General features: G+C 74.6%; 38 protein-coding genes (1 of these 38 running past the window's edge). 27 read left to right on the top strand and 11 right to left on the bottom strand.

Going from position 1 to position 40,996, the window contains the following annotated elements; genetic code table 11:
* Positions 1 to 546: 546 nt before the first annotated feature.
* Positions 547 to 1,113, top strand: coding sequence for a helix-turn-helix domain-containing protein (locus ACF061_RS33305; protein WP_392270731.1), 567 nt, complete (start codon positions 547 to 549; stop codon positions 1,111 to 1,113).
* Entirely contained in the window at positions 1,113 to 1,853 is a 741-nt protein-coding gene (locus ACF061_RS33300) for a helical backbone metal receptor (RefSeq protein WP_392270730.1), read from the top strand. Before ACF061_RS33305 ends, ACF061_RS33300 begins: the two co-directional genes overlap by 1 nt.
* On the opposite strand, the gene ACF061_RS33295 is transcribed toward ACF061_RS33300, so the two are convergent.
* Entirely contained in the window at positions 1,765 to 2,937 is a 1,173-nt protein-coding gene (locus tag ACF061_RS33295) for a TDT family transporter (protein ID WP_392270729.1), read from the bottom strand. The two genes, ACF061_RS33300 and ACF061_RS33295, sit on opposite strands and share 89 nt — an antisense overlap.
* A 71-nt stretch (positions 2,938 to 3,008) precedes the next feature.
* On the opposite strand from ACF061_RS33295, the gene ACF061_RS33290 reads away from it, so the two are divergent.
* A complete protein-coding gene (locus ACF061_RS33290) occupies positions 3,009 to 3,968 on the top strand; it encodes a LysR family transcriptional regulator (protein WP_392270728.1) in 960 nt (319 codons plus the stop codon).
* A gap of 116 nt (positions 3,969 to 4,084) precedes the next feature.
* On the opposite strand, the gene ACF061_RS33285 is transcribed toward ACF061_RS33290, so the two are convergent.
* A complete protein-coding gene (locus tag ACF061_RS33285; protein WP_392270727.1) occupies positions 4,085 to 5,287 on the bottom strand; it encodes an amino acid deaminase/aldolase in 1,203 nt (400 codons plus the stop codon).
* 1,439 nt (positions 5,288 to 6,726) lie between these two features.
* On the opposite strand from ACF061_RS33285, the gene ACF061_RS33280 reads away from it, so the two are divergent.
* Complete coding sequence (locus ACF061_RS33280) at positions 6,727 to 7,449, top strand: hypothetical protein (RefSeq protein ID WP_392270726.1); 723 nt, start codon at positions 6,727 to 6,729, stop codon at positions 7,447 to 7,449.
* An 83-nt stretch (positions 7,450 to 7,532) separates the two neighbouring features.
* A complete protein-coding gene (mycP, locus tag ACF061_RS33275) occupies positions 7,533 to 8,687 on the top strand; it encodes a type VII secretion-associated serine protease mycosin (protein WP_392270737.1) in 1,155 nt (384 codons plus the stop codon).
* Between the two features lie 132 nt (positions 8,688 to 8,819).
* Here mycP and ACF061_RS33270 read toward each other — a convergent pair whose 3' ends face one another.
* A complete protein-coding gene (locus tag ACF061_RS33270; RefSeq protein ID WP_392270736.1) occupies positions 8,820 to 9,794 on the bottom strand; it encodes a serine hydrolase in 975 nt (324 codons plus the stop codon).
* A 154-nt stretch (positions 9,795 to 9,948) separates the two neighbouring features.
* Here ACF061_RS33270 and ACF061_RS33265 point away from each other — a divergent pair, with 154 nt between their 5' ends.
* On the top strand, positions 9,949 to 10,686 hold the full coding sequence (locus ACF061_RS33265) for an SseB family protein (protein ID WP_392270725.1): 738 nt from the start codon (positions 9,949 to 9,951) through the stop codon (positions 10,684 to 10,686).
* Between the two features lies 1 nt (position 10,687).
* On the opposite strand, the gene ACF061_RS33260 is transcribed toward ACF061_RS33265, so the two are convergent.
* Positions 10,688 to 11,074, bottom strand: a complete 387-nt coding sequence (locus tag ACF061_RS33260) for a DUF1844 domain-containing protein (protein WP_392270724.1) — start codon at positions 11,072 to 11,074, stop codon at positions 10,688 to 10,690.
* 394 nt (positions 11,075 to 11,468) lie between these two features.
* On the opposite strand from ACF061_RS33260, the gene infC reads away from it, so the two are divergent.
* The 10 genes from infC (at position 11,469) to ACF061_RS33210 (ending at position 22,841) form a co-directional block, all read left to right on the top strand.
* Positions 11,469 to 12,119, top strand: coding sequence for a translation initiation factor IF-3 (gene infC / locus ACF061_RS33255; RefSeq protein ID WP_392270735.1), 651 nt, complete (start codon positions 11,469 to 11,471; stop codon positions 12,117 to 12,119).
* A 112-nt stretch (positions 12,120 to 12,231) separates the two neighbouring features.
* Positions 12,232 to 12,426 carry a 50S ribosomal protein L35 gene (gene rpmI, locus ACF061_RS33250; RefSeq protein ID WP_004933563.1) on the top strand — a complete coding sequence of 65 codons (195 nt, stop codon included), beginning with the start codon at positions 12,232 to 12,234 and terminating at the stop codon, positions 12,424 to 12,426.
* 111 nt (positions 12,427 to 12,537) lie between these two features.
* Positions 12,538 to 12,921, top strand: a complete 384-nt coding sequence (gene rplT, locus ACF061_RS33245; protein WP_030381833.1) for a 50S ribosomal protein L20 — start codon at positions 12,538 to 12,540, stop codon at positions 12,919 to 12,921.
* A 167-nt stretch (positions 12,922 to 13,088) separates the two neighbouring features.
* On the top strand, positions 13,089 to 13,970 hold the full coding sequence (locus ACF061_RS33240; protein ID WP_392270723.1) for a TrmH family RNA methyltransferase: 882 nt from the start codon (positions 13,089 to 13,091) through the stop codon (positions 13,968 to 13,970).
* Between the two features lie 53 nt (positions 13,971 to 14,023).
* Positions 14,024 to 15,349, top strand: a complete 1,326-nt coding sequence (locus ACF061_RS33235; RefSeq protein WP_392270722.1) for an ATP-binding protein — start codon at positions 14,024 to 14,026, stop codon at positions 15,347 to 15,349.
* Between the two features lie 175 nt (positions 15,350 to 15,524).
* Positions 15,525 to 16,643 (top strand): phenylalanine--tRNA ligase subunit alpha, encoded by a 1,119-nt coding sequence (pheS, locus tag ACF061_RS33230; RefSeq protein ID WP_392270721.1) that lies wholly within the window; start codon positions 15,525 to 15,527, stop codon positions 16,641 to 16,643.
* The gene (gene pheT, locus ACF061_RS33225) at positions 16,643 to 19,147 is read left to right on the top strand and encodes a phenylalanine--tRNA ligase subunit beta (RefSeq protein WP_392270720.1); all 2,505 of its coding nucleotides are present in this window, start codon (positions 16,643 to 16,645) and stop codon (positions 19,145 to 19,147) included. The genes pheS and pheT overlap by 1 nt, the downstream gene beginning before the upstream one ends.
* 273 nt (positions 19,148 to 19,420) lie before the next feature.
* Positions 19,421 to 20,308 (top strand): PP2C family protein-serine/threonine phosphatase, encoded by an 888-nt coding sequence (locus tag ACF061_RS33220; RefSeq protein ID WP_392270719.1) that lies wholly within the window; start codon positions 19,421 to 19,423, stop codon positions 20,306 to 20,308.
* A 490-nt stretch (positions 20,309 to 20,798) separates the two neighbouring features.
* Positions 20,799 to 22,139, top strand: a complete 1,341-nt coding sequence (locus tag ACF061_RS33215; protein WP_392270718.1) for a transcriptional regulator — start codon at positions 20,799 to 20,801, stop codon at positions 22,137 to 22,139.
* 162 nt (positions 22,140 to 22,301) lie between these two features.
* Complete coding sequence (locus ACF061_RS33210) at positions 22,302 to 22,841, top strand: NUDIX hydrolase (protein WP_392270717.1); 540 nt, start codon at positions 22,302 to 22,304, stop codon at positions 22,839 to 22,841.
* Positions 22,842 to 22,981: 140 nt separating this feature from the next.
* On the opposite strand, the gene ACF061_RS33205 is transcribed toward ACF061_RS33210, so the two are convergent.
* Positions 22,982 to 23,842, bottom strand: coding sequence for a 3-hydroxybutyryl-CoA dehydrogenase (locus ACF061_RS33205; RefSeq protein WP_392270716.1), 861 nt, complete (start codon positions 23,840 to 23,842; stop codon positions 22,982 to 22,984).
* Positions 23,843 to 24,015: 173 nt separating this feature from the next.
* Here ACF061_RS33205 and ACF061_RS33200 point away from each other — a divergent pair, with 173 nt between their 5' ends.
* Positions 24,016 to 25,275, top strand: a complete 1,260-nt coding sequence (locus ACF061_RS33200) for a glycoside hydrolase family 10 protein (protein ID WP_392270715.1) — start codon at positions 24,016 to 24,018, stop codon at positions 25,273 to 25,275.
* Positions 25,276 to 25,302: 27 nt separating this feature from the next.
* Here the strand turns inward: ACF061_RS33200 and ACF061_RS33195 are convergent, their stop codons facing one another.
* On the bottom strand, positions 25,303 to 25,506 hold the full coding sequence (locus tag ACF061_RS33195; RefSeq protein WP_392270714.1) for a DUF1918 domain-containing protein: 204 nt from the start codon (positions 25,504 to 25,506) through the stop codon (positions 25,303 to 25,305).
* A 125-nt stretch (positions 25,507 to 25,631) separates the two neighbouring features.
* Positions 25,632 to 26,591 (bottom strand): DMT family transporter, encoded by a 960-nt coding sequence (locus ACF061_RS33190; RefSeq protein WP_392270713.1) that lies wholly within the window; start codon positions 26,589 to 26,591, stop codon positions 25,632 to 25,634.
* Here ACF061_RS33190 and ACF061_RS33185 point away from each other — a divergent pair.
* Together ACF061_RS33185 and ACF061_RS33180 are read left to right on the top strand one after the other, a co-directional pair.
* Positions 26,590 to 28,044, top strand: a complete 1,455-nt coding sequence (locus ACF061_RS33185) for a PLP-dependent aminotransferase family protein (protein WP_392270712.1) — start codon at positions 26,590 to 26,592, stop codon at positions 28,042 to 28,044. The genes ACF061_RS33190 and ACF061_RS33185 overlap by 2 nt on opposite strands.
* 43 nt (positions 28,045 to 28,087) lie before the next feature.
* A complete protein-coding gene (locus tag ACF061_RS33180) occupies positions 28,088 to 28,525 on the top strand; it encodes a GNAT family N-acetyltransferase (protein WP_392270711.1) in 438 nt (145 codons plus the stop codon).
* Positions 28,526 to 28,632: 107 nt separating this feature from the next.
* Here ACF061_RS33180 and ACF061_RS33175 read toward each other — a convergent pair whose 3' ends face one another.
* Entirely contained in the window at positions 28,633 to 29,076 is a 444-nt protein-coding gene (locus ACF061_RS33175; protein ID WP_392270710.1) for a DUF6314 family protein, read from the bottom strand.
* Positions 29,077 to 29,909: 833 nt separating this feature from the next.
* Here ACF061_RS33175 and ACF061_RS33170 point away from each other — a divergent pair.
* Genes ACF061_RS33170 through ACF061_RS33135 form a run of 8 tightly spaced genes read left to right on the top strand, consistent with a single transcriptional unit; the run spans position 29,910 to position 38,935 of the window.
* Positions 29,910 to 32,633, top strand: a complete 2,724-nt coding sequence (locus tag ACF061_RS33170) for a YfhO family protein (protein ID WP_392270709.1) — start codon at positions 29,910 to 29,912, stop codon at positions 32,631 to 32,633.
* Between the two features lie 18 nt (positions 32,634 to 32,651).
* Entirely contained in the window at positions 32,652 to 33,629 is a 978-nt protein-coding gene (locus ACF061_RS33165) for a glycosyltransferase family 2 protein (protein ID WP_392270708.1), read from the top strand.
* Positions 33,629 to 34,027, top strand: coding sequence for a GtrA family protein (locus tag ACF061_RS33160; RefSeq protein ID WP_392270707.1), 399 nt, complete (start codon positions 33,629 to 33,631; stop codon positions 34,025 to 34,027). The genes ACF061_RS33165 and ACF061_RS33160 overlap by 1 nt, the downstream gene beginning before the upstream one ends.
* A gap of 53 nt (positions 34,028 to 34,080) precedes the next feature.
* The gene (gene argC / locus ACF061_RS33155) at positions 34,081 to 35,109 is read left to right on the top strand and encodes an N-acetyl-gamma-glutamyl-phosphate reductase (protein ID WP_392270706.1); all 1,029 of its coding nucleotides are present in this window, start codon (positions 34,081 to 34,083) and stop codon (positions 35,107 to 35,109) included.
* Positions 35,106 to 36,257 (top strand): bifunctional glutamate N-acetyltransferase/amino-acid acetyltransferase ArgJ, encoded by a 1,152-nt coding sequence (argJ, locus tag ACF061_RS33150; RefSeq protein WP_392270705.1) that lies wholly within the window; start codon positions 35,106 to 35,108, stop codon positions 36,255 to 36,257. Before argC ends, argJ begins: the two co-directional genes overlap by 4 nt.
* On the top strand, positions 36,254 to 37,171 hold the full coding sequence (argB, locus tag ACF061_RS33145) for an acetylglutamate kinase (protein WP_392270704.1): 918 nt from the start codon (positions 36,254 to 36,256) through the stop codon (positions 37,169 to 37,171). Before argJ ends, argB begins: the two co-directional genes overlap by 4 nt.
* Positions 37,168 to 38,367 carry an acetylornithine transaminase gene (locus ACF061_RS33140; protein ID WP_392270703.1) on the top strand — a complete coding sequence of 400 codons (1,200 nt, stop codon included), beginning with the start codon at positions 37,168 to 37,170 and terminating at the stop codon, positions 38,365 to 38,367. The genes argB and ACF061_RS33140 overlap by 4 nt, the downstream gene beginning before the upstream one ends.
* 19 nt (positions 38,368 to 38,386) lie before the next feature.
* Entirely contained in the window at positions 38,387 to 38,935 is a 549-nt protein-coding gene (locus ACF061_RS33135; RefSeq protein ID WP_392270702.1) for an arginine repressor, read from the top strand.
* Positions 38,936 to 39,049: 114 nt separating this feature from the next.
* Here the strand turns inward: ACF061_RS33135 and ACF061_RS33130 are convergent, their stop codons facing one another.
* The 3 genes from ACF061_RS33130 to ACF061_RS33120 all read right to left on the bottom strand — a co-directional run.
* Entirely contained in the window at positions 39,050 to 39,787 is a 738-nt protein-coding gene (locus ACF061_RS33130; protein ID WP_392270701.1) for an FAD:protein FMN transferase, read from the bottom strand.
* Positions 39,788 to 39,870: 83 nt separating this feature from the next.
* Positions 39,871 to 40,338 (bottom strand): FMN-binding protein, encoded by a 468-nt coding sequence (locus tag ACF061_RS33125; RefSeq protein ID WP_392270700.1) that lies wholly within the window; start codon positions 40,336 to 40,338, stop codon positions 39,871 to 39,873.
* 43 nt (positions 40,339 to 40,381) lie between these two features.
* Positions 40,382 to 40,996: the 3' end of a ferric reductase-like transmembrane domain-containing protein gene (locus ACF061_RS33120; protein ID WP_392270699.1), read on the bottom strand. It continues 738 nt past the right edge of the window; 615 of the gene's 1,353 nt are visible here — the last part of the coding sequence; its start codon lies beyond the right edge, outside the window; it ends in the stop codon at positions 40,382 to 40,384.

Here is a 40,996-nt window from a genome sequence, read left to right as displayed (position 1 = left end):
CCACGAACACCGCATCCTCACCACCGCCGTCCAGCACAACACCTGCGTCTTCTCCGCCATCACCACACTCCGACAACCACCCACCAACTGAACCCCCCCCCCCCCGGCGCCCCCCCCCCCCCCCCCCCCCCCCCCCCCCCCCCCCCCCGCCCCGCCCTCATGCGCGGGGGCGCGGAGCGGTCGCGTCCGCCGACAACACGAATCAGGCCAACCACGGAGAGCCATCCCCACACCCCGGCCGGCCGCCGTCGCGTGGGCCCCGGTGCACCGCCGGCGCCGATCGGGCCGCGCCGGGGGCCCGGACCGTCGCCCGCGCTCGCGGGCGGTCGCCCCGGGACGCCCTGCGGGCCCGGACCCTGCCCCGGGCGGCCCTGATCCACTGGCGCGAACCATGAGGTCGGCCCCACGGGATCCTTACCGCAATATGACGCCCACGTGAAACGGTTTGCCGAACATGCGTAGGGTGCAGAGAAGTCATCAGGAGCGGTCCGCCCGGAAACGGGCCCGCGGACAGCGGACCGGCGGGCGAAGGAGGGAGCCGCAGCGATGGGCGACAACAAGGAACAGCCCCTTCGCGTGGGCGCGGCCGTACGGCGGCGGCGGCGCGCGCTGGACCTCACCCTCGCCGTCGTGGCCGAGCGCAGCGGCCTGTCGGTGCCCTTCCTGAGCCAGATCGAGAACGACCGGGCCCGCCCCAGCAGGAGCTCCCTGGAGAAGGTCGCCGACGCCCTGCGCACCACCGCCGTGGAACTGCTGGCCGCGGCCGACCCGGCGTGCAGCGTCGACGTCGTGCGCGCCGAGGTCGCAGAACTGCGGCCCGAACCCCGGGTGCGTTCCCTGGTGCGCGGCCACCACCAGCTGCACGCCTCCGAGTTCACCGGCGACCACGACGCCGGCCGGGAGTTCCAGCACCGCAACGACGAGCTGATGTACGTCGCCGACGGCGCGGTGGAGATCGAGGCGGAGGGCCGCGCCTACCGGCTGGCGCGCGGCGACACGATGTACCTCACCGGCGGGGTCCGCCACCGCTGGCGGGCGACCGTCCCGGACACGCGCGTGATCGTGGTCGCGGTGGCCGAGCACATCGAGGCGGTGCAGGACCGGACCCGCTGATGCGGGTCGTCTCCCTCGTGCCCTCGCTCACCGAGGCGGTCGCGGTGACGCTGCCCGGCGTCCTCGTGGGCGGCACGAACTGGTGCTGCCGTCCGGCCGGCCTCGACGTGGTCCGCGTGGGCGGCACCAAGAACCCCGACGTGGACCGGATCACCGCCCTCGCCCCCGATCTGGTGATCGCCAACGAGGAGGAGAACCGCGGCCCCGACCTCGACGCCCTGCGCGCGGCAGGCCTCGAGGTGCTGGTCACGGAGGTGCGGGAGGTGCCGCAGGCGTTCGGCGAGCTGGCGCGGGTGCTGGCCGCGTGCGGCGCGGCGGGCCGGCCGCGCTGGCTGGACGAGGCGGAGGCCGCCTGGTCGGCGCCGCCGGCCGTCGAGCCCCCGGGGACCGCCGCCGGGCGCCGTGCGACCGCCGTGGTGCCCGTCTGGCGGCGGCCGTGGATGGTGCTCGGCCGGGACACCTTCGCCGGTGACGTGCTGGCCCGCCTCGGCGTCGACCACCTCCACGCCCAGCACGCCGAGCGCTACCCGCGCGTCCCCGTCGACGAGCTGCGGGCGGCGGCCCCGGACGTCGTCGTACTGCCGGACGAGCCCTACCGCTTCACCGCCGACGACGGGCCGGAGGCCTTCCCCGGCCTGCCCTGCGCCCTGGTCAGCGGCCGGCACCTGACCTGGTACGGACCGTCGCTGGCCGAGGCTCCGCGGGTGCTGGGCGAGGCGCTGCGAGCAGCGCTCCGCTGACCAGCCCGCGGACGGTGTGCACCGCGGCGGCGGCCCAGGCGGTGACGAGGACGGCGTACAGACCGACCGCGAGGGTGTCGTAGACGGCGAGGTGGGTGTGCCGGGCGAGTGCCGAGGCGCCGGTCACGCAGGTGCCCACGGGGAAGGTGAAGGACCACCAGGTCATCGCGAAGCCCATGCCCCGCCGGCCGGCGCGCAGCACCTGGGCGACGGCGAAGACGAACCAGAGCACGGCGAAGCCCATCACGGGGACCCCGTAGAGCAGGGCGAACACCGCGAACCCCGTGCCGTAGGGGGCCGCCACGACGCCGGGGGCCGCGTCCGCGAAGGCGCCGACGGCGGTGGTGGACTGGCCGAGCGGGCCGAGGACCAGGAACAGCGTCGGGGTGAGGGCGAGCGGCAGCGGTCCGGCGATCAGCAGCCGTCCCAGCACCAGCGGCAGCAGCGCCAGCGTCGCCAGCAGACTCAGCCCGAACATCGCCACGCACCCCAGCAGCAGCGTCTCGCGGGCCTGCCCGGCCGGCAGGTGCCGGACGAGGGCGGGTCCGAGGGCCGCGGACACCATCGGCGCGACGACCGGCAGCAGCCACACCGGACCCGCCTGGTGCGGTTCGATGCGGTGGTGCACGGCCATGAGGTACGGCACCGCCACGGCGGCCACCAGTCCGACGGCCGTGCCCGCGGTGAACAGCACCGTGTCCAGGGCGAGCGCGCCGGTGCCGCCGATCCAGTCCCGGCCCACGGACAGGGCGCCGCCGCCGACGGCCAGCAGCGCCATGGCCAGACAGCCGTAGAACGGAGCCGCGGCCGGGTCGAGCAGGTGGGCGCGGGCCTGGTCGCGGTGGTGGGCCCAGTGCAGGGCGCGGGCGCCCAGCAGCACGGTCAGCCAGAGGAGCGAGAGGGCCCAGACCGCGGTGCACACGGTGCGCAGCCCGGGCACGTGGACCGGCAGCGCGGCGCCCGCCGTGCCGACGGCGGCGGTGCCCATGACGGACCCGTACCAGTTGGGGCCGAGGTGACGCACGGCCGGGACGCGCAGCCGGGGCGCGGCCGGGAGGGACAGGGAATGCGCTGCGGTGACCATGGGGATCACGCTTTCGCGGAGTCCGGGCCCCCACCAGGGGGTTTGTCTCTATCAGGGCATAAGCTGAGTTTATGAGCAGGCGGAGGAGGCCGGAGGTGGAAGCAGGCGGCGGGGCGGTGCGGCCGCCCGCGGCGACGCTGGCGCACCGGGTGCCGGACCTGGGCGCGCTGGAACTGCTGCTGGCGGTGGCCCGGCTGGGGAGCCTGGGTGGTGCGGCACGGGAACTGGGCATCACCCAGCCGGCGGCGAGCAGTCGGATCCGTTCCATGGAACGGCAGCTCGGCCTCGCGCTGGTGGACCGCTCACCGCGCGGGTCGCGGCTGACGGACGCGGGCGCCCTGGTGACGGACTGGGCACGGCGGGTCGTGGAGGCGGCGGAGGCCTTCGACGCGGGGGCGCAGGCGCTGCGCGACCGGCGGGACTCGCGGCTGCGGGTGGCGGCCAGCATGACCATCGCGGAGTACCTGCTGCCCGGCTGGCTGCTCGCGCTGCGCGCACGGCGGCCGGACACGGCGGTGTCGCTGCTGGCCGGGAACTCGGCGGCGGTCGCCGAGCGCCTGCTGGCGGACGAGGCGGACCTGGGTTTCGTGGAGGGCGTGTCGGTGCCGGCCGGCCTGGACTCCGTGGTGATCGCCCACGACCGGCTGACCGTGGTGACCGCCCCCGCCCATCCCTGGGCCCGCCGCCGACGGCCCGTGGACGCGGCGGAACTGGCCGCGACGCCGCTGATCCTGCGGGAGACGGGCTCCGGCACCCGGCAGGTCCTGGACGCGGCGCTGGGCGGCCTGGCCCGTCCGCTGATCGAGCTGTCCTCCACGACCGCCGTGAAGGCCGCCGCCGTGAGCGGAGCGGGACCGGCGGTGCTGAGCGAACTGGCGGTGGGCGACGAACTGTCACTGCGCCGCCTGGTGACCATCCCGGTGGCGGGCGTCGCCCTGCGGCGGGACCTGCGCGCGGTCTGGCCGACGGGCCACCGCCCGGTGGGCCCGGCCCGCGAGCTGCTGTCCCTGACCCGGACGGGGACGGGGTAGCGCCGCCGGTTCCGCGTCTCAGGCCCCGCGGTCGCCCGGTCACACCGTCCTCCTCGCCCCGCACCCGTGCAGGTCGGCCGTCGGGCGCGACGGGGTGAACGTTGCCTGTCGCGGTGCTAGAGGAACGTGTGGCCCTCGCCCCGGTACGTCGGAACGGACGCCGCCACCCGGTCGCCCTCGACCAGGTGCAGCGTGTCGAACCGTTCGCACAGCTCGCCCGCCTTGGCGTGCCGGAACCACACCTTGTCGCCGATCAGCAGGTCGTCGGCGGGCGAGCCGAGCAGCGGCGTCTGCACCTCGCCGGGCCCCTCCTGGGGGTCGTAGCGCAGCCCCTCGGGCAGGTACGGCACCGGCAGCCGGTCCGGCCCGGCCACGCCGGAGGCCGGGTAGCCGCCGCCGAGGACCGTGACGGCACCGACGCCCGGGCGGCGTACGACGGGCTGGGCGAACAAGGCCGCCGGACGCCCCCGGAAGGACGAGTAGTTGTCGAAGAGACGCGGGACGTAGAGCCCGGAACCGGCGGCGATCTCGGTGACCGCGTCCTCGGCTGCGGTGTGCTGGACGCTGCCCGTGCCGCCGCCGTTGACGAACTCCAGGTCCGGCGCCACCGCCCGGACCGCCCGCACCACGGCCGCCCGCCGGTCCGTCAGTTCACGGCGGGCGGCCGTCTGCATCAGCCGGATCGCGCGCGAGCGCAGCGGCCGTCCGGCCACCGCGTCGCCCACCCCCGCGATGTGCCCCTCGTACGCCATGATCCCCACCAGCTCGAACCCCGGCCGCCGCGCCACCGTACGGGCCAACTCGGCCATCCGGACCGGGGAGTGCAGCGGTGAACGGCGCGCGCCGACCCGCACCCGCCCGCCGAACAGCCGCAGCGAGGTGTCCAACTCCAGGCAGATCCGGACGACTTCGCGTCCCCCGCCGCGAGAGGCGTCGATCAGGTCGAGCTGGGCCGGGTCGTCGGCCGTCACCGTGACGGCGGCGGCGAGTTCGGGATCGGCGGTGAGCTCGGCGAACCCGGCACGGTCGGCGGAGGGGTAGGCGAGCAGGACGTCCTCGAACCCCGAACGCGCCAGCCACAGCGACTCGGCGAGGGTGAACGACATGACACCGGCGAAGCCGTCCTTCGCGAGGACGCGTTCCAGCAGGGCCCGGCAGCGCACGGACTTGCTGGCCACCCGGACCGGCTTGCCCCCGGCCCGGCGGAGGAGGTCGTCGGCGTTGGCGTCGAAGGCCTCCAGATCCACGATCGCCACAGGGGCGTCGAGGTGGGCGGTGGCCCGGTCGTACCGGGCCCGGTCGGCGGCACGCGCAGTCATGAGCGAAGCCTGCCAGACAGGATTACCGCAGGGTAGGGGGACGTTCCGGGCAGATGCCCCGGGCCCGCCGAGCGAGTTCCCGCCCACCCGGATTCAGCCCGTAGAGTGACGCGCACGTACGACGGGACGGCGCGACGGGACCGGCCGCGGAGACGGGCCGGGATGGCACTTCGTTCGTACGGGTATGCGTGCCCGGTGACGACGCGTCGGCACCGGGCGGGGCAGCGAGGGCGGCCGAGGAAGCGGCCCGGGTTCGGGGAAACGGGGGGTGCATGAGCACGGAAGCGCGCCGGGGCCCCGTACCTCCGCGCCCGGCCGGACCGCCGCCGCCACTGCCGCCAAGGCCGTCCCATCGTCCCGGCGAACCGGCCCATTCCGCCGCTCTGCCGGGCTCCGTGGGCGGCCCGCCGAGCCGGACCGACGACGCGGGCGACCGCCCGGCGGGCGACCACTCGGCGGGCGCCGCCGACGATCGTGCGTCCGATTCCGCGCGTGCCGCCGGTGCCCGTGCGGCCGATGTCGCACGCGCTGCCGACGATCTCGCGTCCGGCGGCGCGCCCGGTCCCGGCAGGCAGGTGCCCGGTTCGCTCCGCACGGCCGGTGGCCCGGTCGCACCGGCCCCGGACGGCCGCCCCCGCCTCCCCGGCTCACGGCCCGCGGGCAGCCGCGTCCCGGAGCAGCCGACCCCACCCCCACCGCCCGCCTCCGCCCGGTTCCCCGACGCCCCGCCGACGGCCGGACGCGTCGACGCCTCGCCGGACCGTCGTCCGGGCAGCCCGCCGGCCCCGGCGGGAACGCCGGGCGCCGCCGGCCGTCCGGGCACGCCCCGGACCGCGGACACCGGCAGGTCCGCCGGGTACGACGGGTCCGGCAGGTCCGCCGGGTACGGCGGCCGGTCCGGGGGCGGCTTCCCGGACCCGCCCCCGGACCCCGCGCCCAGGCCGGCGAACCCCGTCCAGGACGCCGACCGCACCGCGCCGGGCACCGTGCCGCCGCGGGCGGGGCGCCGGCCCGCGGGCTCCGCACGCCGCACCACCGCGCCGTCGGCTCCGGTACCGCACCCGGGCACACCGGTCGCCGGTACGGCCGGCACACCGGTCGCAGGGCCCGCGGGCGCCGTGGCGGCCCGCGGTACCGAGCCCGAGCCGGCGACCGGCCGTACCGGCGACGCGCCCGCCGGGACCGACCCCGATACGACACGCCTGCGTCCCGTCCCCGCCCACCGGCCCCGCACGCCCGGCGCGCCCCCCGACCCGGCCCGGTCCTGGAGGTCCGCGGGCACTGCGGGCATCGCCGGAGGTCCGGCTGCCCCGGGTGCCCCGGCCGCCCCGGGCGCCGCGCGGCCCTTCGTGGTCCTCGGGGAGCCGGAGGGCTACCACGAGCGCGGGCGGGGACGGGCGCTGGGAGCGCGGAGCCGGCCGCGGGCCGCGGCGGCGGCCGTGTGCCTCGTCCTTGGGCTCGGGCTCATCGGCGGCGCGGTGACCGGGAGCCGGCTCGCCGGGGAGTCAGCGCGGGCCGGCGCGGCCGACTCCTTCGCCACCGCCGCCGCGCTGTGGCACAACGCGCCCGTGGACCAGTTGTTCCCGCCCACGGTGCGGGGCGTCGGAGCCGGCCCCGGCGGCGCCGACCGCACCTGGACCCGGGTGGCCGTCGCCCCGGACAGCGGCTGCGCGGGCGCCTTCGACCCGCCGCTGGGCCAGGCCCTCGCCCCCGTCGGCTGCGCCCGCCTACTGCGCGCCACCTACACCGACGCCACCCAGAGCTACGTCACCACCGTCGGCCTGCTCTTCACCGAGGCCGACGCCCCCGCCATGAGCGCCCTGGCCGCCCGGTTCCAGAACGAGGGTCTGGGCCGGCGCACCGACCTCCTGCCGCGCCCGTACGCCGCCAAGGGCACCGTCGCCGCGGCCTTCGGGGACGAGCAGCGCGCGTCCTGGACCGTCTCCGTGCTGACCGAGGCCCCCGTGGTCGTCTACGCCGTCTCCGGCTGGGCCGACGGCCGCACCGTGGGCGCCCCGCAGCCCGCCGCCGACGCGACGCGAGCCGGCGCCACCACGGCCCCCGCCCAGGCCGGCCTCGGCAACGAGGCGCAGGGCCTCGCCGACCGCATCGAACGGAGCCTTCGCAAGACCGCCGCACCGGCCACGGAGAAGCCCTCGTGAAAGCCCCCGCCGCCACAGACCCGGGCGCCCCCCGGGCCGCCGCCGCTCCCTTCGCCGTCACCCGCCGGAGCACGGCCGTCAGCGTGCTCCTCGCCGCCTCCCTGGCGCTCCTCCCGGCCACCGCCGCGCACGCCGACGGCATCCGCGACCAGCAGTGGGCCCTGGACGCCCTGAACACCCAGCGGGCCTGGCAGACCACCAAGGGCGAGGGCGTCACCGTCGCCGTCCTGGACACCGGTGTCGAGTCCGGCCACCCCGACCTGGCCGGCAACGTCCTGCCCACCAAGGACCTGATCGGCTTCGGCGCCCGGCCCGGCGACCGCGCCTGGGCCCGGCACGGCACCGCCATGGCCGGCATCATCGCCGGGCACGGCCACGGCCCCGGCGACGCCGACGGCGTCATGGGCATCGCCCCCGAGGCCCGGATCCTGCCGGTCCGGGTGATCCTGGAGGACGACGACCCGGCCCGCGCCCGGGCCCGCACCACGCGCGGCAAGGCCCTCGCCGAGGGCATCCGCTGGGCCGCCGACCACGGCGCGGACGTCATCAACCTCTCGCTCGGCGACGACTCCGACTCCGCGCACCCGGAGCCCGCCGAGGACGAGGCCGTCCAGTACGCGCTGAGGAAGGGCGCCGTCGTCGTCGCGTCGGCCGGCAACGGTGGCGACAAGGGCGACCACGTCTCCTACCCGGCCGCCTATCCGGGAGTGATCGCCGCGACCGCCGTCGACCGCAACGGGACCCGGGCCGACTTCTCCACCCGCCGCTGGTACGCGGCGGTCAGCGCGCCCGGCGTCGGCATCGTCATCGCCGACCCGGACCACAAGTACTACGAGGGCTGGGGCACCAGCGCGGCCTCCGCCTTCGTCTCCGGCACCGTCGCGCTGGTCAGGGCCGCCCACCCCGGCCTGGCACCCGCGCAGATCAAGAAACTCCTGGAGGACACGGCACGTGACGCCCCCGTCGGCGGCCGGGACGACTCCCGCGGCTTCGGCATGATCGACCCCGTCGCCGCCATGCGGGCCGCCGGCCGCCTCCAGCCGCAGGGCCTGCGCGTGGCGGCCTACGGCGACAAGTACTTCGGTCCCGGCCCCGACGCCCCCGAGGCGGAGCACGCCACCACGGGGTGGGCCGGCCCCCTCGCCGGCGGCGCCGGGGGAGCACTGCTGCTCGGCGCGGCGGTGCTGTGGCGGCGCGGCCGCCGCGAGGAACCGGCCGACGGGGAGTTCCGGCCGTAGTACGCACGGCGGGCCCCGCCGGAGGCCCCGGCCGGCCGCGGAACGCCGGCACCGGGCCGAGGACCACCGGCACCGGGCCGAGGACCACCGGCACCGGGCCGAGGACCACCGGCACCGGGCCGGGGACCGGCCTCAGGTGCCGTCGCCGAAGACCGACACCGCCGCCCGCGCCGCCGCCTCCACCAGGGCCACGCCCTTCTCCTTCGTCGCGTTGCCGTTCGAGAGCGCCGCCACCAGGTAGTCGTCGCCGCCCGCCGTCACCCGTCCGATGCTGTTGACGACCCACAGACCGGTCGTGCTGCGCGGCAGCCAGCCGTTCTTCAGGGCCCACGCCGAGCCGTCGGCCGCGGCCGACACGCCCCAGTCCTGGTCCTCGGCGATCCGCTCCATCAGCCCCTGGAGGTACGTCCGCGAGCCCTCGGTCAGCTTCGAGTCCTCACCGAACACCTGCTTGAGCAGGACGAGCTGGTCGGCCGCCGTGGTCCGGGTCAGGCCCCACAGCGTGCCCTGGCCGCCGGAGGTCCCGGTCAGCCCGAACCGCCGGTTGGCCGCGTCCAGACCGTCCGCCCCGCCGATGGCCCGCCACAGCGCCGACGCGGAGTCGTTGTCGCTCTCCTCGATCATCGCGGTGGCACAGGCCCTCTCCCGCGCGGTCAGCGACCGCCCCGCGTCCTGCGCCTGGAGCAGCAGGGCCGCCAGGATGTCGGCCTTGACGATGCTCGCCGTGTCGAACAGGCCGTCCCCGTACCCGGCGCCCTCCCCGGAGGCCAGGTCGAGCACGGCCACGGACACGGCGGCGCCGTCCGCCACCGCCACCGACCTCATCGCCGTGGCCAGCAGCGCCGTACGGTCCGTCGCCGGCTCCGTCACCGCATCCACCGACGTCCTCCCGTCCGCCGCCGCCGTCCGCCTCGCGGACGACGATACGGTCTCAGGCCCGGCGAAGTGCGCCCGAGCCTTCACCAACGCGGCGCCCGCCGCGGCGGCGCCCACCACGACGACGCACCCGAGAACGGCGGCCAGGAGGGGCCCGCGCCGGGACCGGCGGGACCGGCGGGACCGGCGCGCGCGGCCGGCCCGGCGGGACCGGCGGGACCGGCGGGGCAGGGCGGCGGTGCGGGATCCGGCGCGGGATGCGGGGGACGGGGACTCCATGCCCGCGATGCTGCCGGCGGTGACTGTGCGTGCCGTGGGACCGGTGTGAGACGGAGGTCAGGGGACCCTGAGAACTCCGTGAACGGCCCCGGATAGGGTCGGGGCCGTGGCGAACAAGAACATCCCCGACTCCGGGTTCTCCGACGACGACGGCTCCGCCGACCCCGGCCTGAGCGCCGCGCTCGCCGCCTGGGCCGAGGACCGCGGCGCCGTGGACCCCGTGCTGCGGGCGCTGCGGGACGCCCGGCTGCTCGTCCCGGTCGTGGCCGTGCTCGGTGAGGTCGAGGAGGACGAGAGCGGGCTGCGCCGCGAGAAGACCAGCGACATGGCGGTGCCGACCCTCAAGGCCGGTCACCGCACGGCCCTGCCCGCCTTCACCTCCACCGAGTCCCTGGCCCGCTGGGACCCGGCCGCCCGCCCGGTGGCCGTGCGCCTGCACCAGGCACTGGAGGCCGCCGCGCACGAGAAGGCGGACACCGTGGTGCTGGACCTGGCCGGGCCGGTGGCGTTCGAACTGACCGGCTCGGCGCTGCTGGCCCTCGCCGAGGGCCGCACCACGGCCGACCCCCTCGCCGACCCGGCGGTGTCGGCGGCCGTGCGGGAGGCGGTGGCCGCCGAGCCGGCCGTGCTGCGCGCCCACCTCGGCCCCGGGACGGCCGACGGCACCCTCGCCCTGGTCCTCGACCCGGCCGCCGCGACCGCCCCGGCCGACGTCGCCCGTGCCGTCGCCGAACGGCTGGCCGCCAGCGGCACACTGAGGGCCCGCCTGGTGCGCGGCCTCGACCTGGCGCTGCTGCCGGCCGGGGCGACGCCGCCGGGCGAGCCCTTGTACGTGCGGGAGTAGGTCAGCCGTAGACCGGGCCGGTGTACTTCTCGCCCGGGCCCTGCCCCGGCTCGTCCGGGACCAGCGAGGCCTCGCGGAACGCCAGCTGCAGCGACTTCAGGCCGTCGCGCAGCGGCGCCGCGTGGAAGGAGCTGATCTCGGTCGCGCTCGCGTCCAGCAGGCCGGCGAGCGCGGTCACCAGCTTGCGGGCCTCGTCGAGGTCCTTGTACGCGTCGCCCTCGTCGGTCAGGCCGAGCTTCACGGCGGCCGCGCTCATCAGGTTGACGGCGACCGTCACGATCACCTCGACCGCGGGAACCTCCGCGATGTCGCGGGTCATGGCGTCGAAGTCGGCGGCGCCGGGGGTCTCGGGGCTCTCCGAGGGGTTCTCAGAGGGGGTCTCACTCATGACCCACACGATAGGTGCAGCGCGGCCCCGTCCCGCACGGTGGCCCGCCCCGCCCCGGTTAGCCCTTCCCGACCGTTCCTGCTAACCTTGTGTAACGACCGGTCGGACACGTATGCCCCACGGCTCACGCGCCCGGCCCACAAGTGGAGGTTTTCGAACTCCCACCCGACCGCCTTCCGGGCGGCGGGTCACCGGTCAGACGGTCCCGTCCTCGTGACGTCGGTCCGTCGGACAGCGCGCCCCGCGACCTTCGCGGCGGTCGCTCCGGTAGTTCGAGGAGCCCCGCCTGTGATCGTCCGGGGCATTTTTCGTGCTTCGGCGCGGTTAGGTCTATCGAACAGAGACGTACGCGGCTGTCCGCCAGACCGTCGCGTGGTGCTACCGAGGAGGATCCATCAGCGCCGAGCCCCGCATCAACGACCGGATTCGCGTTCCCGAGGTGCGACTTGTCGGTCCCAGTGGCGAGCAGGTGGGCATCGTCCCGCTGGCCAAGGCACTGGAGCTTGCGCAGGAGTACGACCTGGACCTGGTCGAGGTCGCGGCGAACGCCCGTCCGCCCGTGTGCAAGCTCATGGACTACGGGAAGTTCAAGTACGAGTCGGCCATGAAGGCCCGTGAGGCGCGCAAGAACCAGGCGCACACGGTCATCAAGGAGATGAAGCTCCGGCCGAAGATCGACCCGCACGACTATGACACCAAGAAGGGTCACGTCGTCCGGTTCCTCAAGCAGGGCGACAAGGTCAAGATCACGATCATGTTCCGTGGTCGCGAGCAGTCCCGGCCCGAGCTGGGCTACCGGCTGCTGCAGCGGCTCGCGGAGGACGTCCAGGACCTCGGTTTCGTCGAGTCGAACCCGAAGCAGGACGGCCGGAACATGATCATGGTTCTCGGTCCGCACAAGAAGAAGACCGAGGCGATGGCCGAGGCCCGCCAGGCGCAGGAGGCCCGCAAGGCCGACGCGAAGGCCAACCCCGGCCGCTCGCAGAACGCCGCGGACGTCGAGGCGCCTGCCGAGGAGCCCGCCGAGGAGCACGCCGAGGCGTGACCCCCCTGGGGCCCCGTGTCCCAGGACGTAACCGATACAAGAGCGACGCTCCACCGTGCCCGGTTTTCGCGACCGGGCACCGGAGCGCCACCGACGAGGAGAGAACGGCGCTATGCCGAAGAACAAGTCGCACAGCGGTGCCAGCAAGCGCTTCAAGGTCACCGGCTCCGGCAAGGTGCTCCGTGAGCGCGCCGGCAAGCGCCACCTGCTCGAGCACAAGTCGTCCCGCGTGACGCGTCGCCTCACCGGCAACGCCGAGATGGCCCCGGGCGACGCCGCGAAGATCAAGAAGCTTCTCGGCAAGTGACGCGGCGGCGCCCGATCCACTGATCCGGCGCGCCCCACGTCGAGACCGGGACCCAATCGTTTCCGGGCCGTGTGACGACAACCGCGGCCCCGCTACAAGGAGTTAATCAAAGTGGCACGCGTCAAGCGGGCAGTCAACGCCCACAAGAAGCGCCGGGCGATCCTCGAGCAGGCCTCCGGCTACCGCGGTCAGCGCTCGCGTCTGTACCGCAAGGCCAAGGAGCAGGTCACCCACTCGCTGGTCTACAACTACAACGACCGCAAGAAGCGCAAGGGCGACTTCCGTCAGCTGTGGATCCAGCGCATCAACGCCGCGGCCCGCGCCAACGGCATGACGTACAACCGCTTCATCCAGGGTCTGAAGGCCGCGAACGTCGAGGTCGACCGCAAGATCCTGGCCGAGCTGGCCGTCAACGACGCGAACGCGTTCGCCGCGCTCGTCGAGGTCGCCCAGAAGGCTCTGCCGAGCGACGTCAACGCGCCGAAGGCCGCCTGACGCCGCGCCGGTCCAGGCCGACGTGACCTAACGGACCCGCGGGCTCTGCCTGCGGGTCCGTGGTGTGTGCGCCGCGTGGCGCCCGGGTCGTCCGGCACCGCCGGAGAACCGCGGTGGCCGGCCGCCGTCGAGGCGGAAAGCTCCCTAACCGAAGGTTGAATCTCCCCATGGCCCCCGCCACCCCTGACCTCATCTCCCCCCGGTCCACCCGGGTGCTGGCCGCGCGGCGGCTGGCGAAGCGGAACTTCCGGGGGAAGGAGCGGCTGTTCCTCGCCGAGGGGCCGCAGGCCGTGCGGGAGGCGGCGGCGCACCGGGCCGGCGAACCGGGCGGGACCGCGGCGGGCGGCGCCACCCTCGTGGAGCTGTTCGCCACGATCGAGGCCGCCGAACGGTACGCCGACATCGTGGGGGAGGCCCGCGCCGCCGGAGCGCGTGTCCACCTCGCCGCCGACGAGGTCATCGCCGACATCTCCACCACGGTCACCCCGCAGGGCCTGGTCGGTGTCTGCCGCTTCCTCGACACGCCGTTCGAGGAGATCCTCGCCGCCCGGCCGCGTCTCGTCGCCGTCCTCGCGCACGTGCGCGATCCCGGCAACGCCGGCACCGTGCTGCGCTGCGCCGACGCCGCCGGAGCCGACGCGGTGGTGCTGACCGACGCCTCCGTCGACCTGTACAACCCCAAGGCCGTACGCGCCTCGGTCGGCTCCCTGTTCCACCTGCCCGTCGCCGTGGGCGTCCCCGTGGCACGGGCGGTCGACGGCCTCAAGTCGGCCGGCGTGCGCATCCTGGCCGCCGACGGCGCGGGGCCGCACGATCTCGACGACGAGCTCGACAAGGGCGCCATGGGCGACCCCACCGCCTGGGTGTTCGGCAACGAGGCGTGGGGCCTGCCGGAGGAGACCCGCGCCCTCGCCGACGCGGTCGTCCGCGTCCCGATCCACGGAAAGGCCGAGAGCCTGAACCTCGCCACCGCCGCCGCCGTGTGCCTCTACGCGTCGGCCCGCGCCCAGCGCGCCCCGGGAGGATGCCGCTCCGTCACCCAGAGCTAGTAGGGTGACCAGTTCGGGGGCCTGCTGCACCGGCTGAGAGGTGGGGTAAGGGGATGAGTGTCGGCACCAGCGGCGCACGGGACGCGCGCGAGACGCGACGACCACCCACGCCCCGCTCCGGCGATCCGTCCCGGCCCGAGACGTCCGCCCCCGCCGGTCCTCCGGTCGGGTCCGGCGATCCTGCCCGGCCCGCGGTCCCGGCCCCGCCGCCGGACGAGCGGCCCCCGCCCGGTGACGGCAGCCGGCCCGACGACCGGCCCCCGCCCGGAGACCTCGGCCCCCCCGGCCCGGCCCCGTCCCCCGACCCGACCGGGCTCGGCGTCGACCCCGACGACCTGCCCGACGGGCTGGTGATCGCCGACGAGGAGGGCCGCGTCGTGTGCTTCAACGCCGCCGCCGCCCGCATCACCGCCGTCCCCGCCGAGCAGGCCCTCGGCCGGCGCCTGGAGAAGGCGCTGCCGTTAGAGGACCTGGAGGGACGCCGCTGGTGGCAGCTGACCGACCCCTACGGCGGACTCGCCACCCGGGTCGGCCAGCCCGAGCGCAACCTCCTGCTGCACGGCGGCCGGGAAGTCCTCGTGTCCGCGAAGTACGTCCGCGCCCGCCCCACCGGCCCGGTCCGCCGCGTGGTCGTCTCCCTGCGGGACACCGAGGCCCGCCGCCGCACCGAGCGCAGCCACGCCGAGCTGATCGCCACCGTGGCGCACGAGCTGCGCTCGCCGCTGACCTCCGTCAAGGGCTTCACCGCCACCCTGCTGGCCAAGTGGGAGAGGTTCACCGACGACCAGAAGCGGCTGATGCTGGAGACCGTCGACGCCGACGCCGACCGCGTCACCCGGCTCATCGCCGAGCTGCTGGACATCTCCCGCATCGACTCCGGCCGTCTGGAGGTGCGCCGCCAGCTCGTCGACATAGGGGCCGCCGTCGGCCGGCACATCCAGGCCTACGTCGCCGCCGGCCAGCCCGCCGACCGGTTCCTCGTCCGGGTCGAGCAGCCGCTGCCCGAGCTGTGGGCCGACCCCGACAAGATCGACCAGGTGCTCAGCAACCTCATCGAAAACGCGGTGCGCCACGGCGAGGGAACCGTCACCATAGACGTCACGCCCGCGGCGTCCCCACGAGAAGGGGACGACGGGGAGAACGCAGCCACGTCGGTCACGGTGAGCGACGAGGGGCCCGGCATCCCGGAGGAGTCCATGAACCGCGTCTTCACCCGCTTCTGGCGGGGCAGCAAGCGCGGCGGAACCGGCCTCGGGCTCTACATCGTCAAGGGCATCGTCGAGGCCCACGGCGGCGCCATCACGGTGGGACGCGCCCCCGGCGGCGGCGCCCGGTTCCGATTTACCCTGCCCGTGGGCACCCCGGCACACCTGCTCTGAGCATCCGCCGAGGACCCACGGGCGCTCCCGCTCACCCCAGCCCCGTTAGACTCGGCCTTTGGCACCTTTGTGTCCCACCACTGAAGACGGAGTGTCCACGAGTCGGTGACGGGGACTGTCAGCCTGGGGGCACCTCCCAGCGTTAGCTGGGGGACAATCGGAAGCACGGGAAGAGATGTCGGCACCCAATAAGTCGTACGACCCTGTCGAGGTCGAGGCGTTGAAACCGGAAGAGATCGAGCGCATGCGGGACGAGGCGCTCGCCGCCTTCGCCGCCGCGGACTCCCTCGACGCGCTCCACGAGGCGAAGGTCGCCCACACCGGCCCGGCCTCCCCGCTGGCCCTCGCCAACCGCGAGATCGGCGCCCTGCCCCCGCACGCCAAGGCCGACGCAGGCAAGCGCGTCGGCATGGCCCGCGGCGCGGTGAACAAGGCCCTCGCCGCCCGCCAGACCGAGCTGGAGGCCGAGCGCGACGCCCGGGTCCTGGTCGAGGAGGCCGTGGACGTCACGCTGCCCTACGACCGCGTGCCGGCCGGCGCCCGGCACCCGCTGAGCACGCTCTCGGAGCGCATCGAGGACATCTTCGTCGCCATGGGCTACGAGGTCGCCGAGGGCCCCGAGGCCGAGGCCGAGTGGTTCAACTTCGACGCCCTGAACATCGGCCCGGACCACCCGGCGCGCAGCGAGCACGACACCTTCTTCGTGCGGGGCGCCGAGGGCGCCGAATCGGGCGTCGTGCTGCGCACCCACACCTCGCCGGTGCAGATCCGCTCCCTGATGGGCCGCGAGCTGCCGGTCTACGTGATCTGCCCCGGCCGCGTCTACCGCACCGACGAGCTGGACGCCACCCACACCCCGGTCTTCCACCAGGTCGAGCTGCTCGCGGTGGACGAGGGGCTGACCATGGCCGACCTCAAGGGCACCCTGGACCACATGGTCCAGTCGCTGTTCGGCGAGGGCATGAAGACCCGGCTGCGGCCGAACTTCTTCCCCTTCACCGAGCCGTCCGCCGAGATGGACATGGTCTGCTACGTCTGCCGCGGCGAGTCCGTCGGCAACCCCGACCGGCCCTGCCGCACCTGCTCGTCCGAGGGCTGGATCGAGCTGGGCGGCTGCGGCATGGTCAACCCGCGGGTGCTGACCGCCTGCGGCGTCGACCCCGAGAAGTACAGCGGGTTCGCCTTCGGGTTCGGCATCGAGCGGATGCTGATGTTCCGCCACAACGTCGAAGACATGCGAGACATGGTCGAGGGTGACGTCCGGTTCACCCGGCCGTTCGGGATGGAGATCTGATGCGGGTCCCGCTTTCTTGGCTGCGGGAGTACGTCGACCTGCCGGCGACGGAGACCGGGCGCGACGTCCAGGCCAAGCTCATTTCGGCCGGCCTAGAGGTCGAGACCGTCGAGCAGCTCGGCGCCGACCTGAAGGGGCCGCTCGTCGTCGGCCAGGTGCTGACCATCGAGGAGCTGGAGGGCTTCAAGAAGCCGATCCGGTTCTGCACCGTCGACGTCGGCCGGGCCAACGGCACCGGCGAGCCCCAGGAGATCGTCTGCGGCGCCCGCAACTTCGCCGTCGGCGACAAGGTCGTGGTCGTGCTGCCCGGCGCCACGCTGCCCGGCGGCTTCTCGATCTCCGCGCGCAAGACCTACGGCAAGACGTCCCACGGCATGATCTGCTCCAGCGACGAGCTGGGCATGGGCGACGACGGCGCCCACGGCATCATCGTGCTGCCGCCCGAGCACGAGGTCGGCAGCGACGCCATCGAACTGCTCCAGCTGGTCGACGAGGTCCTCGACATCGCCGTCACCGCCAACCGCGGCGACTGCCTGTCGATCCGCGGCGTGGCCCGCGAGGCCGCGATCGCCTACGGCCGTCCGCTGCTCGACCCGGCCCTGCTCGACGTGCCGGCGCCCAACGCGTTCGGGCCCGCCGTGCAGATCTCCGACCCGTTCGGCTGCGACCGCTTCACCGCCCGCACGGTGACCGGCCTCGACCCCGAGGCGCGCTCCCCGATCTGGCTCCAGCGCCGCCTGCAGAAGGCGGGCATGCGCCCGATCTCGCTCGCCGTCGACATCACCAACTACGTGATGCTGGAGCTCGGCCAGCCGCTGCACGCCTACGACCGCTCCCGCGTCCAGGGGGCCATCGGCGTGCGCCGGGCCGAGCGCGGCGAGCGGCTCACCACCCTCGACGGCGTCGCCCGCACGCTGTCCCCCGAGGACCTGGTCATCACCGACGACCGCGGCCCCATCGGCCTCGCGGGCGTCATGGGCGGCGCCAACTCCGAGATCGACGACATCGACGGCACCACCACCGAGGTCGTCATCGAGGCCGCCCACTTCGACCCGGTCGCCATCGCGCGCACCGCCCGCCGGCACAGGCTGACCTCCGAGGCCTCGCGCCGCTTCGAGCGCGGCGTCGACCCGCAGGCCGCCTCCGCCGCCGCCCAGCGCACCGTCGACCTGCTGGTGCTCCTGGCCGGCGGCACCGCCGAGGCCGGGGTCACCGAGGTCGTCGCGCCCTCCGCGCCGCGCACCATCGCCGTCCCGGCCGACCACCCCGACAAGGTCGCGGGCGTCGCCTACGGCCGGGAGACCGTCGTACGCCGGCTCCAGCAGATCGGGTGCGACGTCTACGGCCAGGACGAGCTGATCGTCACCACCCCGTCCTGGCGGCCCGATCTGGCCGAGCCGAACGACCTCGCCGAAGAGGTCATCCGGCTGGAGGGCTACGAGAACCTGCCCTCCACGCTGCCCCGGCCGCTGCCCGGCCACGGCCTGACCCACCGGCAGCGGCTGCACCGCCGCGTCGGCCGCGCGCTGGCCGGCGCCGGATACGTCGAGGCGCTGAACTACCCGTTCGTCGGCGAGGCCGCCCTCGACCAGCTCGGGCTCGACGCCGACGACCCGCGGCGCACCGTGGTCACCCTCGTCAACCCGCTCTCCGACGAGGAGCCCGCCCTCCGTACGACGCTGCTGCCGGGCCTGCTCGGCGCGCTGCGCCGCAACGACGGGCGCGGCAGCCACGACCTGGCGCTGTTCGAGACCGGTCTGGTCTTCCGGCCCACCGGCCAGGAGCAGGTACCGGCCCGGCTGTCCGCCGACCGCCGGCCCACCGAGGAGGAGCTGGCCGCCCTGGACAGCGCGCTGCCGCGCCAGCCCCGCCGGGCCGCCGTGGTGCTCACCGGCGCCCGTGAGCAGGCCGGCTGGTGGGGCAAGGGCCGCCCGTCCGACTGGGCGGACGCCGTCGAGGCGGCGCGGATCGTGGCCCGGGAGGCCGGCGCGGAGCTGCGCGTCCGCGCCGACCAGCACGCCCCGTGGCACCCCGGCCGGTGCGCCGCGCTGTACGCCGAGGTGGACGGCGTCGAGACCCTCGTCGGCCACGCCGGCGAACTGCACCCGCGGGTCGTGAAGGCGATGCACCTGCCGGAGCGCACCTGCGCGATGGAGGTCGAGCTCGACCTGCTGGAGCAGGCCGGCAACGGCGTCGCCCGGGCGCCGCGGATCTCCGCGTTCCCGGTCGCCACGCAGGACGTCGCCCTCGTGGTCGACGAGCCGGTCCCGGCCGCCGAGGTCGAGGCCGCGCTGCGCGAGGGCGCCGGCGAACTGCTGGAGTCCATCCGGCTGTTCGACGTCTACGAGAACGCCGAGCAGCTCGGCGACGGCCGCAAGTCGCTGGCCTACGCGCTGCGCTTCCGCGCCCCCGACCGCACCCTGACGGTCGACGAGGCATCCGCGGCCCGCGACGCGGCGGTGGCGCTGGCCGCCGAGCGCACCGGGGCGGTGCTGCGCAGCTGAGGCACCCCGTTCGGATCGGGCCGGGCTCGGGCTTCCCCGACCCGGCCCGATCCGGACGAAGGAGCCCCCGGCGCGTCCGCCACGGACGCGGGTTCCGGTCACCGGCACCCGCGGCCACGGCCGCGACCTGCGTCGACGCGCTACCGGGCAGTGCTCACTCATTCGGGTGAGAACTGTCGGGGATCCGGCCCTGGGCGGGGGCGCGGTCGACACAATCGGACCGGTCCCGCGGGGCCGGTCCGCGCTGTCAGCGCCTCATGGGGGGCCGTGGTCATGATCCGCATCAGGGCTGGGGCTCCGCGCGGAGTGCGGCCGGGCGCCGTGTTCCTGGCCGTGGGCACCGGCCTCGTCCTGCACGCGCGGCGGGCCATGCTGCACGAACTGCGCCGGGCCCGCGCGGTCGCCGGCGCCGCGCAGAGCGTGCTGCTCCGCCCCCTGCCGCCGCACCTCGCCGGGCTCGGCCTCGCGGCGGCCCAGCTGTCCGCCGACCGGGGCGCGGCCGTCGGCGGCGACCTGTACGAGGTGATCGCCACCGAGCACGGCGTACGCGTGGTGATGGGCGACGTGCGAGGACACGGTCTGGCCGCCCTCGGGACCGTCGCCGCCGTGCTCGGCAGCTTTCGCGAGGCCGCCCACGACGAGCCCGAACTCGCCGGCGTGCTCCGCCGACTGGACCGGGCCCTGGCACGTCACCTGCGTACCCGGGGCCCCGATCACCCGGTCGCCGAGGACTTCGTCACCGTGCTCCTGCTGGAGATCGGCGACGACGGCGCCCTGAGCGCCCTCGACTGCGGCCACCCCTGGCCGTACCGGCTGAGCGAGGGGGAGGCCGAGCCGGTGTCCGGGACCGACCCGCTGCCGCCCCTGGGCGCGTTCCCCCTGCCGGCCGACCTGCCGGTCGCGGACCTGGGCCGGCTGGAGCCCGGACAGACGCTGGTCTGCTACACCGACGGGGTGGCGGACGCCCGGGACGCCCGGGGCCGCTTCTTCCCGCTGACGACGGTCCTCACGGAGGCGACCCGCGCGGGCCCGGTCACCTCGCAGTCGGTGCTGCGCGCGGTGTTCATCCCGCTCCTCAGGCACGTCGGGCACCGGCCCGCGGACGACGCCGCCGTCCTGGTGCTCCGCAACGAGCGGCACCGCCCGGGCTGCCGTTCGTAGCACCGGGCTCAAGGGCCCGACGCCACATGCCCGTCCGCCCCGCGACGCCCGGCACGCTCCCCGAGCCCATCGAGCAGGGGCCCCGCTCGCCGCACCCGGCGAAAGCCCGGGTGCGTCGGGCTCGGGCACAGGACCTCCGCCCGGCGCTCCTCCCGGCCCTCCGAGCGAGCACGCCCCGCAGGCCGCGGGAGCCGCCCTTCGTACGACGACGGCAACGTGACGACAGGCCCCGGGCCCGTCCCGGAGCAGCCGCCCGCCCCGCCACGGATCGCCGGGCAGGCGGCGGAGCGGGCGGCGTCGCAGCGGGCCGCCGCACTGTGTGAGGGGGGAGACGACGGCCCGTCCGGCCTCTTGACGAGGCACCTCAGTCAACCGGTCGCCGACTCTCCGCGACAGCGCGCACACGGTCCGGACGCGCGCGCTCCGTTCACACCCCGTGTGAAGACCACCGCACTACGCTGTCCCGCACCGAGCCACCGGGGGGCCCGAGATGCAGCCCAACACTCTGCTCGACGCGATCCTGGACGAAGCGGGGATCTCGCACGCGGGTCTCGCCGCGCACGTCAACCAGGCGGGCCGGGCGCGCGGTCTCGAACTGCGCTACGAGCACACCGCCGTGGCCAGATGGCTGAAGGGCCAGCGGCCCCGCGGCCAGGTCCCCGACCTGATCTGCGAGGTTCTGGCCGCCCGGTTGCGCCGGCCCGTCACCCTCGACGACATCGGTCTGGGCGTACCCGGCGGACCGACCGCCCCGCAGGGCGCCTCCCTGTCCGGCTTCGTCGAACGGGCCACCGCCCTGTGGCGCTCCGACGAGCAGCAGCGCCCGCACGTGCTGGGCGCGCCCGCCGTGACCGGCACCCCGGCGGTCATGCCGGTGTGGGAGTGGGAGAACCCGCCCGAGGACACCGACGTCTCCCGGGGCGGCCGGCACCGGGTCACGCCGTCGGACATCGAGACGCTGCGCGCGGCCCGCGCGCACTACGAGCAGATGTACCGCAAGGCCGGCGGCGTGGCGACCCGCGGCCGCGTCGTGGGCTTCCTCAACGCCGAGACGGCCCCGCTGCTGCGCGGCGCCTACACCGACGCCACCGGCCGCCGGCTGCACCGGGCGACCGGCGCCCTGGTGGCCGTCGCGGGCATCTGCGCCTACGACTCCGACGCGCACGGGCTCGCCCAGCGCTACTTCCACCAGGCGCTCCGGCTCGCCAAGGCCAGCGGGGACCGCGGGCTGGGGGCCTATGTCATAGCGCTGCTGGTCAACCAGTCGCTGTTCATGCGCGAGCACCGCCAGGCCGTCGCCTTCGCCGAGGCCGCGCTGCGCGCCGCCGGCCGGCACATCACGCCCGCACTCGCCTCCGACCTCTACGCGATGCAGGCCAAGGCGTACGCCCGCCTCGGCGACGGCGCCGGCGCGCTGTCCCGCATCCGGCGCGCGGAACAGGCCGCCGAGCGCATCCGGCGCGGCCACGAGCCGGAGGAGACCGACTACGTCCAGCCGGGCCTGGTCAACGTCCAGGTGGCCGAGGCGCTGCTCAGCCTCGGCGAGCTGGCCGCCGCCGAGGAGCACGCCGCGGCGGCCGTGGACACCCCCGCCCACGACCGCGGCCGGGTGCACCGCCTCGCCATGCTCAGCACGATCGAGCTGCGCCGGGGCGACGCCGACAAGGCGGTGGTCACCGCCGTGCGGATGGCCGAGGAGGCCCGCGGCATGGAGTCCCAGCGGCTGCGGGACAGACTGCGCGCCGTGCGCGAGCACCTGGTGCGCAGCGGCTGTGCCGGCACGGCGGAGGCCGCCGAACTCATCGACGGAGCGCTGCGCGTCCCGTTGTGACGGCTCCGGCCCGTCCGGACGGCTCGGAGCTCCCGCGGCACTCGGAGCACTTCAGCGCCCCCACTGCGCCCGCGGTTGCCCCGGGAGCGGCTCGCCGTGCGCCTGCTGCCGGGGTGCCACGACTGCGATATTGCCACTGACCCCACGGAAGGTGGCAGAACCGTGCAGTGGACGAAACAGAGCGAACAGACTGTGTACGCAAACCGCTGGTTCACCGTCAACCTGGCGGATGTCGAGCTGCCGGACGGCCGGCGCCTCGACCACTTCCTGATCCGGCTGCGGCCGGTCGCCGCGGCCACGGTGGTGAACGAGGCAGACGAGGTGCTGCTGCTGTGGCGGCACCGCTTCATCACCGACAGCTGGGGCTGGGAACTCGCGGCGGGCGTCGTCGAGGACGGCGAGGACGTCGCCCGCGCCGCCGCCCGGGAACTCCAGGAGGAGACCGGCTGGCGGCCCGGCCCGCTGCACCACCTGATGAGCGTCGAGCCGTCCAACGGCCTCTCCGACGCCCGGCACCACGTCTACTGGTCCGACGAGGCCGAGTACGTCGGACACCCCGTGGACGACTTCGAGTCGGAGCGCAGGGAGTGGGTCCCGCTCAAGGCCGTGCCCGACCTGGTCGCCCGCGGCGAGGTCCCGGCGGCCGGCATGGCCGCCGCGTTACTGCTCCTGCACCACCTCAGGCTCGGCCCGGGCGCGTAGCCGCGGCCCGTGCCCCGAGGAGGCACGGGCCATCGCGCGCGGCCGTGACTTCCCGGCGTGCCCGGGCGACGGCGCGGAAGGCCGCCCGGCGGCGGGCCGCAGGGGCGGCGCCGACGGGAGCGACCGCGCCGCCGGCGGGGTCAGCCGTACGTGTAGAAGCCCGAACCCGACTTCCGCCCCAGCCGCCCGGCGTCCACCATCCGCTGCAGCAGCGGCGGGGCCGCGTACAACGGCTCCTTGTACTCCTCGTACATCGAATGGGCGACCGAGGCGACCGTGTCCAGGCCGATCAGGTCTGACAGCTTGAGCGGGCCCATCGGGTGGGCGCAGCCCAGCTCCATGCCGTTGTCGATGTCCTCACGGCTGGCGATGCCCGACTCGAACATCCGGATCGCGGAGAGCAGGTAGGGGATCAGCAGCGCGTTCACGACGAAGCCCGAGCGGTCCTGGGCGCGGATCGCGTGCTTGCCCAGCACCTTCTCGGTGAACAGCTGCGCCCGGCTCAGCGTGCCCTCGGAGGTGGTGAGCGCGGGGATCAGCTCCACCAGCTTCTGCACCGGGGCCGGGTTGAAGAAGTGGACGCCGATGACGTGGTCGGGGCGCGCGGTGGCGACCGCCAGCTTGACCAGCGGGATCGAGGAGGTGTTGGAGGCCAGGATCGCGTCAGGCCGGGTCACCACCTGGTCGAGGACCTGGAAGATCTCGGTCTTGACCTGCTCGTTCTCCACCACGGCCTCGATCACCAGATCGCGGTCGGCGAACTCGCCGAGGTCGGTGGTGAAGCTCAGGCGCGCCTGCGTCGCGTCCCGCTCCTCCGCGGTGATCTTGCCGCGCTCGGCCGCCTTGGCCAGGGAGTTGAACAGCCGGGTGCGGCCGATCTCCAGAGCCTCGCCGGTGGTCTCGGCGACCCTCACGTCCAGGCCGGCCCGGGCGCACACCTCGGCGATGCCCGCGCCCATCTGGCCGCAGCCCACCACTCCGACGCGTTCGATGTCGGTCACATCGTCCCTTTCGCTGATCTTCGGCGTGTGGCAGGCGGCCGAGGGGTGCCGGTGCCTGCTCCGATCGTGCACGTTACCCCTGTCGTAACGGTGATCGACCGCCCGGGTCGTGCATCCTGACGCGGTACACGATCCGTGACGGAGCGGATCCACGCCGTACGGGGAGTGGCCGGATGGGCCGAGTGACACGACGGGCGTTCACCGTGGCCGCCCTGTCGACGCTGTCGGCGGCGCACGGGGCGGCCGCGGCGCCGGCCGCGCCCCAGCCGCCGGGCGGGGCCGGGGGCCGGTCGCGGGGGCGCACGACGACCGAGATGCGCGGCATGTGGCTGGCGACCGTCGCCAATCGCGACTGGCCCTCTCGGGCCGGACTGAGCGTGGCCCGCCAGCGCGGCGAGCTGACCGCGCTCCTCGACGCGGCGGTGCGCCGCCGGCTCAACACGGTGATCCTCCAGGTCCGTCCCACCGCCGACGCGCTGTGGCCCTCGCCGTACGAGCCGTGGTCCCGCTACCTCACCGGCACCCAGGGCAAGGACCCCGGCTGGGACCCGCTCGGCACCGCCGTGGCGGAGGCGCACGCCCGCGGTCTGAGACTGCACGCCTGGTTCAACCCCTACCGCGTCGCCCTGAGCACCGACCCGGCCCGGCTCGTCGCCTCGCACCCGGCCCGGCAGCACCCCGACTGGGTGGTGCCCTACGGCGGCCGGCTCTACTACAACCCGGGCCTGCCCGAGGTGCGGGCCTTCGTGCTGCGGGCGATGCTCGACGCGGTCCGCGAGTACCCCGTGGACGCAGTGCACTTCGACGACTACTTCTATCCGTACCCGGTGGCCGGGCACTCCTTCGACGACGACGCCGCCTACGACCGGTACGGCGGCGGCTTCCCGAGCCGGGCCGCCTGGCGGCGGGACAACATCGACAAGCTCGTCCGTGAGACGGCCGCCGGCATCGAACGGATCCGGCCCGGCACCGAGTTCGGGATCAGCCCGTTCGGTGTGTGGCGCAACGCCGCCACCGACCCGCGCGGCTCGAACACGAAGGCGGGCGCGCAGACGTACGACGATCTGTACGCCGACACCCGCAAGTGGGTGCGGGAGGGCTGGATCGACTACATCGTCCCGCAGCTGTACTGGAACATCGGCCTCGCCGCCGCCGACTACGCCGAGCTGGTGCCCTGGTGGGCCGGGGTGGCGCGGGGCAGCCGTACGCGGCTGTACGTGGGAGAGGCGCTGTACAAGGCGGGCGACGCCGCACAGGGCGCCGCCTGGCGGGACGCCGACGAGCTGTCCCGGCACCTCACCCTGGCGAAGAAGTACCCGGAGGTGCGCGGGCACGTCTTCTTCGCGGCCAGGGACGTCGCCGCGGATCCGTCCGGCGCCATGGCGCGGGTGGTCGCCGACCACTACCGGCAGTCGGCGAGACCCCCGCGCTGACCTGGAGCCTGTCGTTCGCGAGAATTCTCAGTGCTGTTGCTGTTGTTCCTTGTGATGACGGACCTGGCAGTCGGGGCCGGGTGACATCACGGCCTCGTGCCCGTCCGGGAAGCGGACGCGGTAGGGCGGATTGCCCTCCGCACCCATGACCTCGACGACTTCGGTGATCTGGTCGTGCTGGCCGACCACCCTGCCGTGCTGGACGAGCTTGTCGCCCACGGTTGCGCGCATCTGCGGGGCCTCCTCACCAGGTGCGGGAGCAGCGGTCCTCGGCTTTCGAGTCTACGGCGCGGAGCGCGGCCGGAGCCGGTGTGCGGCCGGAACCGGGTCGTGCGGTCGGCACCGGATCGTGCCGGTCAGCCGCGCGTCCGCTGGGTGACGGCGATGCAGACGAGCACGGCGGCGGCCGTCACCGGGGCGGCCGGCGTCAGACGCTCGCCGAGCAGCAGCACCGACCACACCAGTGTGAGCAGCGGCTGCGCCAGCTGCAACTGGCTGGCCTTGGGGATGCCCACGGCCGCCATCCCCCGGTACCAGACGACCATCCCGAGGAACTGCGAGCCCGCCGCGACCCACAGCAGCCCGGCCACGCTGTGCACGGTCAGCCGGACGGGCTCGTACGACAGCGCCAGCGCGGTGGCGGGCACGCTGAGCGGCAGGCACAGCACCAGCGCCCAGCCGATCACCTGCCAGCCGGGGATCTCCCGGGCCAGCCGGCCGCCCTCGGTGTATCCGGCCGCGCACACCAGCAGCGCGCCGAAGAGGTACGTGTCCGCGGTGCTCAGCGCGCCGCCGCTCTGCTGCACCGTGAAACCGACCACGGCCGCCGCCCCGGCCAGTGCCGCCGCCCAGAACGTCCGCGAGGGGCGGGCGCCGACGCGCAGCGCGGAGAGCAGCGCCGTGGTGAGCGGGAGCAGGCCGACGACGACCGCCGCGTGCGCGGTGGTCGACGTACGGAGGGCGAGCGTGGTGAGCAGGGGGAAGCCGACGACCACGCCGCCGCCCACCACCGCCAGCCCGGGCCAGTGGCGGCGGGCGGGCGGCGGGACGCGCAGCGCCAGCAGGCAGCCGCCCGCGATGAGGGCGCCGAGCATGCTGCGCACGGGGACCAGCGACCAGGCTCCGAAACCCTCCAGCCCCCAGGCGGTGGCCGGGAAGGTGAGGGAGAAGGCGACGACACCCAGGGCGGCCTGGAGGAGGCCGGACCGGGCACGGCGCGCGGTGTCCGGTGCACCCTCGGCCGAAGCCGGGACGCCGGACGGCGGGACGTCGACCGCTATCGCGGTCACGGCGGTAGCGCTACCCTTTGCTCTCATGCAAGAGCGTAGCAGTGTCGGTGATCTCGCCCATCGGCTGCGACAGGAGCTGAACCGCTACTCTCCCGGTGGAAAGCTCCCCTCCAGTCGGGTCCTCGTCGAGCGATACCGGGTCAGTCCCGTGACCGTCTCCCGCGCCCTGGCGCAGTTGGCGGCCGAGGGCCTGGTGGTCACCCGGCCGGGGGCCGGCGCCTTCCGCGCCGCGCCGCACACGACGGCCGCCCCCGCGGGCGACACCTCCTGGCAGGCGGTGGCGCTCAGCGCGGACGGCGCCGCCGACCTGGTGCCGCGCACGGTCGACGCCTCCGGCGTCACGGTCTCGCTCGCCGTGCCGCCGCCGGGAGTGATCGAGTTCAGCGGCGGCTATCCGCATCCCTCGCTCCAGCCCGAGCGGGCGATGTCCGCCGCGCTCTCCCGGGCCGGCCGCCGCCCCGGGGCCTGGGGCCGGCCGCCGCTGGACGGACTGCCGGAACTGCGCGAGTGGTTCGCGCGCGGCATCGGCGGGCCCGGCGGCACGGTCACCGCCGCCGAGGTGCTGATCGCGGCCGGCGGCCAGTCCGCGCTGACCACGGCGCTGCGCGCGCTGGCCCCGCCCGGCGCCCCGGTGCTGGTGGAGTCGCCGACCTACCCGGGCATGCTGGCCATCGCGCGGGCCTCCGGGCTGCGTCCGGTGCCGGTGCCGGTCGACGCCGACGGGGTGCGGCCCGGACTGCTGGCCGACGCCTTCCGGGCCAGCGGCGCCCGGGTGTTCGTCTGCCAGCCCCTGTTCCAGAACCCGACCGGCGCGGTCCTCGCCCCGGACCGGCGCGCCGAGGTGCTGCGGATCGCCCGCGAGGCCGGAGCGTTCGTCGTGGAGGACGACTTCGTGCGCCGCCTCGCGCACGAGGACGCCGGGCCGCTGCCGCCCCCGCTGGCCGCCGACGACACCGACGGGGTCGTGGTGCACGTCGGCTCGCTGACCAAGGCCACCTCGCCCAGCTTCCGGGTGAGCGCGCTGGCCGCCCGCGGACCGGTGCTGGAACGGCTGCGCGCCATCCAGGTGGTCGACACCTTCTTCGTGCCCAGGCCGCTTCAGGAAGCGGCCCTCGAACTGGTCGGCTCGGCCGCCTGGCCGCGCCACCTGCGCACGCTGGCGGCCGAGTTGAGGCACCGGCGGGACGCCATGACGAGCGCGCTGCTGCGGCGCCTACCAGAACTCGCCCTCCCGCACGTCCCGTCCGGCGGCTACCACCTGTGGGCACGCCTGCCCGACGGCGCTCACGAGTCCGCCCTGACCACCGCGGCCCTGCGCGCGGGCGTCGCGATCACCCCGGGCCGCCCCTACTTCAGCGCCGAACCCCCGGCCGCCCACGTGCGGCTGAGCTTCGCCGCGGTCGGTGGGACGGGAGAGATCGCGGAGGGCGTGCGCCGGCTGCGGGCGGCCTGCGACGAGGTGCTCCCGGCCGGGGCGTGAAAACGGTTCGACACCGCCGGCCGGGGGCTGCCAGGATCCGGCCATGAGCGACACCCCACGGCTGGCCGACGGCTACGAGGTCTCCACGGATCCCGACCGCATCGACGCCGAACGCGTCCACCACTGGCTCTCCACGGACGCCTACTGGGCGCTCGGCCGGACCCGCGAGAAGCAGGACCGGGCCATCGGCGGGTCGCTGAACTTCGGTGTCTTCGAGACCGCCTCCGGCACGCAGGTGGCGTACGCCCGGGTCGTCACCGACGGCGCCACCTTCGCCTGGCTGTGCGACGTGTATGTCCAGCCGGACGTGCGCGGCAAGGGCATCGGCACCGCGCTCGTCGCCGCCGTCCGCGACCGGCTGCGGCCGCACGGGCTGCGCCGGATCCTGCTCGCCACCCACGACGCGCACGGCGTCTACGAGAAGCTCGGCTTCCGGCCCCTGGAGCGGCCCGGACAGTGGATGGCCCTCGTCCTCGAGTGACCCCTCGCGGGCCGCCCGCCGCGGCGCCCCGCACCCCGCGCGTCCGTGCGGGCCACGACCGCCGCCGGGCGGGCGGGTCGCCGGAGCCCGCGGCCGGGGGTGCGGGCTCAGCCCTCGCGGGCGTAGTCGGTGACGATCAGCAGGTCCTTGGCCGGACCGCCCACCCGCCACTCCGTCCACCAGTGGTCCGCGTCCCGGACGGTGAACTCACCGCGGTAGAGGTCTGCCGCGCACGGGTGGTCGGTCACGTGGCGCCCGGAGCGCAGGTCGAGGTCGTGGAAGGGCCGCCCGTCCGCGAACCGCACGTCGGCGGTGCCCGGCACGCTCCCCGGAAGGAACCGCAGGGTCCGCTCGGCCGGGCGGCCCACGCCCTGCCAGACGAACGTGCCGGACTCCTCGTGCAGCAGCCCGCCGCCCGGCAGCGGGCCGAAGACCGTCGAGCCGGTGAACTCGCCCTCGTAGCCGCCCGCCAGGTCCCGCACCGACCGCTCGACCCGCCACCGCCCGGCGAGATACGCCCGCACGTCCGCCACCGGCCAGAACTCACCCATCGCGCTCCGCTCCCGCCTCCCGTCGGCCCCACGCACGCCTTCCCGGCGACCCGGCCGCCTTCCCGCGCTCAGGCGGAAGCGGCGGCCGCGGTGTCCGGCGCGGGCCGTTCTCCCGGCGGCGGCAGTCCGCGTCCGGCGAACACCTCCTCCGCGGCGAAGGTCGCGTCCAGCGCCTTTCGGCATCCCGCGGCAGACCGCCGAGTGCGGCGGCGTCTCCGTGATCCGCTCCGGCGTGCGGCCCCCGCTCAGGGCCGCGGTGACGCGCACGTCCAGCCGGGCTCGCAGCCGCCGAGCGCGGTGAGCATACCCAGGGTGGCCGGCCGGCGGTCGCGCGGGGCCCGCCCGGGCCGGTCGTGGACGTCGCCGAAGGCCCGGGCGACGATCCGGTGGCCCAGCTCGGGACTGATGTGAGACCGGTGCGCCCGACGACCCGGGCGATGGCCGACGTGGCTTCCCGGCCCCGCGGGAGGGGCCGTCCGCCGGTCACGGACGAACCGTAGAGCCTGGAGCCGCACCCCGGGTGGAGCGCCGTCCGCGGCCGGGCGCCCAGGGCGCCCCCCACGCCCCACGTCCCCCGCCGGACACCCTCCGAGCGGCCGGTGGAAATCATTAACCCCGGGATCATTCACCTGACGAAGCCCGTTTCCCTGGGCGTCATGGAATTCATCGAAATTCCACTCTACGCATTCCGTATTCGCGGCGTTATTCACGGGCGGCGGCAGAACCGTCCGCACGGAACGCCCGTCTGAGCCGACGAATGGACAGCGCCCGGGGGAGCGCCTTCCCCGGGGCGAGACACCTTACGTCCCGAATTGGCTGGGAGCCCGCCGAAAATGCATCGCCCGACCCTGCGGGGAAAACCGTGGCAGGCCGCCCTGCTCGCCGCGGTGATCACCGTCACCGCGTTCTGGGCGGCCGACGCCGTCGCCGGGAGCTTCCCCTTCGGCCCGCGCACCCGCAGCGTCAACGACCTGGGCAACCAGTACGTGCCGTTCCACGCCCACCTGTGGGACCTGCTGCACGGCCGTGCCGACGGCGGACTGCTGATCAACTGGCAGTCCGGGTTCGGATCCAGCTTCCTGCCCGATCTCGGGACCTACCTCAGCAGCCCGTTCGCCCTGCTCGTGGCCCTCTTCCCGCGCGACGAGATCGATCTCGCCGTCTACGCGGTCACCGTGCTCAAGACGGCGTGCGCGGGCGCCGCCATGGCTTGGCTGCTGCCGCGGCTGCGCCCCGGCCGCTGGTGGGCGGCGGGACTGCTCGGGGCGGCGTACGCCCTGTGCGGCTGGTCCGTGGCGGACGCCTCCTACAACCCGATGTGGCTCGACGGTCTCGTCGCCCTGCCGCTGCTCTGCCTGGTCGGCGAGTGGGCGCTGGCCGGACGCCGCCGGCTCCTGGGCGTGGCGGTGGTGGCGCTCGCCTGGATCGCCAACTTCTACACCGCGTACATGGCCACGATCGGCGCCGGCCTGGTGCTGCTGCTGCGGCTGTGGCTCCTGGGCCTCGCGCGGCGGCGGGCGCTCGCGGCGGCGGGCCGGGCCGCGGTCACCGTCGTGCTCGGCGTGGGGCTGTCCGCCCCGCTGGTCGCCGTGATCTACCTGGGCACCAAGCACGCCTACCCGGGCCGGGTCACGCACTTCACGCCGGTGCCCACCCAGGACCTGCTGGCCCGCCTGCTGCCGACCACCTACGGCTTCGGTTCACCGGCCCTGTTCGTCGGCACCACGGCGCTGCTGCTCGCCCTCGCCCTGCCCTTCCACCGGGCCGCGCCCCGGCGGGTGCGGGCCGGCTGGCCGCTGCTGGTGGCCGCGGTCGCGCTGTCCATGCAGTGGACGCCCACCCACCTGGCCTGGCACGCCTTCGCCACCCCGAACGGCAGTCCGTACCGCCAGACCTTCGTGCTGTGCGCGCTGCTGGTGATCACCGCCTGGCACGCCCTCTCCTACGGCGTGCCCGACCGGCGCGCGCTGGGCGCCGCGAGCGTGGCTCTCGCCCTGATCGCCGCGGTGGCGAGCGGCAGTTCCCTGGTGCGCTCCTTCGCCTGGCCCGTGCTGCTGGCGGGTGCGGCGGGGGCCCTGGGCGGGCTGCTCCTGCTGGGCCGTACGGAAGGCGGCGGCGCCGGCACGGCGCAAGCCGCCGGCACGGCGAACGGCGCCGCGGGGCGCGGCGCGGGCGCCGTCCGGCGCCGGCCGGCGCTCGCCGGACTCGCCGTGGTGCTGCTGATCGGCGCGCAGCTGGGCGAGGCCACCGCCACCTCCGCGGTGGCCACCCGGCTGCGGCTCGGGCACCTGGACGACTACGCGCCCTGGGGAACGCGCCAGCAGCGGCAGGCGGACGCCGTCGCCGAGGCCGGCGGCTGGCCCCGCTACCGCACCGACCCGGGCCGGGAACAGACCGTGGGCAACGACCCGATGGTGGTCGGCGGCCAGGGCGCCCAGTACTACAGCAGCCTCACCGCCGACGTGCTCAGCCGCATGCTCACCGCCCTCGGCGACGGCTGGACGTCGCGGGGCCGCAACCTGCAGAGCCTGGACAACGCCGTCACCGACGCGATCTTCTCCGTGGGCGCGCGCGTGCACTCGCCGCCGGACCCGCACCAGCGGTGGAACCCGCGGGACCACACCCCCGTGACGGTGTCCAGGCAGGACGTGCCGCAACTGGTCACCGTGCGGCCCTCCGACGGCTCGGCCCGGGCGGGCCGGGGGGTCTCGGCCTTCGGCCCGTCGCCGTACCGCAACCAGGAACTGCTGCTCGGCGCCCGCGTCTACACCGTGCCCGGCCTCACCGTGCGCACCGGCGACGGGCAGCGGCCGGACGACGGCCCGGTCGGCCGCGCCGGGCGGCCGGTCGAGGCGCCGCGCCGCGGCTCCACCGCGTCCGGGCCGGCGATCACGGCGCGGTGCCCGGCCGGCAGCGAGGTGTACCTGTGGGCGCCGCACTACTCGGGCACCGCACGGCTCACCGCCGAGCCGGCCGGCAAATCCGGCGGCGGCCGCCCGTACGGCCCCACCGGACGGTTCACCGCGGACGCCGCCAAGATCGCGGCCATGCAGCGGCTCGGCACGGTCCCGGCCTCCGGACGGCTGCGGATCGAGCTGTCCCCGAGCCGGGCCGGCACCGTCCCGGACGGGGCGGTCGGCTGCCTGGACACCGCCCGGCTGGGCACCGCCGTCCAGCGGCTGAGGACGACCGGGGCGACCCGGGTGACCGTCTCCGACGGCACCGTCCGGGCCCAGCTCCCGGCCGGCAGCACCGGCACCGCCGTCCTCGCGGCCCCCCGGATCGCCGGCTGGCGGTGCGCCGCCGGCGACGCCCCGGCCGCGCCCGCCGAGCAGTACTACGGCCTGATCGCCGTCCCCCTCGACGGCTCCGCCGCCAGTCTCACCTGCACCTTCCACCCGCCCGGTCTGCGCCTGGGCGGGGCCGTCGGCGGCGCCTCGCTGCTGGCCCTGGCCGTGCTCGGCGCCGTCACCGCCGTCCGCCGACGGCGTGCCGCGGGCCGTCCCGCACCCGAAACGACCACACCGCCGCGCCGGCGCACCACTGCCGCGCTCTGACCGCGCCCTGGGAGAACCATGCTCATCTCGATCGTCGCACCCTGCTACAACGAGGAAGACGTCATAGAACGCTTCCACGAGGCGGTCCAGAAGGTCGCCGACGACCTGCTGCCGCTCGGCCACGACATGGAGTTCGTGTACGTCGACGACGGCAGCCGCGACCGGACCCTCACCCTGCTCCAGGAGCTGGCCGGCCGCGACCAGCGGGTGCGTTACGTCTCCTTCAGCCGCAACTTCGGCAAGGAGGCGGCCCTGCTCGCCGGTCTGCGGCACGCCTCGGGCGACTCCGTGGTCGTCATGGACGCCGACCTCCAGCATCCGCCGGAGCTGATCCGCCGCATGGTCGAGCTGCGCGGACAGGGCTACGACCAGGTCCTGGCCCGGCGCAGCCGCAGCGGCGACCGGTTCACCCGCACCCTCACCGCCCGCCTGTACTACCGGCTGGTCAACCGGCTCGTCGACGTCGAGCTCGTGGACGGCGTCGGCGACTTCCGCCTCCTGTCGCGTCGGGTGGTGGACGCTGTGCTGGCGCTCACCGAGTACAACCGCTTCTCCAAGGGCCTGTTCGCCTGGGTGGGCTTCCCCAGCACCACCTTCGAGTACGAGAACGCGGTCCGGGAGCACGGCCGCAGCTCGTGGACCCTGAAGTCCCTGCTCAACTACGGGCTCGACGGGCTGCTGTCGTTCAACAACCGGCCGCTGCGGGCCGCCCTCCACCTCGGCATGGGCCTGCTGCTGTGCGCCGGGCTCTACACCGCGTGGATCGTGGGCGCGGCGCTCGTCAACGGTGTGCAGACCCCCGGCTACGTCACCATCATCACCGCCGTCACCGCTCTGGCCGGCGTGCAGATGGTGATGCTCGGCGTGATCGGCGAGTACACCGGCCGCATCTACTACGAGGTCAAGGGGCGCCCGCACTTCCTGGTGAAGGCGACCAACGTGGAACGATCGGACGACCGCACGCCGGACGACACCGAGAAGGACCTCATTCCCTGATGCCCACGGCCCCCGCCCGCCCGATGGTGAAACAGATTCTGACCTTCGCCGTGGTCGGCGTCGTGAACACCTTGACGTACTACTTGCTTTACCTGTTGTTCCTCGTTCGTTTGCCTTATCTGGCCGCGCACGTCCTCGCATTCCTGATCAGCATGGTCGGCTCCTTCTTCCTCAATGCCCGGTTCACCTACCGGATCCGGCCGACCTGGCGGAAATTCCTGCTCTTCCCGCTGACGAACGCCACCAATTTCGTGATCACCACGGCGGGCGTCTACGTGATCGTCGACGTGCTGCACGCCGGCAGCCGCTTCGCCCCGCTGCTGGCCTCCGCGGCGGCGATCCCGGTGACCTTCGTCGTCTCCCGCATGATCATGCTGCCGAAGGTGGACACCGCATAGATTGCATAAACGTGCAGCGATACGTATAGTCATGCCATCGAGGAGGAGGGTTCATGGCTGTACGTGTGGCGGTCGCCGGAGCGAGTGGATACGCGGGCGGAGAGGCGCTGCGTCTGCTGCTGGCGCACCCCGAGGTCGAGATCGGCGCCCTGACCGGGAACTCCAACGCCGGTCAGCGGCTGGGCGCGCTCCAGCCGCATCTGCTGCCGCTGGCCGACCGGGTCCTTGAGGAGACCACCCCCGAGGCGCTCGCCGGACACGACGTCGTCTTCCTCGCCCTGCCGCACGGACAGTCGGCGGCCGTCGCCGAGCGGCTCGGCCCCGACGTCCTCGTCATCGACATGGGCGCCGACTTCCGGCTGAAGGACCCGGCCGACTGGGAGCGGTTCTACGGCTCGCCGCACGCCGGCACCTGGCCCTACGGCCTGCCCGAACTTCCGGGTGGCCGCGCCGCGCTGGAGGGGTCCAAGCGCATCGCGGTGCCCGGTTGCTACCCCACGGCCGCGTCCCTGGCGCTCGTCCCGGCCTGCGCGGCCGGGCTCGTCGAGGACGAGGCCGTGATCGTCGCCGCCTCCGGCACCTCCGGCGCCGGCAAGGCCGCCAAGCCGCACCTGCTCGGCTCCGAGGTCATGGGCTCCATGTCCCCCTACGGCGTCGGCGGCGGCCACCGGCACACCCCCGAGATGATCCAGAACCTCAGCGCGGCGGCGGGGCGGCGGGTCACGGTCTCCTTCACGCCCACCCTCGCCCCGATGCCCCGCGGCATCCTCGCCACCTGCAGCGCCCGGGCGGCCGACGGCGTCACCGCCGAGTCCGTGCGCGCCGCCTACGAGAAGGCCTACGCCGACGAGCCGTTCGTCCACCTCCTGCCCGAGGGACAGTGGCCGGCCACCGCCGCCGTGTACGGCTCCAACGCCGCGCTGATCCAGGTGGCGTACGACCCCGCGGCGCACCGCGTCATCGCCGTCAGCGCCATCGACAACCTGACGAAGGGCACCGCGGGCGGTGCCGTGCAGAGCATGAACATCGCCCTCGGCCTCGACGAGACCACCGGACTTTCCACGATCGGAGTCGCACCGTGAGTGTCACGGCAGCCAAGGGATTCCAGGCGGCGGGCATCGCCGCCGGAATCAAGGAGAACGGCAACCCGGACCTGGCCCTCGTGGTCAACACCGGGCCCCGCCGCGCCGCCGCGGGCGTCTTCACCTCCAACCGCGTCAAGGCCGCGCCGGTGCAGTGGTCCGAGCAGGTCCTCAAGACCGGCCGGCTCTCCGCGGTCGTCCTCAACTCCGGCGGAGCCAACGCCTGTACGGGCCCCAAGGGCTTCCAGGACACCCACGCCACCGCCGAGAAGGCCGCCGACGTCCTCGGCGTCGGCGCCATCGAGGTCGCCGTCTGCTCCACCGGCCTCATCGGCGTGCTGCTGCCGATGGACAAGCTGCTGCCCGGAGTCGGGACGGCCGCCGCCGCGCTGTCCGAGCACGGCGGCGAGAAGGCCGCCATCGCCATCAAGACCACCGACACCGTCCACAAGACCTCCGTCGTCACCAAGGACGGCTGGACGGTCGGCGGCATGGCCAAGGGCGCGGGCATGCTCGCCCCGGGCCTGGCCACCATGCTCGTCGTCCTCACCACCGACGCCGACCTCGACAGCGAGACCCTCGACACCGCGCTGCGCGCCGCCACCAGGGTCACCTTCGACCGCGTCGACTCCGACGGCTGCATGTCCACCAACGACACCGTGCTGCTGCTCGCCTCCGGCGCCAGCGGCGTCGCCCCGGAGTTCGAGGAGTTCGCGGCGGCCGTGCGCGCCGTCTGCGACGACCTCGGGCAGCAGCTCATCCGGGACGCCGAGGGCGCCAGCAAGGACATCAAGGTCGAGGTGGTCAACGCCGCGACGGAGGACGACGCCGTGGAGGTGGGCCGCTCCATCGCCCGCAACAACCTCCTCAAGTGCGCCATCCACGGCGAGGACCCAAACTGGGGCCGCGTCCTGTCCGCGATCGGCACCACGCGGGCCGCCTTCGAACCCGACCAGCTCAACGTCGCCATCAACGGCGTCTGGGTGTGCAAGAACGGCGGCGTCGGCGAGGACCGCGCGCTGGTCGACATGCGCTACCGCGAGGTGCACATCGTCGCCGACCTCGCGGCGGGCTCCGAGTCCGCCACCATCTGGACCAACGACCTCACCGCCGACTACGTCCACGAGAACAGCGCCTACTCGTCATGAGCACCGGACCGACCCGCAAGCACACGGCCCTGCCGAAGGCCCAGACCCTCATCGAGGCGCTGCCCTGGCTCACCCGGCACCACGGCAAGACCGTCGTCATCAAGTTCGGCGGCAACGCCATGGTGAACGAGGAGCTGAAGGCGGCCTTCGCCCAGGACGTCGTCTTCCTGCACCACGCCGGCCTGAGGCCGGTCGTCGTGCACGGCGGCGGCCCGCAGATCAGCGCGGCCCTGGACCGGCACGGCATCGTCAGCGAGTTCAAGGCGGGCCTGCGCGTCACCACCGAGGACGCCATGGACGTCGTACGGATGGTGCTGGCCGGACAGGTGCAGCGGGAGCTGGTCGGGCTGCTCAACCAGCACGGACCGCTCGCCGTCGGCCTCACCGGCGAGGACGCGCACACCATCACCGCCACCAGGCACACCCCCGAGATCGACGGCGAGCGGATCGACATCGGGCGGGTGGGCGAGATCACCGCGATCGACACGGGCGCGATCGAGGCCCTGCTCGCCGACGGCCGCATCCCGGTCGTCTCCTCGATCGCCCGCTCCCAGGACGACGGTGATTCGGGACATGTCTACAACGTCAATGCTGATACGGCGGCTGCGGCACTCGCTGCGGCACTGGACGCCGAGACCCTCATGGTCCTCACCGACGTGGAGGGCCTCTACGAGGACTGGCCGAACTCCGACGAGGTGATCAGCCGCCTCACCGCGAGCCAACTGGAGAAGCTGCTGCCGGAGCTGTCCTCCGGCATGGTGCCGAAGATGGAGGGCTGCCTGCACGCGGTGCGCAACGGCGTGACCACGGCCCGCGTCATCGACGGCCGGGTCCAGCACTCGATCCTGCTGGAGATCTTCACCGACGAGGGCATCGGCACGATGGTCGTGCCGGACGAAAAGGGGGAGTCGTGAACACCGTGGACACCGGCAACCAGGAACTGACCGCGCGGTGGCGGGGTGCGCTCATGAACAACTACGCCACCCCGCTGCTGCCCCTGGTCCGCGGCGCGGGAAGCCGGGTCTGGGACGCCGACGGCAAGGAGTACCTGGACTTCGTCGGCGGCATCGCGACCAACGCCCTCGGTCACGCCCACCCGGCGATCGTGGAGGCCGTGAGCCGGCAGATCGGCTCCCTCGGCCACATCTCCAACTTCTTCATGGCCGAACCGACCGTCGCCCTCGCCGAACGGCTGCTCCAGCTCTTCGGCCGGGACGGCAGGGTCTTCTTCTGCAACTCCGGCGCCGAGGCCAACGAGGCCGCCTTCAAGATCGGCCGGCTGACCGGGCGCACCCACATGGTCGCCACCGAGGGCGGCTTCCACGGCCGTACCATCGGCGCCCTCGCCCTCACCGGCCAGCCCGGCAAGCGCGAGCCGTTCCTGCCGCTGCCCGGCGACATCACCCACGTGCCCTACGGCGACGCCCAGGCGCTGGCCGCCGCGGTCACCGAGGAGACGGCCCTGGTCGTCATCGAGCCCATCCAGGGCGAGAACGGTGTCGTGGTGCCCCCGGCCGGCTATCTGAAGGCGGCCAGGGCCATCACGGCCGCGACCGGCGCCCTGCTGGTCCTGGACGAGGTGCAGACGGGCGTCGGCCGCACCGGGCACTGGTTCGAGTACCAGGCCCACGAGGGAGTGCTGCCCGACGTCGTCACCCTCGCCAAGCAGCTCGGCGGCGGCCTGCCGCTCGGCGCCACCGTCGCCTTCGGGCGGGCCGCCGAACTCCTCCGGCCCGGCCACCACGGCACCACCTTCGGCGGCAACCCGGTCGCCTGCGCCGCCGGACTCGCCGTCCTGGACACCATCGCGGGCGAGGGGCTGCTGGAGAACGTCAAGCGGCAGAGCGAGACGCTGCGCGAGGGCGTCGAGTCCCTGGGGCACCCGCTGGTCGACCACGTCCGGGGCGCGGGACTGCTCCTGGGTATCGTGCTCACCGGGCCGCACGCGCAGCAGGCGCAGCAGGCGGCCCAGGAGGCCGGCTTCCTCGTGAACGCGCCCGCGGCCGACGCCATCCGGCTCATGCCGCCGCTGAACCTCGGCGACGACGACGTGGACGCGTTCCTCCGGGCGCTGCCCGGCATCCTGGACGTGGCCAACGGGGACGGATGATCCGGAGAATGGGACGACGATGAGTCAGGCGCAGGACCACGGGCAGACCGACGCCGGGGCCGGGCCGGCCTTGCCGCAGACCCGCACCGCACGCCACCGCCGGATCGTGGACATCCTCAACCGGCAACCGGTGCGCTCGCAGAGCCAGTTGGCGAAACTCCTCGCCGACGACGGGCTGAGCGTCACCCAGGCGACACTCTCCCGGGACCTGGACGAGCTGAACGCGGTGAAGATCCGCAACGCCGACGGGGACCTCATCTACGCGGTGCCCAGCGAGGGCGGCTTCCGCACGCCGCGGGCGCCGCTGGGCGGGTCCGTCAAGGAGGAGCGGATGCGGCGGCTCTCCCAGGAGCTGCTGATCTCCGCGGAGGCCTCCGCGAACCTCGTGGTCCTGCGCACCCCGCCGGGGGCCGCGCAGTTCCTCGCCTCGGCCATCGACCAGGCGGAACTGCACGACATCCTGGGCACCATCGCCGGCGACGACACGCTGCTGCTGATCAGCCGGGACCCCAGCGGGGGACAGGCGCTGGCGGACCACCTGCTGCGACTGGCGCAGAACGGGCACTGAGGCGACGCCGGGGCGGCCCGCCCGCGGCCGGTGGGGTGCGGCCCGGATCCGGCCGTGCCGCCGGGGAAGGCGCGGGCGCGCGGCGCCGGGGCGGGACGGCCTGCCGCGGGCGCGTCAGCCCAGCAGGGCGGCCAGTCCGCCGGTGCACCGCACCTCGTCGCCCGCCGTGATCAGCAGGGCCTCCACGTCCGGCAGGGACTCCAGCCAGGCCAGGCCCGCCCGTGAGCCCATCGCGAAGGCGGCCGTGGCCCAGCAGTCCGCCCAGAGGAGCCGGGGCGCGACCACCGTGACGGCCACCAGGTCGGTGACGGCGGGCCCGCCGGTGCGCGGATCCACGATGTGGGCGCCGCGCTCGGCGGTGCCCGAGGTCGCGACGGCCATCTCCACCGCCCCGGCGGCCGAGATCACCGCGGCCAGGCCGCCGGGGCGGAGCGGATCGGACACCCCGACCCGCCAGGGCCGGCCCGCCCCGGGCGAACCCAGGAGTTGCACGTCCCCGCCGCCGTTGACGCTCACCCCGGCCGCCCCGGCCGCCGCCACGTGCCGGGCCGCCCTCTCGGCCGCCCAGCCCTTGACGATGCCCGTCGGATCCAGCCGCCCCTCGTAGCGCAGGCTGAACCAGCCCTCGCTGACCCGCTCGGCCCGCGCGCCCAGGGCGAGCACCTCGGCGACCTCCGGATCGCAGTGGGCCGGCGCGAGCTCACCGCGCACCACGCGGGCGATCTGGCTGTCCTCACGGTAGGTGCTGAACAAGGCGTCGGCCCGGTGCAGGGCGGCCACCGCCTCGCCCAGGGCCGCCCGCACCGCGTCGCGCTCCCCGCCGCGGACGTCGAAGGAGAAGACCGTCCCCATGACCTCCTCCGCGTGACGCACCGCGGCGGGAGCCGGGGGATTCGGCCCGTGGCCCGTGGACGCGCGACGCGTCCGGCGGGCGTTCACAGGCCCGCCGAGTCCAGCGCGGACTGGAGCGACCGGCGGTAGCCGTCACTGGTGTACGTGGCTCCCGACACCGAGTCGATGTCCGCGCTCTGCGCGGCCAGCGCCTCCCGCCTCAACTGGGGTACGGCGTAGCTGTTGATCTCCTGGTCGCGAGGGTTCTCGGTGGGGTACACGACCGCGCTCACCTCGGTGATCCGGCGGCCGCTGAGCGTGATCCGCACCTGGACGGGCCCCCAACGGGTCTGCGCCGTCTCGCCGGTGACGGTCCGGGTGCCGGTCGAACCACCGGTCCCGGTGGAGCCCGTGGAGGCGCCCGCGCCGCCCGACACCGCCGGAGCGGGCGCCGCGGCGATCTGCGGCGGGGTGTGCGGCTTCAGCGACAGCAGCATCACCAGCCCGGAGACGGTGGCGGCGCTCGCCAGCACGATCCGGCGCAGCGGACGGTTCTTCCTCAGCGCGTGCACGACGGCCTCACCACTTCCTCGACTTCTCGGATGCGCATGGTTCTCACAGCTCGAACGACTCGTGGTGGATGCGCCGGTCCGGCACCCCGGCGGCGCGCAGCACCTCGTACAGGTCCCGGGCGAAGGCGTGCGGACCGCAGATGTACACGTCGTGCCCGGCCAGGTCCCAGACGGCCGCGCGCAGCGACTCCACGGTGATGCCCGGGCGTTCGCCGTCAGGCCCGTTGAGCGCGTAGAGCACCCGCGCCCCGCGCCAGCGGGCGATGGCCTCCAGTTCGCCGCCCAGGGCGAGGTCGTGCGCGGTGCGGGCCCGGTACAGGAGGGTGACCTCGCCGGGCAGCGTCTCGAACAGCGCCCGCAGCGGAGTGATGCCGACTCCCGCGCCGATCAGCAGCGTCCGGTGGGAGGTGCGCCGGTCGGCGGTCATCGACCCGTAGGGTCCCTCCGCCCACACCCGGGTGCCCGGCCGCAGCAGCGGGACGGCCGCGCTGTGGTCGCCGAGCGCCTTCACCGTGATGCGCAGCAGATCCGGCCGGGGCGGCGCCGACAGGGAGTACGGCGTCGAGGTCCAGCCCATGCCCTCGGACAGGAACCGCCAGCGGAAGAACTGCCCCGGCCGGGCGCCCAGTTCGTCCAGCCGGTGGCCGCGCACGACGAC

The sequence above is a fragment of the Streptomyces sp. NPDC015220 genome (assembly GCF_043079345.1).
Taxonomy (GTDB): Bacteria; Actinomycetota; Actinomycetes; order Streptomycetales; family Streptomycetaceae; genus Streptomyces.
The sequence above is the reverse complement of the archived record's forward strand: the minus strand, read 5'-3'. Positions and strand labels throughout refer to the sequence as shown.

Bases quoted from the DNA above. Each gene is read 5' to 3' on its own strand.
- ACF061_RS33135 (WP_392270702.1), top strand. From the start codon at position 38,387: ATGAGTCAGGCGCAGGACCACGGGCAGACCGACGCCGGGGCCGGGCCG.
- ACF061_RS33290 (WP_392270728.1), top strand. From the start codon at position 3,009: ATGAGCAGGCGGAGGAGGCCGGAGGTGGAAGCAGGCGGCGGGGCGGTG.
- pheS (WP_392270721.1), top strand. From the start codon at position 15,525: ATGTCGGCACCCAATAAGTCGTACGACCCTGTCGAGGTCGAGGCGTTG.
- ACF061_RS33260 (WP_392270724.1), bottom strand. From the start codon at position 11,074: ATGAGTGAGACCCCCTCTGAGAACCCCTCGGAGAGCCCCGAGACCCCC.
- argB (WP_392270704.1), top strand. From the start codon at position 36,254: ATGAGCACCGGACCGACCCGCAAGCACACGGCCCTGCCGAAGGCCCAG.
- ACF061_RS33130 (WP_392270701.1), bottom strand. From the start codon at position 39,787: ATGGGGACGGTCTTCTCCTTCGACGTCCGCGGCGGGGAGCGCGACGCG.
- ACF061_RS33220 (WP_392270719.1), top strand. From the start codon at position 19,421: ATGATCCGCATCAGGGCTGGGGCTCCGCGCGGAGTGCGGCCGGGCGCC.
- ACF061_RS33240 (WP_392270723.1), top strand. From the start codon at position 13,089: ATGGCCCCCGCCACCCCTGACCTCATCTCCCCCCGGTCCACCCGGGTG.
- ACF061_RS33200 (WP_392270715.1), top strand. From the start codon at position 24,016: ATGGGCCGAGTGACACGACGGGCGTTCACCGTGGCCGCCCTGTCGACG.
- ACF061_RS33165 (WP_392270708.1), top strand. From the start codon at position 32,652: ATGCTCATCTCGATCGTCGCACCCTGCTACAACGAGGAAGACGTCATA.
- ACF061_RS33195 (WP_392270714.1), bottom strand. From the start codon at position 25,506: ATGCGCGCAACCGTGGGCGACAAGCTCGTCCAGCACGGCAGGGTGGTC.
- ACF061_RS33185 (WP_392270712.1), top strand. From the start codon at position 26,590: ATGCAAGAGCGTAGCAGTGTCGGTGATCTCGCCCATCGGCTGCGACAG.
- ACF061_RS33160 (WP_392270707.1), top strand. From the start codon at position 33,629: ATGCCCACGGCCCCCGCCCGCCCGATGGTGAAACAGATTCTGACCTTC.
- ACF061_RS33175 (WP_392270710.1), bottom strand. From the start codon at position 29,076: ATGGGTGAGTTCTGGCCGGTGGCGGACGTGCGGGCGTATCTCGCCGGG.
- pheT (WP_392270720.1), top strand. From the start codon at position 16,643: ATGCGGGTCCCGCTTTCTTGGCTGCGGGAGTACGTCGACCTGCCGGCG.
- ACF061_RS33235 (WP_392270722.1), top strand. From the start codon at position 14,024: ATGAGTGTCGGCACCAGCGGCGCACGGGACGCGCGCGAGACGCGACGA.
- ACF061_RS33190 (WP_392270713.1), bottom strand. From the start codon at position 26,591: ATGAGAGCAAAGGGTAGCGCTACCGCCGTGACCGCGATAGCGGTCGAC.
- ACF061_RS33305 (WP_392270731.1), top strand. From the start codon at position 547: ATGGGCGACAACAAGGAACAGCCCCTTCGCGTGGGCGCGGCCGTACGG.
- ACF061_RS33295 (WP_392270729.1), bottom strand. From the start codon at position 2,937: ATGGTCACCGCAGCGCATTCCCTGTCCCTCCCGGCCGCGCCCCGGCTG.
- ACF061_RS33170 (WP_392270709.1), top strand. From the start codon at position 29,910: ATGCATCGCCCGACCCTGCGGGGAAAACCGTGGCAGGCCGCCCTGCTC.
- rpmI (WP_004933563.1), top strand. From the start codon at position 12,232: ATGCCGAAGAACAAGTCGCACAGCGGTGCCAGCAAGCGCTTCAAGGTC.
- argC (WP_392270706.1), top strand. From the start codon at position 34,081: ATGGCTGTACGTGTGGCGGTCGCCGGAGCGAGTGGATACGCGGGCGGA.
- ACF061_RS33180 (WP_392270711.1), top strand. From the start codon at position 28,088: ATGAGCGACACCCCACGGCTGGCCGACGGCTACGAGGTCTCCACGGAT.
- ACF061_RS33215 (WP_392270718.1), top strand. From the start codon at position 20,799: ATGCAGCCCAACACTCTGCTCGACGCGATCCTGGACGAAGCGGGGATC.
- ACF061_RS33285 (WP_392270727.1), bottom strand. From the start codon at position 5,287: ATGACTGCGCGTGCCGCCGACCGGGCCCGGTACGACCGGGCCACCGCC.
- ACF061_RS33300 (WP_392270730.1), top strand. From the start codon at position 1,113: ATGCGGGTCGTCTCCCTCGTGCCCTCGCTCACCGAGGCGGTCGCGGTG.